49 protein-coding genes and 1 other RNA gene (1 of these 50 running past the window's edge) are annotated in these 55,956 nt (G+C 34.9%); 21 read left to right on the forward strand and 29 right to left on the reverse strand.

The window, feature by feature from the left end; translation table 11 throughout:
- The 3 genes from F1003_RS02600 to F1003_RS02610 form a co-directional block, all read right to left on the reverse strand.
- Window positions 1-1,228, reverse strand: partial view of a glycosyltransferase family protein gene (locus tag F1003_RS02600; protein WP_202913872.1) — the 5' portion only. Its footprint begins 56 nt before the window's first position; 1,228 of the gene's 1,284 nt are visible here — the first part of the coding sequence; it begins with the start codon at window positions 1,226-1,228; the stop codon falls past the left edge of the window.
- 76 nt (window positions 1,229-1,304) lie between these two features.
- Window positions 1,305-3,725, reverse strand: a complete 2,421-nt coding sequence (locus F1003_RS02605; protein WP_155087642.1) for a YfhO family protein — start codon at window positions 3,723-3,725, stop codon at window positions 1,305-1,307.
- Between the two features lie 74 nt (window positions 3,726-3,799).
- Window positions 3,800-4,093, reverse strand: coding sequence for a DUF4834 family protein (locus F1003_RS02610; RefSeq protein ID WP_155087643.1), 294 nt, complete (start codon window positions 4,091-4,093; stop codon window positions 3,800-3,802).
- Window positions 4,094-4,200: 107 nt separating this feature from the next.
- Between F1003_RS02610 and F1003_RS02615 the strand changes: the two genes are divergently transcribed.
- Both F1003_RS02615 and F1003_RS02620 read left to right on the forward strand, forming a co-directional pair.
- Entirely contained in the window at window positions 4,201-5,166 is a 966-nt protein-coding gene (locus F1003_RS02615) for a transporter (protein WP_155087644.1), read from the forward strand.
- Window positions 5,167-5,174: 8 nt separating this feature from the next.
- The gene (locus tag F1003_RS02620; protein WP_155087645.1) at window positions 5,175-6,293 is read left to right on the forward strand and encodes a GTP cyclohydrolase; all 1,119 of its coding nucleotides are present in this window, start codon (window positions 5,175-5,177) and stop codon (window positions 6,291-6,293) included.
- A gap of 56 nt (window positions 6,294-6,349) precedes the next feature.
- Here F1003_RS02620 and capB read toward each other — a convergent pair whose 3' ends face one another.
- The 3 genes from capB to F1003_RS02635 form a co-directional block, all read right to left on the reverse strand.
- A complete protein-coding gene (gene capB, locus F1003_RS02625; RefSeq protein WP_155087646.1) occupies window positions 6,350-7,609 on the reverse strand; it encodes a cysteate-C-fatty acyltransferase in 1,260 nt (419 codons plus the stop codon).
- Window positions 7,610-7,818: 209 nt separating this feature from the next.
- Complete coding sequence (capA, locus tag F1003_RS02630; RefSeq protein ID WP_155087647.1) at window positions 7,819-8,856, reverse strand: cysteate synthase; 1,038 nt, start codon at window positions 8,854-8,856, stop codon at window positions 7,819-7,821.
- 74 nt (window positions 8,857-8,930) lie between these two features.
- On the reverse strand, window positions 8,931-10,991 hold the full coding sequence (locus F1003_RS02635) for a S9 family peptidase (protein ID WP_155087648.1): 2,061 nt from the start codon (window positions 10,989-10,991) through the stop codon (window positions 8,931-8,933).
- Window positions 10,992-11,069: 78 nt separating this feature from the next.
- Between F1003_RS02635 and F1003_RS02640 the strand changes: the two genes are divergently transcribed.
- Together F1003_RS02640 and F1003_RS02645 are read left to right on the forward strand one after the other, a co-directional pair.
- Window positions 11,070-11,393 carry a YbaB/EbfC family nucleoid-associated protein gene (locus tag F1003_RS02640; RefSeq protein ID WP_155087649.1) on the forward strand — a complete coding sequence of 108 codons (324 nt, stop codon included), beginning with the start codon at window positions 11,070-11,072 and terminating at the stop codon, window positions 11,391-11,393.
- A gap of 285 nt (window positions 11,394-11,678) precedes the next feature.
- Window positions 11,679-12,881 carry a hypothetical protein gene (locus F1003_RS02645; RefSeq protein ID WP_155087650.1) on the forward strand — a complete coding sequence of 401 codons (1,203 nt, stop codon included), beginning with the start codon at window positions 11,679-11,681 and terminating at the stop codon, window positions 12,879-12,881.
- A 144-nt stretch (window positions 12,882-13,025) separates the two neighbouring features.
- Here F1003_RS02645 and F1003_RS02650 read toward each other — a convergent pair whose 3' ends face one another.
- From F1003_RS02650 to F1003_RS02665, 4 genes are all read right to left on the reverse strand, one after another.
- The gene (locus F1003_RS02650) at window positions 13,026-14,033 is read right to left on the reverse strand and encodes a glycosyltransferase (protein ID WP_155087651.1); all 1,008 of its coding nucleotides are present in this window, start codon (window positions 14,031-14,033) and stop codon (window positions 13,026-13,028) included.
- A gap of 7 nt (window positions 14,034-14,040) precedes the next feature.
- Entirely contained in the window at window positions 14,041-15,072 is a 1,032-nt protein-coding gene (locus tag F1003_RS02655) for a glycosyltransferase (protein WP_155087652.1), read from the reverse strand.
- An 87-nt stretch (window positions 15,073-15,159) separates the two neighbouring features.
- Entirely contained in the window at window positions 15,160-16,179 is a 1,020-nt protein-coding gene (locus F1003_RS02660; RefSeq protein WP_155087653.1) for a threonine aldolase family protein, read from the reverse strand.
- 3 nt (window positions 16,180-16,182) lie between these two features.
- Window positions 16,183-18,585 (reverse strand): zinc-dependent metalloprotease, encoded by a 2,403-nt coding sequence (locus F1003_RS02665; RefSeq protein WP_155087654.1) that lies wholly within the window; start codon window positions 18,583-18,585, stop codon window positions 16,183-16,185.
- A gap of 103 nt (window positions 18,586-18,688) precedes the next feature.
- Between F1003_RS02665 and prfB the strand changes: the two genes are divergently transcribed.
- The 4 genes from prfB to F1003_RS02685 all read left to right on the forward strand — a co-directional run bounded on the left by prfB (window position 18,689) and on the right by F1003_RS02685 (window position 23,264).
- A protein-coding gene (prfB, locus tag F1003_RS02670; RefSeq protein ID WP_155087655.1) for a peptide chain release factor 2 occupies window positions 18,689-19,790 on the forward strand; the annotation gives its coding sequence in 2 pieces (ribosomal slippage) (window positions 18,689-18,751 and window positions 18,753-19,790; 1,101 coding nt in all).
- A 19-nt stretch (window positions 19,791-19,809) separates the two neighbouring features.
- Window positions 19,810-20,151 carry an arsenate reductase (glutaredoxin) gene (arsC, locus tag F1003_RS02675; protein ID WP_155087656.1) on the forward strand — a complete coding sequence of 114 codons (342 nt, stop codon included), beginning with the start codon at window positions 19,810-19,812 and terminating at the stop codon, window positions 20,149-20,151.
- Between the two features lies 1 nt (window position 20,152).
- Entirely contained in the window at window positions 20,153-20,611 is a 459-nt protein-coding gene (locus F1003_RS02680) for a hypothetical protein (RefSeq protein ID WP_155087657.1), read from the forward strand.
- Window positions 20,612-20,729: 118 nt separating this feature from the next.
- Window positions 20,730-23,264: a TonB-dependent receptor gene (locus F1003_RS02685; protein WP_155087658.1), complete on the forward strand. Its 2,535-nt coding sequence runs from the start codon at window positions 20,730-20,732 to the stop codon at window positions 23,262-23,264.
- Window positions 23,265-23,386: 122 nt separating this feature from the next.
- Here F1003_RS02685 and ahr read toward each other — a convergent pair whose 3' ends face one another.
- The 6 genes from ahr to F1003_RS02715 all read right to left on the reverse strand — a co-directional run bounded on the left by ahr (window position 23,387) and on the right by F1003_RS02715 (window position 30,603).
- A complete protein-coding gene (gene ahr, locus F1003_RS02690) occupies window positions 23,387-24,391 on the reverse strand; it encodes an NADPH-dependent aldehyde reductase Ahr (RefSeq protein WP_155087659.1) in 1,005 nt (334 codons plus the stop codon).
- Between the two features lie 63 nt (window positions 24,392-24,454).
- The gene (locus tag F1003_RS02695; protein WP_155087660.1) at window positions 24,455-25,117 is read right to left on the reverse strand and encodes an HAD family hydrolase; all 663 of its coding nucleotides are present in this window, start codon (window positions 25,115-25,117) and stop codon (window positions 24,455-24,457) included.
- Between the two features lie 160 nt (window positions 25,118-25,277).
- Window positions 25,278-27,185 (reverse strand): acetate--CoA ligase, encoded by a 1,908-nt coding sequence (acs, locus tag F1003_RS02700; RefSeq protein WP_155087661.1) that lies wholly within the window; start codon window positions 27,183-27,185, stop codon window positions 25,278-25,280.
- 8 nt (window positions 27,186-27,193) lie between these two features.
- Window positions 27,194-28,948, reverse strand: a complete 1,755-nt coding sequence (locus F1003_RS02705) for a sodium:solute symporter family protein (protein ID WP_155087703.1) — start codon at window positions 28,946-28,948, stop codon at window positions 27,194-27,196.
- Window positions 28,949-28,967: 19 nt separating this feature from the next.
- The gene (locus F1003_RS02710; RefSeq protein WP_155087662.1) at window positions 28,968-29,225 is read right to left on the reverse strand and encodes a DUF4212 domain-containing protein; all 258 of its coding nucleotides are present in this window, start codon (window positions 29,223-29,225) and stop codon (window positions 28,968-28,970) included.
- On the reverse strand, window positions 29,215-30,603 hold the full coding sequence (locus F1003_RS02715; protein ID WP_155087663.1) for an alanine/glycine:cation symporter family protein: 1,389 nt from the start codon (window positions 30,601-30,603) through the stop codon (window positions 29,215-29,217). The genes F1003_RS02710 and F1003_RS02715 overlap by 11 nt, the downstream gene beginning before the upstream one ends.
- Window positions 30,604-30,845: 242 nt before the next feature.
- On the opposite strand from F1003_RS02715, the gene F1003_RS17280 reads away from it, so the two are divergent.
- A complete protein-coding gene (locus F1003_RS17280; protein WP_162306885.1) occupies window positions 30,846-30,935 on the forward strand; it encodes a TfoX/Sxy family protein in 90 nt (29 codons plus the stop codon).
- 169 nt (window positions 30,936-31,104) lie between these two features.
- Here F1003_RS17280 and F1003_RS02725 read toward each other — a convergent pair whose 3' ends face one another.
- On the reverse strand, window positions 31,105-31,821 hold the full coding sequence (locus tag F1003_RS02725; protein WP_155087664.1) for a TraB/GumN family protein: 717 nt from the start codon (window positions 31,819-31,821) through the stop codon (window positions 31,105-31,107).
- Window positions 31,822-32,231: 410 nt separating this feature from the next.
- On the opposite strand from F1003_RS02725, the gene F1003_RS02730 reads away from it, so the two are divergent.
- The 4 genes from F1003_RS02730 to F1003_RS02745 all read left to right on the forward strand — a co-directional run bounded on the left by F1003_RS02730 (window position 32,232) and on the right by F1003_RS02745 (window position 35,811).
- On the forward strand, window positions 32,232-33,476 hold the full coding sequence (locus F1003_RS02730) for an alpha/beta hydrolase-fold protein (protein ID WP_155087665.1): 1,245 nt from the start codon (window positions 32,232-32,234) through the stop codon (window positions 33,474-33,476).
- Between the two features lie 90 nt (window positions 33,477-33,566).
- Window positions 33,567-34,664, forward strand: a complete 1,098-nt coding sequence (locus F1003_RS02735) for a heparan-alpha-glucosaminide N-acetyltransferase domain-containing protein (RefSeq protein WP_155087666.1) — start codon at window positions 33,567-33,569, stop codon at window positions 34,662-34,664.
- Between the two features lie 50 nt (window positions 34,665-34,714).
- Window positions 34,715-35,167 (forward strand): hypothetical protein, encoded by a 453-nt coding sequence (locus F1003_RS02740; protein WP_155087667.1) that lies wholly within the window; start codon window positions 34,715-34,717, stop codon window positions 35,165-35,167.
- A gap of 167 nt (window positions 35,168-35,334) precedes the next feature.
- Window positions 35,335-35,811, forward strand: a complete 477-nt coding sequence (locus tag F1003_RS02745; RefSeq protein ID WP_155087668.1) for a nuclear transport factor 2 family protein — start codon at window positions 35,335-35,337, stop codon at window positions 35,809-35,811.
- A gap of 209 nt (window positions 35,812-36,020) precedes the next feature.
- On the opposite strand, the gene F1003_RS02750 is transcribed toward F1003_RS02745, so the two are convergent.
- The 7 genes from F1003_RS02750 to F1003_RS02780 are packed head-to-tail and all read right to left on the reverse strand — an operon-like array spanning window position 36,021 to window position 41,792.
- On the reverse strand, window positions 36,021-36,569 hold the full coding sequence (locus F1003_RS02750) for a 1-acyl-sn-glycerol-3-phosphate acyltransferase (RefSeq protein WP_155087669.1): 549 nt from the start codon (window positions 36,567-36,569) through the stop codon (window positions 36,021-36,023).
- Between the two features lies 1 nt (window position 36,570).
- A complete protein-coding gene (locus tag F1003_RS02755; RefSeq protein ID WP_235898264.1) occupies window positions 36,571-37,653 on the reverse strand; it encodes an iron-containing alcohol dehydrogenase family protein in 1,083 nt (360 codons plus the stop codon).
- Window positions 37,654-37,698: 45 nt separating this feature from the next.
- A complete protein-coding gene (locus F1003_RS02760; protein ID WP_155087670.1) occupies window positions 37,699-38,316 on the reverse strand; it encodes a CatA-like O-acetyltransferase in 618 nt (205 codons plus the stop codon).
- Entirely contained in the window at window positions 38,316-39,017 is a 702-nt protein-coding gene (locus F1003_RS02765) for an HAD family hydrolase (RefSeq protein ID WP_162306879.1), read from the reverse strand. Before F1003_RS02765 ends, F1003_RS02760 begins: the two co-directional genes overlap by 1 nt.
- On the reverse strand, window positions 38,993-39,736 hold the full coding sequence (gene kdsB, locus F1003_RS02770) for a 3-deoxy-manno-octulosonate cytidylyltransferase (protein ID WP_155087671.1): 744 nt from the start codon (window positions 39,734-39,736) through the stop codon (window positions 38,993-38,995). Before kdsB ends, F1003_RS02765 begins: the two co-directional genes overlap by 25 nt.
- 33 nt (window positions 39,737-39,769) lie before the next feature.
- Window positions 39,770-40,345 (reverse strand): DUF4126 domain-containing protein, encoded by a 576-nt coding sequence (locus F1003_RS02775; protein ID WP_155087672.1) that lies wholly within the window; start codon window positions 40,343-40,345, stop codon window positions 39,770-39,772.
- A 4-nt stretch (window positions 40,346-40,349) separates the two neighbouring features.
- Window positions 40,350-41,792 (reverse strand): ATP-dependent DNA helicase, encoded by a 1,443-nt coding sequence (locus F1003_RS02780; protein WP_155087673.1) that lies wholly within the window; start codon window positions 41,790-41,792, stop codon window positions 40,350-40,352.
- Between the two features lie 144 nt (window positions 41,793-41,936).
- Here F1003_RS02780 and F1003_RS02785 point away from each other — a divergent pair, with 144 nt between their 5' ends.
- From F1003_RS02785 to F1003_RS02805, 5 genes are all read left to right on the forward strand, one after another.
- Window positions 41,937-42,662 (forward strand): hypothetical protein, encoded by a 726-nt coding sequence (locus F1003_RS02785; protein WP_155087674.1) that lies wholly within the window; start codon window positions 41,937-41,939, stop codon window positions 42,660-42,662.
- Between the two features lie 3 nt (window positions 42,663-42,665).
- Window positions 42,666-43,472 (forward strand): DUF3822 family protein, encoded by an 807-nt coding sequence (locus F1003_RS02790; protein WP_155087675.1) that lies wholly within the window; start codon window positions 42,666-42,668, stop codon window positions 43,470-43,472.
- Window positions 43,472-44,011: an RsmD family RNA methyltransferase gene (locus F1003_RS02795; RefSeq protein ID WP_155087676.1), complete on the forward strand. Its 540-nt coding sequence runs from the start codon at window positions 43,472-43,474 to the stop codon at window positions 44,009-44,011. Before F1003_RS02790 ends, F1003_RS02795 begins: the two co-directional genes overlap by 1 nt.
- Window positions 44,012-44,150: 139 nt before the next feature.
- On the forward strand, window positions 44,151-44,918 hold the full coding sequence (locus F1003_RS02800; RefSeq protein WP_155087677.1) for a hypothetical protein: 768 nt from the start codon (window positions 44,151-44,153) through the stop codon (window positions 44,916-44,918).
- A 27-nt stretch (window positions 44,919-44,945) separates the two neighbouring features.
- A complete protein-coding gene (locus F1003_RS02805; RefSeq protein WP_155087678.1) occupies window positions 44,946-45,455 on the forward strand; it encodes a nuclear transport factor 2 family protein in 510 nt (169 codons plus the stop codon).
- Window positions 45,456-45,505: 50 nt separating this feature from the next.
- On the opposite strand, the gene rnpB is transcribed toward F1003_RS02805, so the two are convergent.
- An RNA gene (rnpB, locus tag F1003_RS02810) (RNase P RNA component class A) lies at window positions 45,506-45,840 on the reverse strand.
- A gap of 102 nt (window positions 45,841-45,942) precedes the next feature.
- Between rnpB and F1003_RS02815 the strand changes: the two genes are divergently transcribed.
- Window positions 45,943-47,667: a DNA polymerase III subunit gamma/tau gene (locus F1003_RS02815; RefSeq protein WP_155087679.1), complete on the forward strand. Its 1,725-nt coding sequence runs from the start codon at window positions 45,943-45,945 to the stop codon at window positions 47,665-47,667.
- A 15-nt stretch (window positions 47,668-47,682) separates the two neighbouring features.
- Window positions 47,683-48,264: a MiaE family protein gene (locus F1003_RS02820; protein ID WP_155087680.1), complete on the forward strand. Its 582-nt coding sequence runs from the start codon at window positions 47,683-47,685 to the stop codon at window positions 48,262-48,264.
- Between the two features lie 47 nt (window positions 48,265-48,311).
- Here F1003_RS02820 and F1003_RS02825 read toward each other — a convergent pair whose 3' ends face one another.
- From F1003_RS02825 to F1003_RS02840, 4 genes are all read right to left on the reverse strand, one after another.
- On the reverse strand, window positions 48,312-48,842 hold the full coding sequence (locus F1003_RS02825; protein ID WP_155087681.1) for a porin family protein: 531 nt from the start codon (window positions 48,840-48,842) through the stop codon (window positions 48,312-48,314).
- A 108-nt stretch (window positions 48,843-48,950) separates the two neighbouring features.
- A complete protein-coding gene (locus F1003_RS02830) occupies window positions 48,951-49,856 on the reverse strand; it encodes a Ppx/GppA phosphatase family protein (protein WP_155087682.1) in 906 nt (301 codons plus the stop codon).
- A gap of 1 nt (window position 49,857) precedes the next feature.
- On the reverse strand, window positions 49,858-51,912 hold the full coding sequence (gene ppk1 / locus F1003_RS02835) for a polyphosphate kinase 1 (protein WP_155087683.1): 2,055 nt from the start codon (window positions 51,910-51,912) through the stop codon (window positions 49,858-49,860).
- Window positions 51,909-52,397: a SixA phosphatase family protein gene (locus tag F1003_RS02840; protein WP_155087684.1), complete on the reverse strand. Its 489-nt coding sequence runs from the start codon at window positions 52,395-52,397 to the stop codon at window positions 51,909-51,911. Before F1003_RS02840 ends, ppk1 begins: the two co-directional genes overlap by 4 nt.
- A 311-nt stretch (window positions 52,398-52,708) precedes the next feature.
- Between F1003_RS02840 and F1003_RS02845 the strand changes: the two genes are divergently transcribed.
- Window positions 52,709-55,956: SprB repeat-containing protein (locus tag F1003_RS02845; RefSeq protein ID WP_235898265.1), on the forward strand; the 3,248-nt coding region annotated here is incomplete at its 3' end.

Here is a 55,956-nt window from a genome sequence, read left to right on the forward strand (position 1 = left end):
GTCCGATACCATTCACTTCTAGGCTATTTTTTTGGTAAGATTCAAAATAGGCCATGATCTGATTTTTTAATTCCTTTTTTTGGTTGTAGTTAAAATAAGTCCCTGTATTTGTGGATGTAATGATTCGCTCCACATCAGCGTCTTTAGGACCCATGGCTAATATTGGTGTTTCGGAAATCAGATATTCAAAGATTTTTCCCGGAATAATAGCTTTGGTGTCTTCGGAATCAATTTCAATCAATAATAATAATTGAGATTTCATTTGAAACTTTATGGCTTCCTCATGGCTTACATAACCAACTACATTTAAAAACTGTACCAACCCATGTTGATGAATAGATTCTACAACATCATCACTAACCACACCTATTAAATTGAGCTGAAAGGCTCCTGAAAATGCTTCAATTTCATCAACCAATTCAGATAGCACTTCCCACAAAACCGCAGGATTTCGCTCTGAAAGTAATGAACCTATATGCGATAACGTAAACTTTTTATCCTTCCCTTCTACCCTTATGGAATGTGAATCGTATCCATTGGTTATAACGGTAATAGGTTGGTCAGTCTTTGACTGAAATTCATTTTTAGTATGATTACTGGTTACGATTATTTTATCCGCAGTATTTAAAACGTTTTGTTCTAAAGTTAAATGTTTGTTTTTTGAAGATTCTGTTAATTTCAACGCTTTATGATAGCCTATGGTTGTCCAAGGATCTCTGAAATCCGCTATCCATTGCACTCCAGTCTGTGCTTTAAGATTTAGACCAATGAGATGTAAACTATGTGGTGGCCCAGTGGTAATAATGGTTTTAATTTCGTTTTCACTTATATAGTTTGAAAGAAAGTCAACCGAAGGATTTACCCAATTTTTACGAGCATCTGGTATAAAGTAATTCCCTCTAACATAGAGCATCAGTTTTTCTATTAATGATTGCTTTTTGGCTTTTGGAATTACACCAGAACTTATTTTTTTAGAACTCTTTTTTGACAACATATTGGCAAAACCATACGGTTCTTTTATAGGCTGTTTTAAAACAGTTACATTATTTGGAATTTCATCAACCAAACTCTCATCAATAATTGGGTAGTTTGGATTTTCAGGGCAGTAAACAATGGGCTCAATACCAAAATCAGGTAAGTACTTAACGAATTTTAGCCAGCGTTGTACACCTGGTCCTCCAGCTGGTGGCCAATAATAGCATATTATTAAAATCTTTTGTTTGCTCATTTCTGTCATTCCTGCGAAGGCAGGAATCTATTTAATTTATTCAGAGTGTAGATTCCTGCCATCGCAGGAATGACAATTAGTTGTCTTTCTTTTTAAAAGTATAGAATATTCCCAACAACAAGAAAATTCCTAAAACAGCAGAACTTGCCAATGCTATAGTACTACCGGTTTCTACAACTTCTGGTTCAAACTTAAATTCTATAGTGTGGTTGCCTTTTGGTACTTCCATACCTCTAAGAACATAATTTACACGAATATGTTGTTTTAACTCACCATCTATATAGGCATTCCATCCATTACCATAATAGATTTCAGAAAAGACCGCAAAACCATCGTTTGGGTTGTTGGACTCGTATTTTAAATAGTTTGGTTTAAACTCTTTTAATTGAATCAAGGCTGTTGAATCAGCTTCATATAGGACAGTTTCTGGTTTACTGCTAAATTCAGACATTGTGGTAACAGCAACTGATTTTGTGTCTAAACTATCTAAGGCTTTAATTTCAGTATTTGCATTTGATAATTGCTTCAATTTGCTTACAAACCAAGCATTACCATTAGCATCAGTATTAGTATATGGAAATATGCGCCCTTGATCTTCGGCAATGATATATTTGGTATTCAGCATATTGAGGACGTTCATATTATTGTTGTAAATATGAAACTCCATCAATTCATTATAACGGCCTAATTTCGCTGCATGGTAACCAAACAGAGAATTATGAAAATATGCTGCGCGTCCTGGTTTCCGTTGCCCTTCAGAAGACATATCCAAAACCCTAAAATGACCATCATCCTTTAATATCTCTTTATCTGCAGAAGTAGGTTGATATGGTTTATCGACCTGCAAAGCAGATACAAACTTGTCATTATTAACATATTGCTTATCAATACTTACCAAATCAAAAAGTATTAATGCAGCAAATACAACAACTACAAGAGTTTCTGATAGTTTTTTCTTCAAGAAGAAATAAACGGTTCCTGCAGAGAGTAATACCAGAATTAATGTTCTTATAGTATCCGTAGTAAATAATGCTTTTCTATCTTTTATAATAGCATCTAGCAAGGGTTCTGGTATTCCTTGGTCATTTGGGCTCCTAAAATCAAACAGTGTCGATTTAAATAATAGAAAGACCAAACACAATCCTGCAGTAATTATAACCGTGTTTCTTAGTGCCTTTAATTTTTCTTCATCTTTCTGAAAATCATTGAATAAGCGTACCAATGCAAAAATCCCTAGAATAGGAATGCATAACTCCAAAATCACCTGAATTGACGTCACTGCTCTAAACTTGTTATACAGTGGCACATAGTCTATAAATAAATCTGTAAGGAAACCAAGGTTCTTACCATAAGACAATAACAATGACAGAATAGTACCACCAACAAGCCACCACTTTAATCTCCCTTTAACTAAGAACAAGCCCAAAACAAAAAGGAAAATAATAACCGCTCCCACATAAGCAGGCGCTTCTACAATGGATTGATCTCCCCAATACATTGGCGCGTTTTTAGAAACCTCTAAAGCTTCAATAGGTGAAGCACCCATATTAACGTAAGTCTTATAAGTTTCAGAATCCTTTCCTATGTCCTCCGAATTGCCTCCACCCATAAATTTTGGAATGTAAAGGTTAAATGTCTCAGCAAAACCATAACTGTATTCTGTGATGTAATCTTTACTTAATCCAGTAGAGACTTCTTTAGGTAAACCATCCGGATTTATAGTTAATTCACTCTTACCACGTGTGCTTTCTTTTACATACTCTTGGGTCGCCATAATATTGGTGGCGTTTAAGCCAACTGCCAAAATAGCAGCTACAGTCAATAATCCAACGGATTTAAAAAAGTGTGGCAATACTTTTTTTCGGTAGGCATCAATTAAATAAGCAATTCCGAGAACAATAACCAATAACAAGAGATAATAGGTCATCTGAAAATGGTTGGCGACAATCTCTAAACCTAGTGCAACAGTTGTGAGCAGAAACCCTACAATGTATTTTTTTCTGAAAGTGAGAATGATTCCGGATAACACCAATGGCATATAGGCTATTGCATGTGCCTTTGAGTTGTGACCGACACCGAGAATTATAATAAGATATGTGGAAAATCCAAATGCCAGTGCGCCAAGTGCGGCCAGCTTAAAATCAACCTTTAGCGATAGCAATAAGATGTAAAACCCAATAAAGTATAGAAATAAATAATCTGCTGGTCTTGGTAAAAAGCGTAAGGTTAAATCGAGTTTTTTTATGTAGTTATGTGGGTATTTTGCACCTAATTGATAAGTTGGCATACCGCCAAAAGCACTATTGGTCCAATAGGTTTCTTCACCTGTAGCTTTGGCGAACTCTTTTTGCTGCTGAGCCATGCCTATATAATGCATTATATCGCTCTGAAAAATCTTTTTGCCTTGTAGAACTGGACTAAAATAAGCTAATGACAAAACCACAAACCCAATTAAAACAAGGAGATGTGGTAAAAAACGTTTAAAGGAAAATGACATGAATATCGTCTATATAATTGAATCTGAAAAGTAGTTATTTTTTTGATAAAATTACTGCTTAATCAATAACTATATCAATCAATTTCTTCGTAATCGATATATTCTCCCACCTTTTCGTTAGAGGATTTATTCTGCTCGGGCATTTTATCTATAACCGTCTCCCCTTCGCGTCTTTTCTTCTCTTCACGTTGTTGGGACTGATTTTGAAAACCACCAAATTGTTGCCCAAATTTTTCTTCAGCTTTTTTTGCCACAAAACGCATAAGAAGCGGAGCAAAAAGTCTGGTTAAAATCTTTAAACCAAACCAAATAAGCAAAATAATTAATATAGTTCTTAATAATCCCATTGCCGAAGCTTGCTGTATCATTTAAAAATAAAGTAATATTCAAAAATACAATTATTGGTATTTATAATCCGTTATTATTCCTTAAAAAAAGTATAAAATATATATATTTGAACTTAAACCAAAAGCTAATGCGAATACTCAAATCAATTTTCGTTTTAATATTACTGCTAACCTACAACTCTACACAAGCGCAATATACCGAAGTCATAAACTCTAATCGCCCAGGATTATCTGAAAGTGCTTTCTCTGTCGGAACCAATGTTGTTCAGTTTGAGGCTGGTGCTTTTACCGTAAAGGAAGAGCATGTGCCATTAAATTATGAAGTATCTGGTTTTGGATTGGATTTTTCAGTACGTTATGGATTATTATTTGAGCAACTGGAAATCTCTTTAGACGGTGTGTATCAGAATGATAACATAACCTTTAATAGCGCCTCAGTTCCGGTTGAAGACAAACGCTCTAATTTTAAAAATTTTACATTCGGCGCAAAGTATTTAGTATACGATCCTTATAAAAATGCCGAAGAGGCTAAACCCAATTTATATAGCTACCATGCCAATAGAAGCTTTCAGTGGAAATCTTTGATACCAGCAGTCTCTGTGTATGTTGGTGCTAATTTTGACACCAAGAACAATCCTTACACGGCACCAGATGTAGAAGGGTTCAGTCCTAAAGTGATGATTGCCACCCAGAATAATTTTAATGGTGGTTGGGTTTTTGTCATGAATTTAATAAAAGACAGAATTGGCTCTGATTTTTCAGACTTTCAATACATTTTTACATTAACCCATTCCTTTACCCCACAATGGGTGGGGTTTGGTGAAGCTCAAGGTATCAACAGCGATTTTTATGCAGATAACATCTTTAGGTTTGGTGGTGCGTATTTATGGACCAAAGATTTTCAGCTCGATGCCAATATAGCTTTTAACACAAAAGACACGCCTTCAGTATTTAATATTGCTTTTGGTGCCTCTTACCGTTTAGATTTTCACCAAGACAAGAAAATTGATAATGGTAACGGCAATACTGGAAATTTCAAAAAGAAAAGAAAAAGGGATAAGAAAACTGACGATTTTGACTCTGACGGCATATAAGCAACTGCATGATTACAATTAAAGAAGCCACAACCAAAAAAGACCTAAAGGTATTTGTAAAGTTTCCATTCACGCTTTACAAAGATTCAAAATATTGGGTTCCACCAATTATCAGGCAAGAGCTAGAAACCTTCGACAAGGATAAAAATCCTATTTTTAATGATGCTGAAGCTCGATTTTTTCTGGCGTATAGAGACCATAAAATTGTTGGTCGTGTGGCAGCCATTGTAAATTGGCTCGAAGTCAACAAACAGCAAATAAAAAAAATGCGTTTTGGATGGTTTGACTTTATTGATGATCTGGAAGTCAGTAAGGCTTTATTAGAAACCGTTGAACGCATTGGCAGAGAGCATCAGCTTGAGTATGCCGAAGGTCCCGTCGGTTTTTCCAATTTAGATAAAGTTGGAGTTATGACAGAAGGATTTGATAGTATAGCACCAATGATTACGTGGTACAATCATCCATACTACATTAACCACTATTTGGAACATGGCTATAAAATTGAAAAGGAATATTCTGAAAGCAAGTTTCCTTTCGAAAATGTAAAACCTGAGACTTTTAAAAAAGCGCAAGAGCTTATTAAAAGACGTTATAAGCTTAAAGCACTGAAGTTTACAAAAACTGAAGAGGTCATGCCTTATGCTGATCGAATGTTTGATTTATTTAATGAAAGCTATGCCTCTTTAGCTTCATTTGTCGAAATTACAGACCTTCAGAAAGCCTATTTTAAAAGTAAATTTATAAGTTTTGTAAATCCTGATTATATAAAGTTTGTTGTTGATGAAAATGACAATCTTATTGCATTCGCCATAGTAATGCCTAAGTTTGCTGAAGCGTTACAGAAAGCAAACGGTAGGTTATTTCCAGTAGGTTTTAGTCATATTCTTAAAGCCAAAAAGAAAAGTAAGGATGTTATTTTTTACTTAATTGGAGTGCATCCAGAATATCAGAACAAAGGTGTACATGCCGTAATATTTAATGAATATTATGAAACCTTTACTAAAAAAAGTATACAAACCTGTTACAGAACACCAGAATTAGAGGATAATGAGGCTATACACAAAATCTGGAAACATTTTGACCCTGTAGTTTACAAACGGAGAAAAACACTGAGAAAAGACTTATAACAGAAAAAGGCTTTGCAAATTGCAAAGCCTTTTTTATATCTATAATAAAGTAATTATTATTCTCCCATTGCTGCAATTAATGCTGCAGACATTCTTTTATAAGTTCCATTTACCAAACGATCTCTAATCGCATCAAAAGCGTCTAAAGTATCTCTTACATCCTCTAAAGTATGTGTTGCTGTTGGAATCATTCTAAGTAAAATCATTCCTTTAGGTATTACAGGGTAAACCACTATAGAACAGAATATTCCATGATTTTCACGCAAGTCTTTTACCAAAGCCATAGCTTCAGGAATGCTACCTTTTAAGTAAACCGGAGTGACACAACTTTGTGTAGTTCCTATATCAAAACCACGCTCTTTTAAACCCGATTGCAACGCATCAACGATGGTCCAAAGATTCTTTTTAAGTTCTGGCATAGTGCGCAACATATCTAATCGTTTTAACGCACCAACCACTAATTGCATTTGCAAAGACTTTGCAAACATCTGAGAACGCAAGTTATATTTTAAATAATCTATAATTTCTTGATCAGCAGCAATAAACGCTCCTGTACTTGCCATTGACTTAGCAAATGTTGCAAAGTAAACGTCTATGTCATCTTGTACACCTTGTTCCTCACCTGCTCCTGCACCAGTTTTACCTAACGTACCAAAACCATGAGCGTCATCAACAAAGAGTCTAAAGTTAAACTTCTCTTTTAGTGCAACGATTTCCTTTAATCGACCTTGTTCACCACGCATACCAAACACACCTTCAGAAATTACTAAAATTCCTCCGCCAGTTTGTTCTGCCATTTTTGTAGCACGCTCTAGGTTTTTTTCTAGGCTTTCTACATCATTGTGCTTGTAAGTAAAACGCTTGCCCATGTGCAAACGAACGCCATCAATAATACAGGCATGTGCGTCAACATCGTAAACAATAATATCGTCTTTTGAGACTAAGGCATCGATGGTAGAAACCATACCTTGATAACCAAAGTTTAAAAGGTAAGCAGCTTCTTTGTTTACAAATTCGGCAAGTTCGCTCTGCAGTTGCTCGTGCAAATCCGTGTGACCAGACATCATTCTTGCTCCCATCGGATAAGCTGAGCCATATTGCGCAGCAGCTTCAGCATCTACTTTTCTAACTTCGGGATGGTTGGCCAATCCCAAATAATCATTAATACTCCATGTTATAACTTCTTTGCCCTGAAATTTCATTCTGTTAGAAATCTCACCTTCGAGCTTTGGAAACACAAAATAACCTTCTGCTTGAGCAGCCCACTTTCCTAATGGTCCTTTATCTCTGTAAATCTTTTCAAATAAATCCTTCATACGCTACGGTTGCAATAAGCCTAGTTTTCTTATGCCGAATGATACATAAAATAGACTTTGAATCTTAGTTAATTTAATCTTGTTAGTGTCCGCAAAATTAGGTAATAATATTATGACAGCATAATTTATTTAATTTTACTATCCACTAAGTTTTGAACATAAAAAAACCTACCATATTTCTATGATAGGTCTATTGTTAGTTAGTTACTTTATTTTATATACTCTATGGTGGTCGAAACTTCGTTTTTACTATCAAAAAAGCCTTGATCTGCCATCCATTTATCACTGTAAACTTTACTCATATAACGAGAACCATGATCTGGAAATATGACCACAACCTTGTCAGAAGGTTTAAATTCACCTTCCTCATTAAGTTGCTTTAATGCTTGCATTGCCGCACCACTTGTGTAGCCTACAAAAAGCCCTTCAGTATTAGAAATCTCACGTGCTGTATGAGCGCTTTCTTCGTCAGTTACCTTTACAAACTTATCGATTAAGTCAAAATCTGTAGCCGTTGGGATTAAGTTCTTACCTAATCCTTCAATTCTGTATGGGTAAATCTCTTTATCGTCAAACTCACGGGTTTCATGATACTTTTTCAATACAGAACCATAAGCATCAACACCAATAACTTTTACATTTGGGTTCTGTTCTTTCAAATATTTAGAAATACCAGAAATAGTTCCTCCTGTTCCGCTACATGCTACTAAATGTGTGATTTCACCATTGGTTTGATTCCATATTTCAGGACCAGTAGTGTTGTAATGCGCATCAATATTCAATTGATTAAAATATTGATTAATGTATATGGAGCCTTTAATTTCTTCATGTAATTGCTTAGCGACTTGGTAATAAGACCTAGGATCATCTGCATTAACATGAGCTGGGCAAACATAAACCTTAGCTCCCATAGATCTTAACATATCTATTTTATCTGCGGAAGACTTAGAACTTACAGCAAGAATACACTCATAACCTTTAATAATACTAACCATAGCTATACTAAAGCCCGTATTACCAGAAGTTGTTTCTATTATAGTGTCACCAGGAGTTAAGATACCTTGACGCTCAGCTTCTTCTATAATGTGCAATGCGATTCTATCCTTGGAAGAATGACCTGGATTAAATGCTTCAACTTTAGCAAAAAAATCACCATCAAAGTCAGAGGTCATTTTATTTAATTTGATAAGAGGTGTACTACCTATAAGCTGTAATACATTATCAAATACATTTTTGTTTTTATCCATAAATGTTAATTTCTGTCTTCTAAACTTTTAGTTTAGACACATAAAACCTTGCAAAAGTAACATTTTTTTTTGAACTAACTTGAAATACCTTCCAAATCTAAGAGAAATGCAAATTCCTCGGCATCTTCCTTAAGGCTTTCAAAACGGCCAGACGCACCGCCATGACCAGCATCCATGTTAGTTTTTAGATATAATTTATTAGAATCTGTTTTTATATTCCTCAGTTTAGCAACCCATTTAGCCGGCTCCCAATATTGTACCTGAGAATCGTTAAGACCTGTTGTAACCAGCATATTAGGATATGCTTTTGACTGTAAATTATCGTAAGGCGAATAGGATTTAATATAGTTATAATAGAGAATATCGTTTGGATTTCCCCATTCATCATATTCACCAGTTGTTAAAGGAATTGAATCATCTAGCATTGTTGTTACCACATCCACAAAGGGCACAGCTGCAATAATGCCATTATACAATTCTGGTGCTTCATTAATTATTGCTCCCATTAGCAACCCTCCTGCACTTCCGCCCATGGCATACAAATGTTTTGAAGATGTATAACGTTCTTTAATTAAGTGGATAGAACATGCTATAAAATCTTTAAACGTATTTTTCTTTTTTAACAGTTTTCCGTCTTCGTACCACTGGCGCCCAAGGTACTCACCACCTCTAACATGAGCTATAACGTAAATAAAACCTCTATCCAACAAGCTTAAACGTACAGAAGAAAAATAAGGGTCTACAGTAGAGCCATAGCTACCGTAAGCATACTGTAATAAAGGATTATTTCCATCTTTCTTAATTCCTTTTTTGTAAACCACAGACATCGGTATCTTGGTTCCATCCTCCGCTGTGGCCCAAATGCGCTCAGAAGTATAATTTTCTTTTTTGAATTTTCCGCCCAAAACCTCTTGTTCTTTAAGAACTGTCTTAGTCTTAGTACGCATATTGAATTCTATCACCGAGGATGGCGTTGTTAGGGAATTGTACCCATAGCGCAACAATTCGGTATCAAAGTCTACATTGGTACCTGTATATGCGGTATACGTCTCATTATCGAACGGTAAGTAATAGTCTTGGGTTCCGTCCCACCTTTTTATTCTTATTTCATTGAGCCCATTACTTCTTTCGCTTACCACTAGGTAATCTTTAAAAATATCTATGTTCTCAATAAGGACATCCTTTCTATGTGCTATGACTTCTTCCCAATTATTTATTTTGCGATCTTCTTCTCTGCATTTCATTAACTTAAAGTTTGTCGCTTTGTCCTTGTTGGTTAAAATGTAGAAATGATTCTTATAATGAGAAATACTGTACTCTAGTCCTCTAACTCTTTTTTGAAAGACTTCAAATTTTCCGTCGGGTTGGTCTGCATTAAGGATATGGTACTCGTTGGTTAATGTGCTATAACAAGCGATGATGATATATTTTCGGGATTTGGATTTGTACACTGTAACACCAAAAGTATCGTCTCCTTCTTGAAATATTAATTCATCATCTTTTTCTCCTAATTTATGCTTATAAATCTGATATGCTCTAAGCGTAACCTCATCTTTCTTAGTGTAGAAAAGTGTTTTATTGTCATTTGCCCAGCTTGAAGATCCTGTAGTATGCAAAACTCTATCATTTGCAACTTCTCCCGATTCAATATTTTTTACATGTATGGTGTAATTCCTTCTCCCTGTGGTATCAACTCCGTATGAAACCAATTTATTATTAGGGCTGACACTAATGCCTGCCAATTTAAAGTAACTATGGCCTTCTGCCATTTTATTACAATCAAATAATACTTCTTCAGGATTGTTCAACGAATCTTTCTTTCGAGAATAAATTGGATAACCCTTTCCTTTTTCAAATCTAGTGATGTACCAATAGCCGTTATACTTATAAGGCACTGAAGAATCATCCTCTTTGATTCTGGCTTTCATTTCTTCAAACAAATCTTTTTGAAAACCTTTTGTATGAGCCATTTGCGTGTCGCAGTACTCGTTTTCTGCATTAAGGTAGTTGATGACCTCAGGATGATCTCTGTCTTTCATCCAAAAGTAATTATCAACACGTAGATCACCATGCTTTTCTAAGTGATGAGGAATCTTCTTTGCAATTGGAGGTTTTACATTAGAATGTTTTGTCATTTGTTTTTAAGAAAAAATTAGTCTAAAAGTGGCGCAATTTAGTAATTTTGCATCGTATTAATTTAAAAGGCTATAACTATGTTTGGAGATATGATGGGAATGATGAGCAAATTAAAAGAAGCTCAAAAAAAAGTGGAAGAAACCAAAGAACGCTTACACACTGTTTTAATAGATGAAATAAGCAATGATGAAAAGCTTAAAGTTACTATAACTGCCAATAGAACTCTGAAATCCATATCAATTGATGACGAGCTTCTTCAAGACAAAGAAATGTTAGAGGATTACTTAATCCTAACACTCAATAAAGCGATAGAGAAAGCAACGGAAGTTCATGAAACCGAAATCGCTGCTGTAGCTAAAGAAGGCATGCCCAACATTCCAGGGATGGATATGTTTAAATAAAGCTTCTACTTCTACTTTTACTTTCTTTTTTCATTATTAGGTATATGCGCATCTGTATATTTAAGAAATAGTATTTTATAAATTTCTCTTCTATATAAATACAATACTTTACTAATCAATTAGTTAAGGTGCAAGTAAATTCCCATCCAAATACTTATTTTAACGACGAAATGCAATGTGTTTTTATTAAAACAGGAAGATTGGTATTTGGTCTAAAAAATATTACTAAAAAAACGTTAAATTTTATATTTGGTTAGTATTAATGCTATTAACCAATTTATAATCATGAAAAAAATCTCAAAATTTTTATTACTTGCGGTGCTAGTAATTTTTGCATCGTGTCAAAAGGAATCAACTGAAGATCAAGCTTTAGAAGAGCGACAAGCTGAGTTACGTTTTGACAAAGATGGAAACGTTGTGTCTGACGGTGAAGAAGACAAAGAATTAATTTTCAATGAAAACAGTGAAATTCTGAATGACAATACCCTAATGAATGTTGGTATGTCTAACTTAAGCACTGGTGGCTCAGTGGCTCAGGTTTACAATGTCATTGATGCAGACAGAGCACCTAACAGTAACGATGGACAACCTATATCTAATATGTGGTGGTCTATTACCGGAACAGACTATGATAGTCCTTCGTCATATTACAGTGCTGTAAATGATGATAACATGGTTTTTACTGAGTATACAGACGGTTCCGCTCATTTAGTAGGAACTACGGTTTCTGGTACATGTGTAGTGGATGTTGACGTTTGGTTTATAAACAAAAAGACATGGGCTGAATGGCAAGCCATCGGTGGTGGTCACAAAAAAGAAGGTACTGCTGGTGATGCATCTAATTCTGAAGACATGAACTTCTATGTTATAGATGAAACTAGAAGTACATTAACTGCCAATGGTGGTGATTGTGATTTAACTGGTACTTTTGGCTTAACTCAAAGACCTGACCCAAACGATCCTAGCACTCCAAATTTTGGTGCTCATGTAGGTCCTGGTGGAGCTAACTACGATTCAAACATCGGAGCTCTAGGTTTAAGTACTTGGGGCTGGATAACGGATCTATCTACAGGTGAACTCCTTTACATTATGGATTTCAACTTCAGATTAGAACTTGATGAAGAAGAGTGTAATGACTGTATTGGTGATGTTACTGACCTAACCTTAAACTGGGATTGGCACAATGATTACAGAGTAAGAGTATATCAACGTTACGAAAACACATGGTGTGCTACTAAGATATTTGATAGTGTAGTTGGTGCAAATGAAAACTTTACTATCAACGGTGCTAACGCTGACGGTACTTTTGGTAAGTACGTTTACATTTATGTAGGTAACTGTTATTATACCAAGATTAAAACCAACTGCTGGTTGAATATTGGACCAGGTTACAGACGTGGAGTGATAGAAGTAGTAAGCGGACATAGTTCTCAAGGTGGAGAGTTATGTGAGTATGATCCTCCTCAGTACTGGTGCTGGTGGTGGTAGAAATATCCCTAATAAATATCCCTAACACTAACATTAACATACGGTATTAATAATACTAAGAAAAGGAGACAATAATTAATTTGTCTCCTTTTTTTATACTATCTATCTTAAGTTTTTACAACGGAAAATGGCTGTCGAGAGAAATTATTTAAGCAACGGATTGAACAACCTAAACAAAACATAAAACAAGTTCTTGTTGTTAAATAGTTTTGTCAAAATGGTATAGGTCACCCCTTTGTAATCTTTGCCAACAAAACTATCCATAGGATAAGCACCAGTAGTGGATAGCTCATTCATTACAAGCTTTACTCTGTCTATAGTTAGTGTAGATTTCATCATTCTTACCATCATAAAAAACACAAAAGACTGTTGTCTCGTTCTTAAGCGTTTAATACAATTTGGATTTGAATTGTTCTTTTCTAAATCTTCAATAATGGACTCAAATATTATAGCGGCATTTCTGTTATCATCTATAACTCTCAAATAATGTGTCGGCTCCTTGCTCTTCATGGCAGAATCTTTAACAATTAAATGCCTATGGGCATCTATCGGAAATTTGGCTATTCTATTTGCCTTTAAAAATAATTGTGGTGTTATAATAGCATCCTCCATCCATCTATCTTCTATAAATCTGATCTTTGTTTCTTCAATAAATGATCTTTTAATAATATACCACCATACTTCATTTTGATATCGATTATTAGCTATATAATCTACACCATTATATATCTTAGTGCTTTGTATATTCTTAGCTTGTGGGCTTTCACTAAAAAAATTTGGGTCAGTTGTTTGTTTGGACAAAAAAGTTAATATATCCAGTGAATTATTTATTGCTTCATTAAGAATAGACTGTAAAACATTTTTAGTCAAATAATCGTCTGGGTCTATAAAGTAAATATATTCTCCTTTTGCCAAAGACATACCCATGTTTCTTGCACTACCCACTCCACCATTGGTTTTGGTGAATACATTAATATTAGAGTATTCTTTTTCAAATTTTAAAGCAACTTCTAAACTATTGTCTGTAGAGCCGTCATTAATTACTAAAATCTCATAACCTTCTGGTTTTAAGTTTTGTCTTAGTAAACTATCTATGCATTTACCAAGGAAATGTCCAGAATTATAAAGTGGGATGATAATACTTAGCTTCATATATACCTTAAAAGTTTAATAGTCTAAACCTGTAAAGCAACCTACATGGAAACAATATTGTGTAAAATAAAAACTTGTTATTGAAAATATAGATTAGAGTATTATGTTTAAGAGAATTATAGCGTTCTCCTATGAAGTTTTTTATTGGATAGGCATCAATCGCTTTAAGTTTTTTAAGTATTTTATTTATTTCACTGATTGAAATTCCCGATTTAATTAATGTATAGAACATTACATATACATTAACATCGCGCCAATGCTCTACTTTATGAACTACATCATCCAATTTTGGGTCATTTTTTTTGGCAATATCAGAAGCTAATAAATTATAACGATCAAAAATCTCCATATAATTATCAATCATTTTAGCTAGATGTTTCCTTTCATTGCTATTCATAATCGAGGTTGGCACTATTACATACCTATGAATATCTATGGGCAAATATAGCATGCGTTTAGCCATATGAAATAACCTAAGGGTGAAAGGCCCATCACCTAATGGATTATTTTCATCAAAGCTCAATGCATGTTTTTTCATAAAATCTCTTTTTATGAAATACCACCACACAGTGTTAGCATGGTATGCATTATTTGCCAAAAAATGATTACCACTTTCCACCTCTACGCTTAGCTTTTGATCATTCTTTGTGGATGCATGCAAATCTTTTCTAGGTGTAGAAATATAATCAAAACCCAAAACATCAACATCCTTTTCAATCGCTATATTAATAATTTTACCCAATGAATTATGAACGATATAGTCATCCGAATCTAGGTTGTATATATACTTCCCATTAGCTAATTGCAATAACTTGTTTCGAGTAGCGTATAGACCAATATTCTCATGTGTGTAAAGTCTTATGTTATCGTACTCCTCTGCATAGTGCTTAGCAATTTCATATGAGCTGTCCGTAGAACCATCATTGAGTACAATTATTTCATAATCCTCAGTAGGAATGTCTTGATTAATCACACTGTCTAAACAGTTGCTGATGTGGTCCTCGACATTATACATTGGAATTAAAACGCTAAGTTTCATGGTTAAAATTTAGGTAGGACGAAAGTATAAGTATTACACAACACCTCTAAATATTCTCGTTAATGTGTTGAAGATAAACTTTCAAAATCAGAACGCACTTAACAAATTTAGTAACTTTTTGTGCATTTGGTCTGTGTAGTCTAAATGTGTAACCATTCGTAACTTATTACTTCCCATACCAATAATATGAATGTTTTTGTCTTTCAGTATATTTAAAAATTGTGTTTCGTCAATATCATCATTCAATTCAAAAATAACTATGTTGGTTTCAATAGGCTCTACTTTCTTAATCTGATTTAATTGTGAGAGCACCTCTCCTATTTCCTTAGCTTTTTTGTGATCTTCTGTTAATCGTTCAAAATGATTATCCAAGGCATAAAGTCCTGCTGCAGCCAAATACCCTACTTGCCGCATACCTCCACCGAGAATTTTTCTTACTCTAATGGCACCTTTCATAATCTCTTTGTTACCCATTAACACAGAACCAATTGGGCAACCTAATCCTTTGCTCAGGCAAACTGAAATTGTATCAAACAACTCTCCATATTGCTCAGGATTTTCATCTTTGGCAATTAAGGCGTTCCAAAGTCTTGCACCATCTAAATGATAGCCTAAATTATGTGTATCTGCCACTTTTCTCAACTTCTTAAGTTCTTCAAAATCCCAGCAGGCTCCACCTCCTTTATTTGTGGTATTTTCTACAGCAATTAAAGACGTTAATGGACTATGATAAAAATCTGGTGGGTTTATGGAAGCTTCTGCTTGTTCTGCCGTAAACATTCCACGATGTCCATCCACCAGCTTACAAGAAATGCCACTATTAAATGAAGCTCCACCTCCTTCATAGTTATAAATATGTGCATACTTATCACAGATGACCTGTTCACCTGGATTGGTATGCAACTTTAGTGCCGCTTGATTAGCCATACTACCCGTTGGAAAAAACAAAGCTTCATCCATACCGAACATATTGGCTAAGCGCTTTTCCAAAGCATTTACTGTTGGGTCTTCTTTATATACATCATCACCAACTTCTGCCGTTAGCATAGCTTCTAACATGCTTTTAGTTGGTTTTGTAACGGTATCGCTTCTTAAGTCTATTATCATGTTCTAATTTGAATTATAATTACAAATATCACTACCAATTGGCGAACCATCTGGTATTTTTGGTGATGCCTCAATCTTAAATTTTTCTGGATGCTCATAAAATTCTTTAATCAAGAAATTGTATTGCATCTTCATTTCGTCTAGAGATAAATTTCCTTGGGCAATATTGCGTATAGCATTGTTTGCTATGGCTTTTGTCTGAAAATAGCTTTCATCATTCGTAGCTAAATTCATTAAATACTTTAAAACATTTACATTTATCTGCTGTTGAATTTCCACTAAATAAGCGTCTTCAAAGGTCTTTTCAAAAGTCTGTTTTATTATATCATCAATTACAGCATCTAAACTCAATTGATTATTATCCAAACTCTTTTGTAGCACCAATCTATTGGCTCGCTGTGGATGTAACAAATATTTTAAGGTCATATCACTCGAAGTATTTGCAGCACTCAAAGGATCAAAAGCAACACCTGTTTTTCCTTTAAAGGATTCTCGAGAACGGTTATAACCAAATGCTCTAGGTGGAAATAGGTTCAATTTGTTCTTAGGAATTGCCAAAGTTTCAGCGTTTAAAGTTTTTAAAACCGCTTCTAAAGTTTCCTTTTGAATATCAACATCAATAAGTTCTACCGTGAATTGCCCATCTTCTTTTAAAGTATAGTTATAATCTAAACCTCCAATAACCTTAGTTGCCGCTTCCACCTGATAGCGATGATAAAAATATAAGGGTACAAATACATCCTCTAAAACGGAATATGGCTCATAACTCCTAATATTATCTTCCGAAAAATTTAAAATCGCTTTTTTACGCAATTCTAAAACATTATTTAGCTCATCTGCTGCAGATTTACCGTTATCCCATAAATGTGATAATGCATGTGCTCCACCAGAGGCTCTTGCATCAGAATCCGTTATAAATCGTAATCCTGAATCCTGTGCTTCTTTCAATATTTGATTTAATGCTTCTTCTTCATCTGCATTTTTATCAAATTCAGAATAACTGTAAGCCACGGTAACCTTATCCCACTCACCTATTCCTGTAGCGTAAGCATTACTAAAATCAATATCTCCATTATTGAGCGAAATCTGAGGATGTGGGTAATCCATTACCGAAGCTCTATCGTTGGTACTTGCCGCAAAGTTGTGTGCAAACCCTATGGTGTGTCCTACTTCATGAGCGCTCAATTGACGTATTCTCGCCAAAGCCATGTCTAACATAGGTTGATAATTATCATCGCTTTCGGCAAAGGGTTTATTCATTAAGGCTTGTGCAATCATATAATCTTGACGAATCCGCAAACTTCCCAAACTTACATGGCCTTTTATTATTTCTCCTGTTCTTGGGTCAACAACACTCGCTCCATAGCTCCAACCTCGTGTACTTCTGTGCACCCATTGGATGACATTATAACGGCAATCCATAGGATCTGCATCCTTAGGTAGCATTTTCACCTGAAATGCATCTTTAAAGCCAATAGCTTCGTAGGCTTCGTTCCACCAACGTGCACCATCCAACAATGCAGAGCGTACAGGTTCTGGCGTACCAGGATCGAGATAATAGATTATCGGCTCTTTTGCTTCACTGATTTCAGCATTTGGGTTTTTCTTTTCTAAACGATGCCTAATGATATACCGTTTTCTAATATCCTCTTGAATTGGCGCAGCATAATCCATAAAAGAGATGGATATTGCTCCGCTTCGAGGGTCAAATTCACGTGGCTCATAATCGTTACCTGGTAATTTTATAAACGAGTGATGTTGGACTACAGTCACTAAAGACGACGTAGGTGTAACACTTCTTAAATTTTTACCTGTTGGTTGACCCTTAAAGGTTAGCATAGCTTCAAACTCAACATTCTCAGGAAATGCCTTTGTACGCTCTAACGACAAAGCACTTTTTGAAGCATCAATTTTATAAGTACCTTCTTTTCTTTGTTTTAATCTATAGGCTACTCCATGGGTATCTTCCATTAAAAATGGTGTGAAATCAACTATGAAATTTCCTTTGTCTTCCGAGAGGATTTTAAACCCGAATAATACTGATTTGGCGAAGGCCTGTTCAATACTTTTACGCTCTAATTCATTATCCGTATTGGCTCTGAATTTTAAATTTGGTTGAATTAACAGCAATTTGTTACCTGCTTTTTGAAAATACACCAAACGCTCATTGCCCAACTGCCCTCTATCCAATCCAATATCATTACTACCAACACCTGATGCCAATGAGTTCACATAAAGAAATTCCTCATTCAGTTTTTTAACCTTTAAAAATATTTTGTCTGTGCTTTCTTCGTAGTAAAAATCAAAAAAGCCTTCATAAAACTTAAGGTCCTTTTTGTTTAAAATCTGTGCATTTAACTGTAAACATGCCAGTAAGAAGATTAAAGGAAGGTATAGTTTTTTCATATTAAGAATATTGAGTCATAAAACTACGGAATTTCTAAAAAACCGATTGAAAATTATGGCACTTTAACGAGGCATATTATATTTGCAGAAATTACGACTACTTATGATTACATCAGATCAAATAAAAGATCTTAATTCCCGTCTAGACGCACTTAGACAGTATCTTTGACTTAGATGCCAAACTTATAGAAATTGCCAACGAAGAAGAGCAAACTTTTGATCCTGATTTTTGGAACGATTCCCAAAAAGCACAGAAGATTATGCGATCTATCCGTGAAAAGAAAAGTTGGGTCGAGGATTTTAACACCGCAAAAGAGCTTTATGAAGACTTAGAGGTCATCTATGAATTTTATAAAGAAGGCGAAGCTGAACTTGAAAATGTAGAGATTCGTTACGGAAAAGCCTTAACTGCCATTGAGAAACTCGAATTTAAAAATATGCTCTCCGAAGAGGGAGACAGTTTAAGTGCTGTACTTCAAATTACTGCAGGTGCTGGTGGAACAGAGTCTTGTGATTGGGCAAGTATGCTTATGCGCATGTATTTAATGTATGCTGAAAAAAGTGGTTACAAAGTAAAAGAACTCAATTTACAGGAAGGCGATGTTGCAGGTATTAAAACCGTAACATTAGAAATTGAAGGTGATTATGCCTTTGGTTGGCTTAAAGGCGAAAATGGTGTACATCGTTTAGTACGTATCTCACCTTTTGATAGTAATGCCAAGCGACATACCAGTTTTGCATCTGTATATGTATATCCATTGGTGGATGATTCCATTGAGATTGAAATTAACCCTTCTGATATTGAAATCACTACGGCTCGCTCTAGTGGTGCTGGTGGACAAAATGTCAACAAGGTTGAAACCAAAGTTCAATTATTACACAAACCAACTGGGATTCAAATTCAATGTTCTGAAACGCGCTCTCAGCATGATAACCGTACCAGAGCTATGCAAATGCTTAAATCGCAGTTGTACGAAATTGAACTACAAAAACAAATGGCACAACGCGACGATATTGAGGCTAGTAAAATGAAGATTGAATGGGGAAGCCAAATTAGAAACTATGTGATGCACCCTTATAAACTGGTAAAAGATGTAAGATCAGCCCATGAAACAGGAAACGTCGATGCTGTTATGGATGGAGATATTGAACCGTTCTTAAAAGCTTACCTTATGATGATGGGGCAAAAAGATACGGCACAATAATTGGACAAAACAAACAAATATGATTACAATATACCATAACCCAAGATGTAGTAAATCAAGAGAAGGTCTTGCACTTTTAGAAGAGTCTAGCAAAGAATTTGAAGTTGTGAGATACCTTGAAAACAAATTTTCTGAAGCGGAATTGAAAGTTTTAATTTCAAAATTAGGAATAGAACCTATTGATTTAGTTCGTAAAAATGAAGCCGTTTGGAAAGCTGAATATAAAGGAAAAACGCTTACAGATAAACAAATCATAGAAGCAATGGTCGCTAATCCCAAATTAATTGAACGGCCAATTGTTATCAATAAAAATAAAGCTGTGGTCGGAAGACCACCAGAGTCTATTTTAAATATCATATAAAATGAAAAAGATTGTATTAATCACCTTTGCACTATTTTTAGGTCTCAATATCTTTGCACAACGTAGAGATCGTATGGGCAATCCAGTAGTTAACCGTGAACCTACAGAGAAAGATATTGAAAATTATAAACGTAAAATAGAAGAACGCAAAGAAGAGTTTATTGCTAATTTCCTAACAACGCTTGAAGCTGATGAATTCCAAAAGGAAATCATCAAACAATATCTGAACTCTTATTTTGATGCTAAACAAGAGGTCTTAAAAGTAAAATACGAGCGAAATTTTGATCGCGAGGAAGCTGTTAAAAAACTAGATAACTCACACTTTAAAGAGCTTGAAGAACTCATTTCCAAGGATGATATGGCCAAAATAAAGGAAATGATAAAAGGAAATTTTGACGAACAAGAGGTCAAAAAAGAAAAAAAGAAAAAACGTAAAAAAAGAAAGAAGGATAAAGGATAATAGACCATTCTAATACCACTATAAACAATCCGTATTTTCCTTTAACAAAAGATTAACCTATCTCACCACAAGTAAAAGTATTTTTGCGCATCAAAACGTAAAAACACCAATCACTTTTATGAGACAATTTATTTATTCATTTATTTTTACAGTTTTAACCTGCACGTCTTTATATGCACAAAAAGACATAAAAGTTGAAGGGAAAGTCGTTGAAGAGGGCTCAAATATACCTTTAGAATATGCTACTGTAACCTTTAAATCTAAACCAGATAATAAAATTATAGATGGAGGAATTACCGATGCTAACGGATACTTTAGTGTAGAAATACCTTCAGGTACTTACGATATATCAGTAGAATACATTTCATACAAAGCAAAAAATTACCTTGACAAAACTATTAATGACTCCATTGACCTTGGTACAGTAAGCCTTGCATTGGATGTAGAGTCTCTTAACGAAGTTGAGATTGTTGCAGAACGTACATCGGTTGAGATAAAGCTCGATAAAAAAGTTTATAACATTGGTAAGGATTTAACTACTGCTGGTGGTACCGTTAGTGATGCACTAAACAATGTACCTTCTGTGTCTGTAGATATTGAAGGTGCCATAAGTTTGCGAGGTAATGAAAACGTACGAATCTTAATCAACGGTAAACCCTCTGCCCTTGCAGGCTTTGGAGACACTAATGTATTGAGCCAATTGCCCGCAGAAGCCATAGAGCGTGTTGAGGTGATTACGTCTCCTTCTGCAAGGTATGATGCTGAAGGTACAGCAGGAATTTTAAATATTATTCTTAGGCAAAAAGAAACCTTAGGGTTTAATGGCTCATTTAACTTTACAATTGGTAATCCTGATAATGTTGGGTTAAACGCTAGCATAAATTACAGAACCGAAAAATACAATCTCTTTTCTAACCTAAGTTGGCGTTATTATGACGCCCCAAGAAACAGTTTTAATGATATCACCTATTTTGATCGCGTAGTCGATGGAGAAACCATAGAGCCAGAATATCGTAGAATACGTGAGGACCAAGAAGTTGAGCGTCTTAACAGAAATTACAATGCCAATGTAGGTATGGAGTATTTCTTAAGTGAAAAGTCATCCATAACAGGTAGTATTTTTTACAGATTAGGAAGTGACGCAGATTTATCATTAAACAATAGTGAGCGTTTTAATAATGGTGTAATTGTAGAAGAAACTCTACGTCGTGAAAAGGAAACTGAAGAAGATAATAGCTATCAAATAGCAATAAATTATGTTAAACAATTTGGTGAGGATAGAGATCATAAGTTAACGGCAGATTTTCAATATGAAAATGATGCTGAAGATGGTTTTACCTTTCTTAATGAAGACTATCTAACCACAGACCAAACCGACCCTGAGCCATTTCAGATTGAACAAGAAATTACCACAGAGGATCAAAAGGAATATCTTATTCAAGCAGATTATGTGTTACCTATTGGCGAAGATTCTCGATTTGAAGCAGGTTTTAGAAGTAACCTAGAAAATGAAGTCACCAATTACAGATTGGAGCAAGAAAACCTAGAAACTGGCGAACTAGTTGTAAACGACACCATCACCAATGTTTTTGATTATGATGAAAACGTCCATGCCTTATATAGCCAATATGGTACTAAGTTTGGAAAGTTTTCATTCTTATTAGGTCTTCGATTAGAGCACACACAGTTAAAAGGTGATATCGATTCTAGATTGTCAGATGAAGAATTGGTAGAAGCTTTTGGTTTTCCAATTCAAACAAATTTTGATAATAACTATTTAGGCCTGTTCCCAACGGTAAATTTAATTTATAATTTAAGCGGGTCAGAATCCGATAGTGAAGAAAGTATTACATTAGGTTACAACAGAAGAATTAACAGACCAAGAGGCTGGTTTATCAATCCGTTCCCAACGCGTTCTAGTAGAACAAACGTGTTTCAAGGTAATCCTAGTTTAGAGCCTGCATTTTCTAATGCTTTTGATATTGGTTATTTAAAGCGATGGGATAAACTCACGTTAACATCTTCTGTGTACTATCAAGTTGAAACCAATTCGTTTGAGCGTGTACAGGAAAACACAGGACAGCAAACCACGGATGGTATTGACATCATTAGAACAATTCCTATAAACCTATCTACAAACAAAAGAACTGGTGCAGAACTAGGGTTTTTGTACAATCCTAATAAATGGTTGCGACTGAATTCTAGTTTTAACTTCTTCCAGTTTGAAACTGATGGTGATTTTAATGGTGTGGATTATAGTGCTAAAAACACAAGCTGGTTTGCGCGATTCAGTTCTAAAGTTACCTTACCCGCAAAAATTGATTGGCAGACAAACGCCTTTTACAGAGGCGCGAGACAAGATGCGCAATCAGATACAGATGGCATATTTTCTATAGATTTAGCATTTAGTAAGGAATTGTTCAATAACAATTTAACTGTTTCCTTAAACGTAAGAGACTTGTTAAACTCCAGAAAACGTCAATCGACTACAACGACAGACTTTTTTGAACGTTACAGTGAATTTCAATGGAGACAGCGTCAGGTTAATCTATCTTTAATCTACCGTTTCAACCAACAATTGAATAAACGCGATAGAAACGGAAGAGGTAACGGAAACAACAATGGTGATGACGACTTTGATTTCGAAGGCTAAGGTTTAGTTCATATTTAAATCATATAAAAAGGGGCGTTTTAAAAAACGCCCCTTTTTATCTTTATGGAATTGCCAAATTCAAATAAAATTTCAATCCAACTAAAAAGTTATCTCAATAAAAATTACGCCTTTAGCACAATTCTAAATCGTGCTTTCCCATCGTGCAGATGTTGTAAAGCCTCATTTACATTTTCCATTTCAAACTCTTCAACCGTTGGATAAATATCATGTCTCACACAGAACTCAAGCATTTTTCGTGTTAAGGCTATACTTCCCAATGGGCTTCCTCCAACAGACTTTTCACCACCAATCAAACTAAAAGCTGGGATTTCCATTGGTTCTAATACTGCGCCTACCGTATGCAATTTTCCCTGTGGTGCTAATGTTGTTAAAAAAGCATCCCAATCAAGTTTAACGTTTGTGGTATTTAAAATAAAATCCAATGTACCAGCTATGCTTTCCAAATCATCAGAATTTGTGGAATCAACCACATTATGCGCACCCATTTTCTTTAAGGCTTCGGTTTTGTCTTTATTGGATGTAAAAGACGTGACTTCACAGCCCCAAGCTTTCAAGAATTTAAGTGCCATGTGACCCAATCCACCTATACCAATTACACCTACTTTATCCGTTGGTTGCACTCCGGACAGAACTATAGGGTTAAAAACCGTGATACCACCACAGAATAAAGGGCCTGCTTTAGACATATCTGTACCATCAGGTAATTTAGTGGTCCAAGACCAATGACCTCTTACCTTGTCTGCAAATCCACCATGTCTTCCAACAATTGTTGCTTCAGAATCGCTGCACAAATGTTGTTTGCCGTCCATGCATTGATTACAGTGCATGCATGAGGCCGAAAACCAGCCCATACCAACTTTATCTCCTTTTTCAAGGCCTTTTACTTCACTACCAACAGCTATAATTTCGCCGACAATTTCATGGCCCGGAACCAGAGGATATTGAGATTGTCCCCAATCATTATTTATCATACTTACATCACTATGGCACAAACCACAATAATGTACTTTTATATCCACTTGCTCTTTACCAATTTCTGGTAATTCATAACTATATTTTTCTAATTTTTCACCTGCTGAATTAGCAGCATATGCATTTACGTTCATCTATTAAATTTTTCGATTTCCCTAAATGTAGTCAATACCGAAGAAAACTATGTTAGATTGAAGTTAATGTTTAAAGAAGTTTGAACTATTTGAATACGCAATCTCCTCAAAGTCCGAAATCACCAAATCTGCTTTTGAATAATCCTGACCCGTAGAGTGCTTACTTTTAAAACCGACACAAAAAATATCAGCAGCATTTGCGGCTTTAATCCCGTTGGTGGAATCTTCAATAACCATGCATTCAGAGTTTTTAAAACCTGTATGCCTAGCTGCTTTTAAGAAAATTTCTGGATGTGGTTTAGATTTTTCTAAGTCTGCTCCACTGAATTTTGCGTTGAAATATTGGTTTAAGTTGAATCGCTCAAAAATTTGGTTGATGCCATGCATGGAAGCTGATGACGCTACAACCAAGGTTACATCATTATTTCGGTAATCTTTAATACGCTCTAAAACACCATCTATTAGTGCTAAATCATCATCGTTTTTAAAGAGAGATTTATAGTTGTTTCGTTTAAGTTGCACCAATTCTTCTGGTTGTTGCTTTAAATTGAAGTGTTCTACCAGGCGTTTACAAATATTCATTGTGGATTGCCCTGTGCAAGATTCGTACAATTCTGGGCTTACGTCAATTTTGACGTTATCAAACATTTGAAGATAGGCTTTTCGGTGTAGTGGTTCCGTGTCGATAATGACACCGTCCATATCAAATAGTACGGCTTTGAGCATTGATTAATTTGAATTTTTGACGAAGATAAAAAAGTATCCGTCAATGGAAGGACAAAGGATGTAGCAATCTGTTTAAATGATGAGACTGCTTTGTACCTCGCAGTGACGTTAGTTAATCAAGAGATTTTGGAATTTAGATTTTGAGATTTGATTTTTAGTTTCATAATCTATTCTCAATTATACTCTCAACTACTTCAGGATTTAAAAGCGTACTCGTATCGCCTAATTGATCGGTTTCATTAGAAGCAATTTTTCTAAGGATTCTTCGCATAATTTTCCCTGAACGTGTTTTTGGTAATCCATTGGTGAATTGAATTTTTTCTAACTTAGCGATGGGTCCAATTCTATCAGTAATTAGTTGATTGATTTCCTTTCTCAGATTATCATGATTTCTGCTCTCTCCTGAATCTTTCAAAGTAACATAACCATATAATGCATTTCCTTTTACATCATGAGGAAACCCAACGATAGCAGATTCTGCCACTGCTTGATGTTCGTTAATAGCATCTTCAATTGGTGCAGTCCCCAAATTATGACCAGAAACAATGATAACATCATCTACGCGACCTGTAATTCTATAATAGCCAACCTCGTCTCGCAATGCACCATCACCCGAAAAATACATATTTTCAAAAGCTGAGAAGTACGTGTCTTTATAACGTTGGTGATTACCCCAAATAGTTCTGGCAATGCCTGGCCAAGGAAATTTGATACACAAACGGCCTTCTACTTGATTGCCTTTTATTTCTTTACCGTTTTCATCCATTAAGGCAGGTTGAATACCTATAAACGGCAAGGTCGCATAAGTTGGTTTTGTGGGAGTTACGTAAGGTATTGGAGTAATCATTATACCTCCTGTTTCAGTTTGCCACCAGGTGTCCACTATTGGGCTTTTCTTTTTACCTATGTTTTCGTTGTACCAATGCCAAGCTTCCTCATTAATGGGTTCTCCAACCGTCCCTAACACTTTTAAAGAGGATAGATCATACTTTTCAACGAGTTCTGTGCCTTGCTTTGCTAAAGCCCTAATGGCAGTGGGTGCTGTGTAAAACTGATTGACTTTGTGCTTCTCTACAATCTGCCAAAAGCGTCCAAAGTCAGGATAGCTTGGTACGCCTTCAAACATAACGGTTGTGGCACCATTTGCCAAAGGACCATAAACAATATAGCTATGACCAGTTATCCAACCAATATCAGCTGTACACCAATACACATCGTCATCTCTATATTGAAATACATTTTTAAATGTATAGGCAGAGTAAACCATGTAGCCAGCACTGGTATGCATCATACCTTTTGGTTTTCCGGTTGAGCCTGAAGTGTATAGAATAAATAATGGATCTTCAGCATCCATAATTTCGGCATCGCAAACTTGATGAGCTTTATCCAATAAAGGTTGTAACCAATAGTCACGACCTTCTTTCATGTCTATAGTGGAATTGATTCTTTTCGCAACTAAAACAGATTCAATATTTGGACAATCCTCTAAAGCCTCATCTACAATTCCTTTTAAATCTATGGTTTTCGCACCACGATATGAGCCGTCTGAAGTAATGACCATTTTGGCATCGCAATCATTGATTCTGGTAGAAAGTGCAGTGGAGGAAAACCCAGCAAAAATCACAGAATGAATCGCACCAATTCGCGCACAGGCCAAAACCGAAATCGCCAGTTCTGGAATCATTGGTAAATAAATGCAAACCCTATCCCCTTTTTCTATTCCTTTTTCCTTTAAAACATTGGCAAACTTGCAGACACGCTCATGCAATTGTGTATAGGTAATATGTTCAGCCTGTTCATTAGGATCATTGGGCTCGAATAAGATTGCTGTTTTGTTTCCTCTGGCTCTAAGGTGTCTATCCAAACAATTTTCCGTGATGTTAAGCTGAGCACTTTCAAACCATTTTATTTCAGGTTTTGTAAAATCCCAAGTTAAGACATTAGACCATTTTTTTCTCCAAACAAAATGCTCCTCTGCTATCTCTTCCCAAAATTGTTCTGGCTGATTAACGGATTTCTTATAAACCTGGAAATACTCTTCAAACTGTTTTATGTGATAGTTACTCATAGTAATTCTTAATGCTGTATGGCTTCTTTTGCTCCACTAGGTATTCTTATATCTTCAACAATATCTTGAACCTCTTGTGGTGGTGCTTTTGTAAATTTCATTATTGTGATTGATACTATAAAATTAAGCATCATAGCGATAGTACCAAAACCTTCTGGAGAAATACCAAACCACCATTCGCTTTTATCTGGCAATTCCGCATCAAACCAACCTAATTTATACTTCATCATATACAACAGCATACTCACAATACCGACTAGCATACCTGCAATAGCTCCCTCTTTATTCATGCGTTTATAAAAAATGCCCAAAATAATGGCAGGGAAAAATGAAGCAGCAGCCAAACCAAAAGCCAAAGCCACAACTGCTGCGACAAATCCTGGTGGATTAATACCGAAATAACCTGCAACACAAACAGCTCCTACAGCAGATAAGCGTGCTGCAATGAGTTCACCTTTTTCAGAAATTGAAGGCTTAATAATTTTTTTAATTAAATCATGAGATACTGAAGAAGAAATTACTAATAACAACCCTGCTGCTGTCGAAAGTGCAGCAGCCAATCCACCAGCAGCTACCAATGCAATAACCCAGTTGGGCAATTTTGCAATTTCAGGATTTGCTAAAACCATGATGTCTCTATCTACATATAATTCATTATTGTTATTAAGGTTAGGCTGATTAAAATCCCATTTACCATCATCTCCCTTTAGAAATGCATCACCAGCTAAATATTGAATATTGCCATCTGAATTTTTATCGGTAAATACAACTAATTCTGTTCCTTCCCATTTCTTAAACCATTCCGGTACTTCTTCATAAGGCTGATCAGAAACCGTTTCAATCATGTTGGTTCTTGCAAATGCCGCTACAGCTGGTGCAGTTGTATAGAGAATAACAATTAGCAATAAGGCTATACCAGCAGATTTTCGAGCATCTTTTACTCTTTTTACCGTAAAGAATCTTACAATTACATGTGGCAAACCTGCTGTACCCACCATTAAAGCTAAGGTAATTGCAAATATGTCTATTGTTGATTTTGATCCTTCGGTATATTCGGCAAAGCCTAGCTGAGTGCTTAAACCATCTAGTTTATCCAATAAATACATTCCTGAACCATCATTGAGTTCTCCTCCAAATCCTAATTGTGGAATCGGGTTGCCTGTCATTTGAATAGAAATAAAAATCGCAGGTACCATAAAGGCGAATATGAGCACACAATATTGTGCTACTTGGGTATAGGTTATACCTTTCATGCCACCAAGAACTGCATAGAACAAAACAATGAGCATCCCTATGATGACTCCTGTGTTAATATCAACTTCCAAAAATCTTGAAAACACTATACCCACTCCACGCATTTGCCCAGCTACGTAAGTAAACGACACTAACAAGGCACAGAATACGGCGACAATCCGAGCGGTTTTAGAATAATAGCGATCACCTATAAAATCTGGAACTGTAAACTTTCCGAATTTTCTAAGGTATGGTGCCAAAAGTAATGCTAAGAGTACATAACCACCAGTCCAGCCCATGAGGTATACAGCTCCGTCATAACCAGCGAAAGAAATAATACCCGCCATAGAGATAAACGATGCCGCACTCATCCAATCCGCAGCAGTAGCCATTCCGTTTGCCAAAGGTGAAACACCTCCACCAGCAACATAAAAATCTTTTGTGGATCCCGCTCTAGACCAAATAGCAATACCGATGTAGAGTGTAAATGTTATGCCGACTAAAATGTAGGTCCAGGTTTGTACATCCATATCGGCGATGAGGAGTAGCTTATTCATCATAGCCGTATTTTTTATCAAGTTTATTCATTAATCGAACATAAACAAATATGAGAATGACAAAGACATACATAGACCCTTGTTGTGCAAACCAAAAACCTAATTTAAAACCACCTATCTTAATTTGATTTAACTCATCTTTTAATAAAATGCCTGCACCATAAGATACCGCAAACCAGATTGCCAGTAAAATGATAACATATTTGATATTATCTCTCCAATAGCCTTTAGCGTTCTCCCTATTCTTCATGTTTTGATAATTTTTGGCGTTTAGTGTAGGCTTTCAATTCTTTTATCACTTTTGGAGCTAATATTATGGTTGCTATCATCGTTGGTATAGCCATTAATGCAAAAACACCATCTATGAGATTAATCATCATACTTAAACTCGTTGTTGCTCCAAGTATAATACTCAAAATATAGAAGTAGTTGTAATAATGTTTTTTATCGGATCCAAACAAAAACGACATGCATTTTGTACCATAATATGAATAGGAGAACAATGAACTCATACTAAAAACGGTAATACATACCAATAAAGCATACTTACCATAAGTAGGCATCACATTGCCAAATGCCGCTGCAGTAAGACTCACTCCATTATCTGAGGTTGTTTCCCAAACACCTGTTGTTAAAATCGCTAAGGCAGTTAGTGTACAAACCACCAAAGTATCAATAGCTGGTCCAAGCATAGCAACTAAACCTTCGCGAATAGGCTCGTTTGTTTTTGCAGCACCATGAGCCATTGGAGCTGTACCAATACCAGCCTCATTAGAAAATGCTCCGCGTTTTATTCCATGCAAGATTAAGGCTCCCAAAACTCCACCTAAAAAAGTATCATTTTTTGGATAGTAGTTGGCTGCAAAGGCATCGGTAAAAATTAGTTTTAAATAATATAGTAATACATCACTATGCAATACCAAAATAATTATAACTAGTACAAAATATAAAAGTACCATCATCGGTACCAAACGCGATGCTACTATACCGATACGTTTTATACCTCCTAAAATTACCAGAGCCGTAATACTCACTAAAGCAAAAGCTATATAGAGATTAGATGAAAAACCTACTTCTACTCCATTCGGTATTAACAAGATATCATTAATGGCTTGCGTTAATTGGTTGACATTAAATACGGGTAACGCACCTATTAAACCGCATAAACTAAAAAATATAGCTAAGGGTTTCCATGATTTTCCTAAGCCTTCAACAATAAAATACATTGGCCCTCCTTGCACCTCACCTGCGCTATCTTTTCCTCTAAATAAGATCGCTAAGGTTGATGTAAAGAACTTAGTACTCATACCTATTATGGCACTTACCCACATCCAAAAAACTGCACCTGGCCCACCTATAGAAATAGCCACTGCAACTCCTGCTATATTTCCCATACCTACTGTTGCTGATAGAGCTGTTGTCAATGCCTGAAAGTGTGAAATCTGTCCTTGATCATTAGGGTTGTCGTATTTACCTCTAAGCACACTAATAGCATGACCAATGTACTTAAAAGGCAAAAAATGAGAACGAATCAATAGGTAAAGACCACCACCAATTAATAAAATGAGTAACGGTAAACCCCAAGCTAAGGACGAAAAATCTTTGAGTAATTGATTGAGAAACTCCATAGATTATAAATGTACTAAACCCAATAAACTTATAGTAGATTGTTTATAATTATTTTGAGCTACCTAACCTAACTCATTGATTTTAAATGAGGAAAAAATTAACTACCCTTACCAGTGTAACTTGTTTCAATATTGAACGATAGGCACACGACCTAAAAACAAATCTAGTGTGAAATAAAGAAGATAAATTGTCAAACGAATCTACATTATAGGTAGAGTATTTAGTCTCACAACTTAGTGATATACCAGATATAACAATAAAGAAAATGTTTGATGGCAATGGTATTTTCTGCAATGGAAAAATGTTTGGGATGGTGGATTCTAAAGGGTAATGCTATTTAAAAGGCAATAATACATTATTAGAAGAATTTGCCAACAAAGGGGCAATAAAACATTCTAAGATGCTTTATACCTTCATTCCGATAGAGGTTTTAAATGATGCTAAAACACTAAAAATTTGGGCTGAGAAATCAATATCCCAAACTATATAATTTACGAAGTTTAGCTTGCCATCTTTGGGTTTCTGCTATTTATGAGCCTCTTAGTTAAGCGCTTGTATTTTTCATCAATCATATCATTTTTGTAAATGAATTTCTTTTTCAAATTTGCGCGCTTCCAACTGTCTTTTGTCGTTGCATTTTCTTCAATCAGTGATTCAACCAAGGGAAGGCTTTCTTTTAGATCCTTTAAACGAATATAAGTGATATTCTCTAACAGTGCTGTTTTTTCCGTAAAATCGAAGTAAAACTTAACTAGCTTATCAATAATTTCTTGATTTTTTTTGCTGTGAACGCCAATTTCAAAATCCCGCAGGTTTACGCCCACTTTTTGTTTCCAAAAATGCTCAAGGGGAATATCGAAATGAAACTTTAGCATATTAGGTTTATTCCAATAATTAATTACTGAAGTCACCCAAGAGGAAGGAGATCGTAAGACACAGATATAGTCTAGGTCTTTGGCAATTTTATGATTTACCAGTTCTTCGACATAAGCGCTCCATGATCCTGAACATTCTAATTTTAGGTTTAAGTAATTTAATCGCTTGGTGAAATACGTATCGAAATCCTCATCTAACGATTTATAAGTTGTATAGTGGATGGGTTCATGTTTCGCAATGTTTGAGCTAAAGCAACTCGACAGATAAGTGGTACCCGTTTTATAAGGTGAAATGCAATACACCGTTTTTTGGTTGGCCTTTGCATGATTATGTAGCTTCATCTTAGATAAAATAAACCTGCTTTGCATTTCTCTTATAAATTTGCCGAGACGGGTTTTGAGCAAATAGAATTTAATTTTGTCAGAAGTTGTCATATCTTCACGTTGTTTAAATCAACGCCAAATAACAACACAAATTAGAGTAAGGTTTGTATTGAATTATTAATTTGCACAACCAATCAAGGTAAAAGGTTGTACTAACGGCATTAATTGTTAATAGGGATTCCTATTTAACTAAAAAATGCCTATATGACCTCATTTTATCGACTAAAGTAGGTCTATACTTGATATAAGGTTAAAATTTTAACATATTTAATCATTATCTTTGTAGGCTTTATCCTACACATAGTGCGCTTAAATAGAGCTAATTGAAGAATCTAACGTTATTAATTTGTATAAATTTTAAGTAATCAATGAAACATATAAATAAATACCACGCCTTGTTTTTTCTGTTTATTCTTGTCGGTTATTATGCCCAAGGACAGAATAACCCTAATCGACAAAGAAGTATCATCATAGATAGCATCTTCTCAAAGACATTAAATGAACAAAGACAATTTTTTGTGCAATTTCCTCAAGACTATGATGAAAAAAGTGATAAGAAATATCCTGTTGCGATAATTTTAGATGGTGAGTTTTTGCTTCCGACGGTCAATAACTTTCAAGGCTACTATAGTGGTGGGTTTACACCAGAAATGATATTAGTCGGAATATCTAATCTCAAAAACAGAACTAGGGATTTGACAACATCAACCATTACGGAAAATTATGGGATGCCATATAATAGAGAAAATGGTGAAGCCAGTAATTTTATAAAGTTTATTGAAGATGAATTTATTCAGCATATAGAAAAAATCTACCCTGTTACAAATTACAGAACTTTAATTGGTCATTCATATGGTGGTTTATTTACTATTTATACCTTTTTATACCATTTAAATTTATTTTCTAACTATATCGCTATAGATCCAAGTTTAGATTGGGATAATCAAAAATTGGTTAAAGCATCTCAAGATATTATTGCTAATGAAAATTATGAAGGGAAGTCATTATTTATGTCATTAAATGGTCAACTTCATATGCAAAAACCAGAAATTACAATTGACAACGTAATGCAAGATGATTCTGATTTTACGTCATTTCCGCGATCTAATATTATGCTGAAAAACATTATTGAAGAAAATGAAGGTAATGGTTTAAATTTTACATGGAAATTTTATCCAAGGGATTTGCACGGCACGATTCAATTTCCATCGATTATGGACGGCTTAATATCAATATTTCAATGGTTTCAAATGGAAAACACTCAAAAGTTTAATTCATTTGAAACTTCTACAGAAGAACTGCAAGCCATAATAAAAAACAGAGCGGATAAACTTTACAAGAATTTTGGATACCAAGTACCGCCTTATCCAGAAGATCTCCTTATTGTGTTAGGAGATATGAGTACGGACATGAAAAAGAATAAAAAAGCAAAAATGTTTTATGAGTTTGCCGTTGAGTATTACCCTTTAAGTGCAAGAGCTCATACATCAATGGCTGAATATTATGAAAACAATAATGATTTTAAGAGTTCATTAGAATATGCTCAAAAAGCTTTTAGCTTAGATTCTAATAACTATTTAAAAAAGAAAATAGAGCGCCTCAAAGGGTATTAGTATTCTTAGATTCTACAATTAAGACATCATAGCAATTAAAACATTATAGATATTCCAAAATTATATCTTTGTATTTCAACCAATCGTTAATTGAATAAAAATCGTCTTTATTTTATAGATGCCGTAAGAGCATTCGCCATTTTAATGATGCTACAAGGGCACTTTATAGATACCTTGCTAGATATATCATATAGAGACGAGTCCGATACTGCCTTTAAGGTTTGGAAATATTTTAGAGGTATTACAGCACCGACCTTTTTTACCATTTCGGGTTTAATATTTTCTTATTTACTCATTAAGGCCAAGAAAAGCGGAAGTGCAGAAAAACGTATGCGCAAAGGTTTAGTCCGTGGCTTTATGCTAATTGGTATAGGCTACTTATTAAGAGTCCCGATTTTTGAGTGGTTGTTTGGGGTATTCAATAGTTATTTTTTGGTCATTGACGTGCTTCAGTGTATAGGTCTATCCCTTATTTTAATTGTTATTATTTATAGATTAACCTGCAAGAAAACTTTAGTGTTTTCTATTTTAATGTTGCTGTTTGGCTTGGTAATTTTTATCACGGAGCCAATGTATAGACATTTAGAATTACCTCATATACCTAAATTGTTTTCTAACTATTTAACCAAAGATTATGGTTCTATATTTACCATTTTACCTTGGTTTGGTTATGTTGCCTTTGGTGGCTTTATCTCCACATTGTTTTATCGTTATTTAGAACGACCAAGGTTTAAATTGGCAACTGTTTCTGGGTTTTTTATCGTTGGTCTAGGTTTAATATTTTATTCTTCATGGTCTTTTAATGAGCTCTATTACTTATTGGATATCAAACTTTTTGAAGATGTTGCTTATTACAACTATCTGTTTACCAGACTTGGCAATGTACTTATTCTGTTTGCTTTGTTTTATTTGGCCGAAAAGTATGTTAAACAACCACTAATCTTAAAGATTGGGCAAAAAACACTCTCTATTTATGTTATTCATTTTATAATCATTTATGGAAGTTTTACAGGTGTTGGATTGTATCAACTTATTGGTAAAACCTTATTGCCATGGCAGGCTATTAGTGGTGCTTTAGTGTTTTTGGTTTCAGTATGTTTTATCTCATTTTATTATGTAAAAACCAATGCCTTTGTCTATTCTGTCTTAAGAAAAGTTGTAGATAAGATTAAAACCTCCAAACAATAAAATTCTATATGTTTTCCTTACCTTTATTACAATCAATAATTTAGTGTTTTATGAAGTGTAATCTTTATTTAGTTCTATTGACTTTATTGCTATTAACCTCATGCAATAGGATAGCCAATAAAACAAAAGAAGGCATTAACAAAGGTGGTGAAGTAGTTGGTGAAACTGCAACAGAGTTTTTTGAAGGTGTCTCTGAGGGTGTTGATAAAACACTGGAATGCGATGTTAAATTATCTAAACACCTAACTAGTATTGGACTAAAAACAGGTGTTTATAATGTAAATAGTGGCACTAACGGTAATAACAATCAACTCACTTTATATTTGATTTTTGATAATGCTATCAATGAAACAATTGTAGCCAAGGCTTATAATAAAAATGGTCTAGAAATAGGAAGGGCAAAAACTACTATAAATGGAAATGAAGGTGATGCTGGGTATTATGATTTTGAGTTTGATACAAGAACAGATATAGGTTTTAGAAATAAAATTGTTATTGAATAAAAAAGGCTCCCTAATTAAAGGAAGCCTCTTTCTCTTTCATAGCAACTAAATCAATCAATCAAATTTAAAACCTTAATTGCTAGTATATAGTATCATTTATGACACTGCAATTATATATACGAAAATATTATAAGGTCGGTTTTTAATTTTTAAAATGATATGAAAGAATGAACCCTTTAATCGAGACATTCTATAAAGCATTTAATAATCTAGATGCAAGTACTATGTGTTCTTGCTATCATGAAGACATCGTTTTTGAAGATCCTGCATTTGGAAGATTGGAAGGCGAACGCGCCAAAGCCATGTGGCAAATGTTGTGCGAATCGCAAAAAGACAAAAACTTTAAGGTTGAAGTCTCTAATATAAACTCAAACGACACTGAGGGTTCTGCACACTGGGAAGCGTATTATATTTTTAGTAAATCGGGCAGAAAAGTCCACAATAAGATTGATGCCCAATTCGAATTTAAGGATGGATTAATCATTAATCATATAGACCATTTCAATCTACATAAATGGGCACGACAAGCTTTAGGGTTTAAAGGCTTGGTCATCGGTAGAACCCGATATTTTAAAAACAAATTGAAAGCGCAGACCAATCGTCTTTTAGATAAGTATATAGACGAAAAAAAGCTATCTCGTTAGGACCTAGATAGCTTTTTTTAAATTGCAATGTTTCTTTTTAGGGACTTAATAGTTTACTTTATGTTTCATTGCATTATATATAAATCAAATCTTATGCCAAAAAAAACTTATATTTACTTAAATTTAAAAAAAAGAGCTGATTTTTACTATTCTATTATGCAAAAAGCAAAGAAAGTGGATAAAACCAACGTTAAAGCCGTTTTTATCGATTAACTGTAGGCTTTAACCTTGCCTTCTACACCTTCATAAAAGGACTTCATATACTTAAAATCGGCATGAATATCATCTGATGGGTAAAAAGGTTCTGATACTTTATTCTGCTTGTTCTTAAAGTCTAACGTGAACATTATGATTGGTACTTTCGCTTCCTTTGCTATATAGTAAAATCCGGTTTTCCATTCTTCAACTTTCTTGCGTGTACCTTCTGGTGCCAACGCCAATCTAAATTCTTCCTCCTTCTTAAAAAGCTGTGCAATGGTCTGTACTTTATTTTGACCTGGAGTACGGTCTAAGGCTCTACCTCCTACTGCCTTAAAATAATAACCAAAAGGCCATTTAAACAATTCCTTTTTTCCAACGAAGTTAACTTTTAAACCCACAACTTTTCGTAATAAAAGAGCGATAGGGAAATCGTACCAGCTCGTATGTGGTACCGCTATGATTACTGCTTTCTTAACAGTATCCTTAGAGAAGTTTGTATTGCCGACAACTTTCCAACCTAAAACCTTAAAATATATATATTTAGCCAGCCAACGCATCTTACATTAGTTTGTAAAGCGTCATCAATTTTTCTCTGGTGATTTTGTTTTTCCAGTTTTTACCAATGGCATTTTCCCATAAGGGTTCTAGGCTTAAGGCAACATCAATCATAACATTAAGCTGTTGTTCATCTAAATCTGCACAAATGCCTTGAGGCAATTCAATATTATGCTTCGCCTTCATTTTTTTAAACATGACTACACCTTCAGGATAAAATTCCTCTAAGTGATCAAAAACAATACAATTTCCAATACCATGTTTTACACCAAGTAAATAACCCAACCCATAGCTAAGGGCGTGTGCCACACCAACTTGAGAATAAGCTATACTCATTCCGCCATGCCATGATGCCATCATTAGCTTATCCTGGGAATCTTTCTCACTTAAATTATCTCCAAGAAATATATCTTGGCAAAGCTCAAAAGCTTTCTCTCCGTAACTCTGACTAAAGGCATTTAAGTACGTTCCATTAAGCGATTCTACACAATGTACAAAACAGTCCATACCAGTATAAAACCATTGGTCTTTAGGAACATCTTTGGTCAATTCTGGGTCTAATATGACCTGATCAAAAGGTGTATAGTCGCTATTAATGCCCAACTTGCGTTCTGGGCCAGTTAAAATCGTGGTTCGGGAAACCTCTGCACCTGTCCCAGAAATTGTAGGAATGCCAACATGGTATATTGCAGGATTCTTTATTAAATCCCAACCTTGGTAGTCCTTGGATTCTCCCTTATTTGTTAACATTAGGGATACAGCCTTGGCGATGTCCATAACAATACCACCTCCAATACCGATAATACCAGATGGCAACTCGCTATGGGCAAGAATAATATCTTCAACATATTGATCTATTTGAGATGTTTTAGGCTCCTCCTTGGTAGGTACGTAAACGATTTTATCCTTGTAAGACAAAGTAATTCTAGAAGTTAACCAATGATTGCCTTTAAAAACATCATCAACATAAAATATAAATGGTGCATTGCGCCCTTTTCGCATTGGCGCTAAAATTTCATCTAGCTGATTGAAACTTCCGCGTCCAAAAACAACTCTAGACACCATTGGATAATTCTTATATATCATTTACTCTTTAATCTTTAGCAAAAATAAAAACAAACTTCGTATTAACTAAGTATTTAAATAAAATTGAAATTTTTCTGCAAAAAGTCCGACATGATAACCATCAACCAAGGCATGATTAACATGAATGGACACATTCATTATTAACTTTTTGTTTTCTTCTTTAATCTTGGAAAAAGCAATTTCTGGCACTGACTCTATGTTGCCAGAATTTGGTTCTTTATGCCCTGTGAAATGAAACCATGGCAACGCCGAACAATGGATACAATCCTGACCATTGACAGGTGGATATAAATCATTAGTGCTTTGAATGCGTGCTTTTTCTCTATTGTAGTTGTCAATAAAAACATTTAAATCTTCATTATAATTTATAAACGAAAATCCAAATGTATGATCTTCTCGAGCTATTGTCGCAGAGGCATGAATCGTTTCATAGTCAACAACCTGATTATCTATGATACGATAACGAAAGTTATCGACTGCGTTTACTGCCTTCATACAATCGTGTAAATACCTTGTAAAGAAACTGACTTTATTCTTTTTTGAAAATTGGCGTGCTTTTGTGACATCAAAAGGGATAACAACACCAAAATATGGATCCTTTAGCTGTACAAAATGATTGTAAAGATTTTTTCTATTCCAAGATTCTGTATCGATAATCCTCATTATAGCAACTCTAAAATATTGGTTAATTGCTTTACAGTTTTGTAACCTTCACCATTAGCTTCTTTAGTTGTCACTTCTTCGTGTTGCCATGTAGTATGAAATGGCACATGAATAGCTTCTGCACCTATATTGATTAATGGCAGAATATCGGATTTTAAAGAATTACCAATCATTAAAAATTCTGATGGTTTTATTTCTAAATGCTTTAAAAGCTTCTCATAATTTGCCTCTTGCTTTTCGCTTAACACTTCTATATGATGAAAATATTGGAGTAACTGAGATTTTTCCAGTTTTCGCTCCTGGTCTAACAAATCTCCTTTAGTAGCCACGATAAGTTTATATTTTTTAGAGAGAGACTTTAGCACTTCCTCTACTCCGTCCAACAACTCTATAGGCTTATGAATCATATCCTTACCCAAATCGAGCATTTTACCAATGATCTCATTGGATACTTTACCGTTAGACAATTCTAAAGCCAATTCAATCATAGAAAGCATAAAACCCTTAACTCCGTAACCATAGGTTGGAAGGTTTTTTATCTCCATCTTAAATAGCTCTTGATCAATCTTATTAGGTGTTTCGTAATGCGATAACAATCTACCAACCTCTTCCTCAGCTTCTCTAAAGTAAGTTTCGTTTACCCAAAGGGTATCGTCTGCATCAAAACCTATGACTTTTATGTTTTTGTAATCTCTTTCCACAATCGTTTTGCTCTTTCTAAGTCTTCTGGTGTATCTATCTCCACTCCTTGCACTTCGGTTTCTACCATTTTAATTTTCTTTCCGTATTCTAAATAGCGAATACATTCTATCTTCTCCGTGGCTTCAATAAAGCGCATTGGTAGTACGGTAAAATCTAACAAAGCTTCTTTTCTAAACGCATATATTCCTTTATGCTTAAAATAACGTGCTCCTGCCTCCTTGTCTCTTGGATATGGAATAGGGCTTCTGGAAAAATACAGTGCAAAGTTGTTCTGATCTACAATAACCTTTACTGTGTTTGGATTTTGGATTTCTTCCCAATCCGTAATTTCAACCATTAAGGATGCCAAATCTATTTCCTTTTCCACATCATCCTTAAACACTTCTAAAACCTTGTGCAGGCTTTCGCGCTCAGTAAAAGGTTCGTCGCCTTGCACATTCACCACAATATCGCAATCTACATCTGCGACAGCTTCAGCTATTCTATCGCTTCCAGACTCGTGCTCTTTTTTGCTCATTATGGCCTTTCCTCCATTATTCACAATTTCATTAAAAATAATGTCACTATCCGTCACCACATAAACCTCGCTAAAAAGTTCTGTAGCTACTGTAGCTTCATAGGTTCTGAGAATTACGGATTTTCCGGCTAAATTCTGCATTAATTTACCTGGAAAACGAGATGCACTATAACGTGCAGGAATCATGGATATAATCTTCATATATCTACTTTATCAGTATTCAAAAATAAGGCTTTAAGATGATTTTGATTGTTTAGATTTTAACTTTTTATACAGTTTAAAAACAATATAACAAATGAACATTACCAATATAATAGCCAATACAGGAAGGAATATGGAAACAATAGACATTACAATTGATGTCCCTGTTTCTACTGTTGAAACTACCGGATTACCGATACCTGCTGTAGATACCGTAGAACCTAATCTGGTTGCTCCTACTGAGCTTTTTATGGCTGCTGCTGTTCCTCCACCTGCTATAATAGCCAATGCCCAAGTAATTACAGGACTTAAATCTGCTACAGTAGAAACCATAACTGCCGTACCAGCTATAGTTGCCAACGGAATGGCGATGGCATCCAAAACGTTATCCACTACCGGAATATAATAAGCCAATATCTCTACCAAAGTTGCTATGCCAAAAGTAATCACTGCAGTTGTTCCTCCAATCCAAGACCACGACTCATTGAGCTCCCAAACATTAAAGTATGCTGCTAAACTCAACGCAAACAATGGTAAAAAGACTCTAAAACCAACTGACGCAGCAAGTCCTATGCCTAAACAAATACTCAAAATAGTTTCTATCGTCATCGTTTTAGTTTAATTCATTTTCAACAAACATATCGTCTTTAAAGCCAATTAAATAGAGCTGTTCTTTAGCTCGAGTTACTGCTGTATATAACCAACGCACATAATCTTTATCCATTCCGTTGGGAAGGTATGGTTGCTCTATAAAAATAGTATTCCATTGCCCTCCTTGGGATTTATGGCAAGTTATGGCATAAGAAAACTTAACCTGCAAAGCATTAAAGTACTTATTATTCTTCACTCCCAAAAATCGTTTATAGTTAGATTTTTCGTTAGCGTAATCCTTAGCAACTTCTTGATATAGTCGATTAGACTCTTCATAACTTAGTGAAGCACTTTCTACATCAATGGTATCTAAAAGCAATACCGTCTCAAAAGGTCGCATGCGTGGATAATCTACCATCTTCACTTTTACCTCGGCGAATTTAAATCCGTATAACTCTTTTATACTAAATATTTCCAGAACTTCTACAATATCGCCATTGGCAATAAAGCCTGCTTCTGTGGTGGGTTTAATCCAAAAATAATTATTCTTAACCACCATTAAATAATCACCAGCTGACAACTCACTATCATTAAACAAAATACGTTCACGGATTTGTTTGTTATATTGGTTAGCACGTTTATTACTTCTTACAATTATAGCTGTTTCCTCATAGCCTTCGTTACTATAGGCATCATTAATGGCATCCATAATTTCATAACCATCAACTAACCTTACGATGTCTTTGTAAGGGTTAACATTGAATTTAAAACTGTCATAAAAACTGGTTTCCAATACTGCTCTAAGCTCGGTAGCATTTTCTAAAATACCAGAGTCTTGTTCTTGTCTTACAACTTCGTCGAGTTCAATTCCCGTAACGTCTTTATTAAAATTAAGACTGAGTTTGTCTGCGTCTAAAGCGGGACTTAAGTCCGATTTTACAGGTGGTAATTGCGCTTTATCACCAATTAACAATAGTTTACATTGATGCCCAGAATATACATATTGCATTAAATCATCTAACAATGACCCATTTTCAAATAACTTAGAATCCGATGGTACGTCTGGTATCATAGATGCTTCGTCAACTATAAAGATGGTATTTCTGTGCTTATTAGGTTGCATTACAAATTTTACTCCACCGCCTTTTTCTTTCTTTGGGTAATAAATTTTCTTATGAATTGTAAATGCTTCTTTTTTAGAATAGTTTGAAATTACTTTAGCTGCTCTTCCTGTTGGTGCCAATAAAACTGCACTTTTTTTTGTCTGCCACAAATGCGTAACTATAGTGCCAATAATACTAGTCTTACCAGTACCAGCATAACCCTTTAATAAATAAATGGAATTAGATGATTTATCAAAAACAAATTGCGACAACTGCATCAGCACCTTATCTTGCTTGGATGTTGGTGTAAAAGGAAACTTAGATTTTAATAGTGAATAAAACGCGGAAGCATTAGTAATCATAAAGAATTAAATATATAGCAAGATAGCATTATTATATATTCATCAATCATGCTTTTTGATATTTTCAATGATTTTTATTTAGATAATTTTTACCAACAAAAAAAAATTGTAGATTTGCGATAGACCTAATTAATATACTTTAACATGAATGTGATTATTTCAATTGTAGTTATTATTTTATTAACCATCGGTATTGTATGGTTAATTGACAAATTTGTACCTAAGAAATTAAAACCCGTTATTAACATAGTGCTTTGGGTATTGATAATTTTTCTAGGGTACCTTACATTTATGTCAGTATATGAAGAGATAAAGTTTAACAAGCTAAAAGTTAAGCGCTACGCAGTTGTTATAGATCGTTTAATAGATATTAGGGATTCTCAATTGGCCTATAAAGAAGTTAATGGTGAATATGCCGGTGATTTTAATAAACTTATTAATTTTGTAGAAAATGGTCAAGTACCAATTACACAAAGACGCGACACGTTAGTATTGGATGAAGAAAGAACACGTGCTTTTGGTGGTGTAGAAACCATGAAAACTATTACATTGATAGATACCTTAAGCTATTACACTGTTAGGGATTCTATTTTCAAGGGAGACAGTCGTTACAAATCTATGGCAGATGTAGGTGTAGGTGAACCAGGAGCAAAGTTTAAACTACAAGCTGGAAAAATAGATGACATTCCTGTTTTTGAAGCCAGTGTAGATAAAGCTGTTGTTTTATATGACCAAGAAAAATATCTTATTGAAAAAGAAAAGCAAGCAGTCTCAATAGCCGGTGTAAAAGGAGAGACTGTAAAGATAGGCTCAATGGAAGAAGTAAACACCAGTGGAAATTGGGGTAAAGATCTTTCAATTAAGGAATAAATTTTGAAACAAAATAATATTAAAGAACTGTCCATTCAAGTAAATTTGAATGGGCTTTCTTTTTGCATTTTAAACAGAACTTCAAATACCATTGAATTTCTTAACCATATAGCTTTTAAAAATAAGCTGACTCCTTTTGATGCGCTTAATCGTCTTAAAACCGAATTGAGCTCTAACACTGTTTTTTCCGATGAGTTTGATGCGGTTACTGTTATTCATCAAAATGAATTATCTACACTTGTGCCAAAAGATTTATATGACGAAAACCATAAGGCCGACTATTTAAAATTTAATGCCAAAATCCTAAAGACAGATTATATAACACATGATGAGATTGTAGTTAATGATTGTATCAATATCTACATTCCATATGTAAACATCAACAATTACATTTTTGAAACCTTTGGCGAGTTTGTTTACAAACATGCCTCTACACTTTTAATAGATACGGTTTTACAGAACAAAAAAACGAAAGATGACCCTGAAATCTATATTAATGTAAATACATCAACTATTGAAGTTTTAGTTGTAAATAAAGGTCAACTGCAATTATTTAACGCTTTTGAATATCACAGTAAAGAAGACTTTATCTATTATATTTTATTTGTTTTTGAGCAATTAAAACTCGATGCAGAAACCGCTAAAATTTACCTTTCCGGTAACATAGAAAAAGATGATGAGCTTTATGGTGTAGTTTACACATATATTAGACATGTACAAATCATTACTGTTAATTTTAGCTACAAACTTTCGGATGCCATAAAAAATGAAAAACTTCATCGGCACTTTTTAATTTTAAACTCATTTTAATGCGTATTATTTCTGGTTTATATAAAGGCAGAAAGATACAGGCACCAAAAAAACTGCCTGTTAGGCCTACTACAGATATGGCAAAGGAAGCGCTATTCAATATCTTAAATAATCAATATTATTTTGATGAGATTTCTGTGTTGGATTTATTCTCTGGCACTGGTAATATAAGTTATGAGTTTGCCTCAAGAGGGACAGAACAGATTGTTGCTGTTGATGCTAATTATGGCTGTATAAAGTTTATTAATGAAACAGCAGAAAACTTTGAAATGCCTATCAGATCTACAAAAAGTGATGTTTTTAAGTTCTTGGAAAATTCTAAACAACAACATACCATCATCTTTGCTGATCCACCTTATGATTTTGAGGTTGAATTGTTCTCTAAAATTCCACAGCTAGTCTTTCAAAATAAGCTGTTGGAAGACAATGGAAGTCTTATAATTGAACACTCAAAGCATACAGATTTAAGCCATCTCGACCACTACTCACATTCAAAAAGTTATGGTGGTAATATGTTTAGTTTTTTTCAAAATAATTGATTTTCAGTATTGTAGGGCATTTCCTAATTAAATATATTCACTACATTTATAAGCCTTTGCAGATTTCGCTGCATTATTTCTACATGTATTATTTATGAATTGTTATGGTTTAAAAGCTATTAACCAAAACCAAACAATTATGAAAATTTTTAAAAAAGGGATGTTGGCCCTAATGACTGTTGTATTCGCATTCAACTTTTCCAACGCACAAGATGAACAACCAATAATGTTCGCCGTACACACCGACAATGTTAACTTTAACATGATGGCACAATACGAAGATTCGGCCAAACAACTAAAAGACAATTGCGAAAAGTACAATATTAAAGATGCGAGTTGGACCGCAATAAGTGTTGAAGATGGTCGCTATGTCTATGTCACTCCGATTAAGAGCATGGCAGATCTCGATAAAAATCCTATGGGAGATTTAGCAGAAAAAATGGGTGAAGAAGAAATGGGGAAAATGTTTGAAAAAATGAACGAATGCTACGATTCCCACAGTGATGAAATCGTTCATTTTAGTCCCAGACTATCCTATATACCAGAAGGATATAGCACCGAAGGTAAAAATCATAGAGAGTATCATTTTTTATATTATGCGCCAAAAGATGGTAAAGAAATGAGGGAAGCTATGACTAAAGTAAAGGAGATGTTTAAGACTAAAGGTGTTAAAAATGGCTACGAAGTATATCACAGTGGTTTCGGAAGCGAAGAAAGCTATTATATGGTTGCGATTGCAGGTGAAGATGGCTTGTCCATTGCACAAGGTGGAAAAGAAAATGATGAACTTTTAGGTGATGATAAAGATGCTACGTTTTATAACGTTATTAAGCTAACGACAAAGTATGATCAGGTAGAAGCTACTGTTAGACCAGATTTGAGCTATGCACCATCAGATGAAGAGTAATCAAAATCTAATCCTAAAACTATTCAAATGAAAAATTTATTAGTTATTGGGTTGTTTCTTTTAGCGATGACCTCTTGTGAAGAACACAAACAACAATATTTTGCAGAATCAGACGAGACTAAAACCTTAGAGGCAGGAATAGCCGCTTACGAAAGCGGAGATTGGGATACATGGAGAAATCATTTTGCTGATACAGCAAAAATCTATGTCAACTCTAAAGAACCCGTGACATTAGATGCCAGAGTTAATGAACTAAAAGCAATGACTGGTGCTTTTTCTTCTTATGGCTTTGACAAAGAAAAGGACCATATGGAAATGGTAATTGATAAAAACGATGAAACTTGGGTCTATTATTGGGCAACACACAATGGCTCAATGACTAATGGTACCAATTTGTCAATACCAGTACATTTAGCGGTTCAGTTTGTGGATGGTAAAATTACCAAAGAGCATATTTACTTTGACGGCACCGAGATGAACGCTGCAATAAGTGCCATGCAAGCTGAAGCTGCGAAAGAAAGTGAATCTACCGAATGATAATCTAATTTATCAATAAAAAAACCTTCTTACTTAAGAAGGTTTTTTTATGTCTAAGCAAATCTATAAGCCGAATTCTGTATACTGACGATGATAAATCATGTCAGCATCCTTATCATTTATCTGCGTTTACTGTTACCAGCAAACTTTAGCTGCCTACCCTCCAACAATCGAGCGTGCCGCCCTCAAGCGTTGGTTTACATGACATTGCACCACATAGAGTTTACCTGGTTTCACTACAGCATTACCTGTACATACTTTCTGTTGCACTTTTCCTAACCTCACGGTTGGTGGCTGTTAGCCACTATGTTGCACTATGGTGTTCGGACTTTCCTACCTTGTGCTGAAGTAAATTCAGCATAAGATCGATAAGGCGATCTACTTGGCGCAAAAGTACATAAATTGTTAATAACTCATATTAAATTCTAAGCTTCATAAATGGCTATTTAGAGGTTATTCTTAAATTTGTATTTCAGTTAATTTTTCAATGGAACATTTCGTAGTATCGGCCCGAAAATATAGACCACAGACCTTTAAGGATGTTGTGGGTCAGGAGGCTATTACAAATACATTGCTTAATGCCATTGAAAACAATCACTTAGCTCAAGCCTTGTTATTTACAGGTCCTCGTGGTGTTGGTAAAACCACCTGTGCTCGTATTTTGGCAAAGATGATTAATAGTGATGGTGATACTAAAGAGGACGAAGACTTTGCCTTCAACATTTTTGAGCTAGATGCTGCGTCCAACAACTCTGTTGATGATATTAGAAACCTAACAGACCAAGTTAGGATTCCACCACAAGTTGGTAAATACAAAGTATATATCATTGATGAGGTACACATGTTATCTGCGGCTGCATTTAATGCGTTTCTTAAAACGCTGGAAGAGCCGCCAAAACACTGTATTTTCATTTTAGCGACAACAGAGAAGCACAAAATTATACCAACGATATTATCGCGTTGCCAGATTTTTGATTTTAAACGTATTACGGTTACCGATGCCAAAGAGTATCTTAAATATATAGCTGAAGAACAAGGTATTAATGCCGAAGATGATGCATTGCACATTATAGCGCAGAAAGCAGATGGAGCCATGCGTGATGCGCTTTCAATTTTTGACAGAGTTGTTAGTTTTTCTGGTAAAAATTTAACCAGACAAGCTGTAACCGAAAATCTTAATGTACTCGATTACGAAACCTATTTTGAAAGCACAGATTTAATCCTTGAGAATAAAATACCAGAACTGTTAGTGCAATTCAATACCATTTTATCAAAAGGATTTGATGGTCACCATTATATAGCTGGTTTGGCGTCTCACTTTAGGGATTTAATGGTTTGTAGAAATCAGGCAACCATTGATTTGTTGGAAGTTGGAGAAGAAACTAAACAAAAGTATGTAGAACAATGTCTAAAAACCTCCGATTCGTTTTTAATGCAAGGCATACAAATGGCCAATGACTGTGATTTAAAATATAAAACCAGTAAAAATCAACGTCTGTTAGTAGAACTGACACTTATGCAATTGGCCTCTATCACTTATGATGGAGAAAAAAAAAACAGTAGGCATTTCATAATTCCTGCCTCTTATTTCAAAGCCAAGGGCATTAAACCTATTCCTGTTGATAAAACTTCAAAGGAGGAAAAACTTGAGCAAGAGCAATCCACAGTTGAAAAAATCACACAAAAAGAAGAAACGCAAACTGCTGTCGCTGAACCTGTAGTTGTACCAAAAATTTCAATAGATAAAGCTAAGAAGACAACCTCTGGTCTATCTTTAAAAAGCATAAAGGAAAAGAAAGAACATCAAATACGTCAATTAGATGTTATTATTGATGAAGATGACTTACCAAAAGAGCCTGTTGATCAAGAAGCATTGACTAAAGCTTGGAATGCCTATGCAAAGTCTATAGATAAAAAAGGCGAAAAGATTTTAGCATCCATTTTACAAATGGATAGCCCAAAATTACAAGGTACCACCATTCACCTTACCTACTCTAACAACACTAACAAAATAGAGCTAGAACGCGCACAATATCCTTTATTGGCACATTTACGGAAAACCCTCATGAACTTCGATTTACACCTAGATATAAAGGTCAATGAAGAAGTAGCTAAGAAATATGCGTTTACACCAAGAGAGAAATACGAAAAATTAAAAGAGAAAAACCCAAACATAGAGTTACTTAAAAAAACCTTCGGTTTGGATGTTTAAGTTGAAAATAATAATATGCTAGGCCTAAAATTACCAACAGATCCAAGATGGGTTAATATCGTAGAAAAAAATATTGAAGATATTTTAACCGACCATGCGTATTGTGAGCAAAAAGCAGCAAGTACGGCAATTTCCTTAATAGTAAGTTTTCCTGAATATACTGAGCTGGTACAAGAAATGATAGATTTAGTCGAAGAAGAAATAAGCCATTTTAAGATGGTGCACGACTTAATTCTTGAACGTGGTTGGATTTTGGGCAGAGATAGAAAAGATGACTATGTTATTGCCTTATTGAAATTCTTCCCAAAAGGTGGTAGTAGAACTACACAATTAGTACACAGACTCTTGTATGCTGCTCTAATAGAAGCCAGAAGCTGTGAACGTTTTAGATTACTATCGGAAGAACTGGAAGACAAAAAATTGGCCAAATTCTACAGAAAACTAATGATTAGTGAAGCTAATCATTATACCATGTTCTTAAACTTCGCAAGACAATATGGCGAACGCAAAGAAGTGGATAAAAAATGGCAGCAACTTCTTGATTACGAAGCCGAAATAATAAAAGGTTTAGGGAATAAAGAAACTATTCACGGATAAAAAAAAAGCCTCAACACAAGTTGAAGCTTTATTACAAGGTTATTCTTTTAAATTTTTATACCAAAACCAAATTGCATCACATGGTTTTTGGCTTCCAAGTCAGTTAAATCTTCATCAAGTATATTAGTTAAACCATAAGAAAATCTAGCATCAACAAAAAGTTCGCTAGTAATCATATACTCTGCTCCAATAACTCCCGAAAATGCAAATGTTGAAAAGCCGTCATTATTTTTCCAGGTTTTTAAAGCTATCTGTGGTCCAGCCATAAAAGACAAACGCTCTGATGTAGAAAGTTTCAGCAAGATAGGCATTTGAATATAATCTGCTCTTATACTTTCATCCTTTCCACCTTCAGCAGACCATTGTAACTCCGTTGTTAAAGATACGTCTTCCGATAGACCAAAATCCACAAAACCTGCAAAGGCAAAACCATTGCGGTGTTGGTTAACAAAAGTTGCGTCTGGTTCAAAATCCAGGTTAGATACATTCAGTGCTCCCCTTACACCATACTTTACATCTTGAGATAAACATATAGTCGTAAAACACACCAATACTGAGGCAAGTAATATTTTTTTCATAATCATCAATTTGAGACTGCCAATATAGATTTAAATTTTCGAATTTTGAATAAATTTATTAATTTTTACCGACAATCAGTTAATTTTTGTAATATTTTTCATTCAAAATCATACGATTACGCTCGAAACGGTTTCATAATATATACTTTTTATAATACCATCAGACAACCCGATTTTGGGTACATATATATCTTTTGCTCCGCTCCATTTCATCGCTGATAAGTATATTCTGGTTGCAGGAATAATAACATCGGCCCTATCTTGATTGAGGTTTAATTTAGTAATTCTTTCTTCATAAGAATAACTCTGCAATGTCTTATAATAACTTGTTAAGTAGAAATAGGTTAACGGTTTTCCTAGATCCTTTCCGGATATCTTGAATATCTTATTGATATTACCACCAGAACCTATGAGCTCAATTTTATAGTAATCTTTAGTATTATCCTTTATCCAGTTTTCTAGTTCAACCCAAGTTTCATTCTTTACAATATCATTGAGCAATCTTACCGTACCTATCTTAAACGATCTCGATTTTATCTTTTCTCCATTGTGGATTATGGAAAACTCAGTACTACCTCCACCAACATCAACATATAAATAGGTTTTGTTAGGATCTATAAATGTATGTAAATCCGTTGCCGCTATAATAGCAGCTTCTTCTTCACCATCAATAACATCTATGTTAATTCCGCAGGTGTCTAATATTTTCTGTGACAAAGGTTGACTATTATTAGCTTCGCGCATTGCAGAAGTGGCACAAGCCTTATACCTTACCACTCCATGAGATTTCATTAACAAACTAAAGGCTTTCATCGTATCTATCATACGTTCTTGGTTGTATTCTGATATGCTACCATTCATAAAAACATCCGCACCCAATCGAATTGGTACTCTCACCAATGAGTTTTTCTTGAATACTACGTTTTCATTATCTTGCTCAATGATATTAGATATTAGTAATCTTACGGCATTAGACCCGATATCTATCGCAGCATATTTCTGAATCTTCAGCATATTATCCTTCTAATTTGTTTTTATAATAGTTATAGGTATCAAATTGCGCTCTTACTTTTGGTTTATTATTCCTGCGATATGTATTATCTTGAGTTTCATTAATAATACGCGCTTTAACATTGTCTTGCCAGCATATTTCAAATAATTCCTGCAACTCTACCTTTATATCTTTATCATAAATCGGGCAACTTACTTCTACTCTATTATCTATATTTCTTGTCATCCAGTCTGCTGATGAAATATAAATTTTTGGATCCTCGTTATTTCCAAAAATATACAATCTCGTATGCTCTAAAAACTTATCAATAATACTGATGATTTCAATATTTTCGCTCATACCTTTAACTCCCGGAACCAAACAACAAAGCCCTCTTACTATCATTTGTATTTTAACTCCTGCTCTGCTAGCTTCGTAAAGCTTATCGACCATTTTATAACTGCTTATGCTATTCATTTTTAATTTGAGATAAGCTGGTTTACCATTTTTGGCATTCTCAATCTCTTTGTCAATTAAAGCAAAGAACTTTGACTTGGTGTAATGAGGTGAAGTAATGATGTGTTTATATCTATTAACCTTATAGTTAACCTCAAAGAAATTAAATACTTTATTTAAATCCTTTAATATTTTTTGATTGGCAGTTAGTACAGTGAAATCCGTATATATTTTAGCTGTGGATTCATTAAAATTACCTGTACTAACAAATCCGTATCTTACAACTTTGTCTCCTTCCTCGCGCTCTATGACACACATTTTGCTATGCACCTTTAAACCTGGTACACCAAATAACATATTGACTCCAGCATCTTGCATTTGCTCTGCGTAATTAATATTTGCCTCCTCGTCAAATCGCGCTCTTAATTCTATAGATACAGTAACTTTCTTACCATTTTTGGCAGCATTGATTAGAGAACTAGCAACGTGAGAGATTTGGGCTAATCTATAAATAGTTATTTTTATTGTCCTTACCTTTGGATCCAAGGCAGCTTCTCTTAAAAACTTTACGATATAAGAAAATGTGTGATAGGGAGTATAGATTAGATAATCCTTTTTGGCGATAGTTTTAAAAATACTCTCTTCAAAACTAAGACCTTTAACGGGTAAGGGTACAATTCTCTCATAGAGCAAATCTGTACGGCCTAAACTCGGAAAATCCATATAATCTCTACGATTGTGATAGCGACCACCAGGTATTATACTATCTTTTTTATCTATTGACATACGATCTAACAGAAAATTAAGCGTATCACTATCTATATTTTTATCATGTACAAATCTTACAGGGTCACCACTTTGTCTATCTTTTACACTAGCAGATAACTTATCAATAAAACTCTTACTGAGGTCACTATCAAAATCCAACTCACCATCTCTAGTGATCTTAATCATGTGGGCAGATATCGTTTCATAATCAAAAATATTGAAGATTTCATTGAGAAAATGACGAATAACATCATCTACTGTAATGATATAATTTGCATCGCCTTTACTTGGCAACACAATAAATCTATCCATCGTTTTAGAAATCTCTATAAGCGCATACTGGTCTGGTCGATTTAAGTTAGACATTTTAACGGATAAATATCCTGCACTATCCTTTAGTTCTGGTAAATCGATGTCTTCATTCAATACAATAACAACCAGAGCTGGGCTAATTTCTTGGTAATAGTAATTCTTTATAAAATTGTGTTGCTCAGCATCTATTTCAGTTTCATTAATGATAAAGATGTTCTCTTTTTCTAGCTCTTGCTCAATCTCATTTAATATTTCTACACTTTCACTCTGTTGATCAATGACAACTTTGGTGATTTCCTCAAGTAATTCCTCGGCTTTTATACCTCCAAGTTCACTCTTACCACCTTTGCCTGCATCAAAAATTCGCTTAACGGTTGCGTAGCGTACTTTAAAGAATTCATCTAAATTATTAGAAAAAATTCCTAAAAACCTTAAGCGTTCAATTAATGGTACATCTTTATCTGCAGCTTCTTGTAAAACACGAGCATTAAATTGCAACCAACTCAATTCACGGTTAATATATACGTTTTTGTCTTTTGTCATTTTTTCAATTCCTTGGGAATAATTACGAGTTCAGTGGTTCCTTGTTTAAAATCTTGCCAATTATCAATGTCAAAATTAAGCTTTACAAGTCCACTAGTAGGAAGATTATCAATAAATCTGTCCCCAAAAATATTGGCTATTGATGTAAAAGCATGATTATGACCAAAAATCATGACACTATCAATAGTATTAGGAAGTTTTTTTATGAAATTAATTACACCTTCACCACTAAAATCATACAAATCCTTATTAATAGTAAAAGAATTTTCTGACAAACCAAAAACATCCATAAAAATCCTACATGTAGATAGTGCTCTATTAGCAGGACTCGTAAAGATTTTTTCAGGCACATCATTAGACCCAAGATATTGATTGGCAACTAATTTAGCATCATTTACACCTCTTGATTTTAAAGGCCTTTCGGCATCTGAGACATCATATTTCCATGAGGATTTTCCATGCCTAACAAGTACTATTGTTTTCATATTTTTCCGTTTAAAAGCGATTTTTATCGATAAAATGTTGCATAATTCCGTTTTAACGAGTATTTTGCCCCTTTAACTCTAATGTTTGTTTTATACTTTAGTTATAAGTTCTTTTGTTTGTGTAAAATTAATGTAAATGACCCCAAATCAAAAATATATTAATCCATTCAATATTTCATTTACCTTAATAATACTTCCCTCTATTTTTTTGCAATTAACAAAACATACAATGTTGCCAAATTTTTAAATGACTAATATTGGTCATTTTAGATTTAGCCACATTATGGACATTATACGTTATTATGTACAATATGAAAAACAAATACAATTGTATTTCAGGCATAAGTATAGCTAAAACGCTTATAGTAGCGGTGTTAGTTATGCTTCCATACGCGCTATTTGGTCAGCAGTCACCTTCTATTCAAAATGGTGTTAGCTTTCAATGGTCAGATATTCAGCTGAATAATAATAATTCGGCAACTATTCAATCAATAACAATTAATGGTCAGGTCTACAGTACATTTGTGGTACCATCTGATTATGAACTTACAATAGTTGATAATCATAAGGAAAACGAAATAATGCGAAATGGAGTCCGTTTAATAGATCGCAGTGATGATAAGGATGATATTGATGGTGATGGCCCAGCAGATGATGATGATACGAGTACACTATGGAATAATTTAGCACTGGCTGCTTTTCAAGATAAAAACCTCAATCATTTTTATGCCTCCAGCAATAATGGCGAAGATTTTTGTTCAGACTCAGAAGAGTTAGAGGACATTGAAGAAGATTGGGAAGACGATGATGGTCCACAGTTACAAACTATCTTCTATAACCCATCCATTCCGTCTAATGAAGGCGGGATTTTAGCTGTTACAGAAAGGGGTGGTAATAATTGTTACTACGTTAAAGTGTGGGGAATACCGACTGGTGGTGGTCCTGAGCAGTTATTAGGGGAAACATTTGTAAGAACCGGTGGAAACCATACAGGATGTAATTATGCACCTCCAGTTAATGGTTCAGATTACTGGCAGTCAGGACGGTGTAATGAAAATGGACAAACAATATCTATAGCGTTATTCTATTTGGATGACATTGCACCGACCGGGTCTAAAATTACAAAAATTGAATTTGTAGGAGCCACAAAGGATCATGGGGACGGTAAATTTTTTATTTCACAAAAATATGCTGTAGATCAATATGAAACAGAATGTCTAAATGAAAAGTTTGATGGAGATTTAAATGAGAGTAATAATGTACCTGAAGGATCTACTTATACCCTGATATCTGGACCATCACCAGCAGGACAATCTTTTGAATTTAATCAAGATGGAACTTATCACTATATACCAACAGATGATTTTACAGGTGATGTAACATTTGAATATCTAGTGTGCCTACCAGCACCAAACTTATTAGTTTGTGATTCAGCCTCAGTAACCTTAAACTATGTTGATTTACCACCATTACCTGAAGCTAGTGTAAGCTGTGGATCAGGAAATGATAATTTTACAATTTCTATCACAAATCCTTTAGATTCTGTTTATGAGTATTCACTGAATAATGGCCCCTACCAAAGTTCAACAGAATTTAACAATTTACCTGAAGGAACATATTCAGTATCAGTAAGAAGCACAAATACACTTTGTGTTAATGTATTACCTTCAAATATTGTTTTAGATAACTTAGAACTTACCGGAACTGTCACTGATGTTTCATGTTTTGGTGATAGTACAGGTACGATTGATATAACTGTATCTGGTGGTAATCCTCCATACACATATGCATGGAGTAACTCAGATACTACTGAAGATTTAGCAAATGTAGAAGCAGGAACTTATACTGTCACCGTCACTGATGCCAATGGTTGTACAATATCTGATGATTTTACGGTTAATCAGCCAACTGAGGAGTTAACATCAATGGTTAATTCTAGCACGGATATTCTTTGTAGAGGAGATGCTACAGGAGCAATTGATATATTAGTTAATGGTGGCACAGCGCCTTACACCTATTTATGGAATACAGGAGATACAACAGAAGACCTTTCGGGTATAGTTGCTGGTAATTATTCAGTGACCGTAACAGATGCTAACGGATGTACTTCAACAACCCAAATAACCCTAAATGAACCGTCAGCAGACTTAGAGGGCTCTATAACAAATATAAACGACGTTGATTGTTCTAGTGACGGTGATGGTAGTTTTACAGTTAGCGCAACAGGTGGTACAAGTCCTTATCTATACTCTATTGATAACGGAGTTAATAATCAAAATAGTGGACTATTTGAAAATTTAGATAATGGAACTTATAATGTTTTAATTACTGATGCTAATGACTGTACAACTACAGTTACTGCTGTTATTGGTGTTAATGATGTGGAATCACCACAAATATCTGTTCCTAGTACAATTAATTTAGAAGGATGTTCTACTTCGGATATTATTGCTTCAAATTCTGTTTTTGAATTTAATGATTCAGGTTCAGGCGATGTTCAAAGTACATTTGCAAGCAACCCAAATTATAATGCTTCGGATGATTTTAATATAGCTTCAATAACATATATTGATGTTGTCACTTCTACCAATTACTGCCCTATAATAGTTCAACGTACGTTTACTATAACAGATAACTGCGGCAACTCTGCTTCAGCTGTTAAAAGTATTACTGTTGATGATACAACACCTCCGACGATCACGGCTCCTGCTGATGTCACTATTGAGTGTACCGATGATGAGTCCTCTGCCAATACTGGTGTCGCTACAGCTTCCGATACTTGTGGTGATGTGACCATTACCGAATCTGACGTTGAGACGGCGGCTTGTGGCAATACTAAAACGATTACACGTACCTGGACAGCTACTGATGCCTGTGGAAACACCGCTTCCGATACGCAGACCATTACCGTTGTGGATACTACACCTCCAACGATAACCGCTCCTGCAGATGTCACTATTGAGTGTACCGACGATGAGTCCTCTGCCAATACTGGTGTGGCTACAGCTTTAGATACTTGTGGTGATGTGACTATTACTGAAAGTGACGTTGAGACGGCTGCTTGTGGCAATACTAAAACGATTACACGTACCTGGACAGCCACTGATGCCTGTGGGAACACGGCTTCCGATACACAGACCATTACCGTTGTGGATACTACACCTCCAACGATAACGGCTCCGGCTGATGTCACTATTGAGTGTACCGACGATGAGTCCTCTGCCAATACTGGTGTGGCTACGGCTTCCGATACCTGTGGTGATGTGACCATTACCGAATCTGATGTTGAGACGGCTGCTTGTGGCAATACAAAAACCATTACACGTACTTGGACCGCTACCGATGCTTGTGGGAACACGGCTTCCGATACACAGACCATTACCGTTGTGGATACAATACCACCAACGATCACGGCTCCTGCCGATGTCACTATTGAGTGTACCGATGATGAGTCCTCTGCCAATACTGGTGTGGCTACGGCTTCCGATACTTGTGGTGATGTGACCATTACTGAATCCGATATTGAGACGGCTGCTTGTGGGAATACTAAAACGATTAC

Source organism: Winogradskyella ouciana (assembly GCF_009709615.1).
GTDB classification, from domain to species: Bacteria; Bacteroidota; Bacteroidia; order Flavobacteriales; family Flavobacteriaceae; genus Winogradskyella; species Winogradskyella ouciana.

Coding starts and splice junctions, on each gene's coding strand:
- acs (WP_155087661.1), bottom strand. CDS start 27,185: ATGAGTAACTATCACATAAAACAGTTTGAAGAGTATTTCCAGGTTTAT.
- F1003_RS02730 (WP_155087665.1), top strand. CDS start 32,232: ATGAAACATATAAATAAATACCACGCCTTGTTTTTTCTGTTTATTCTT.
- kdsB (WP_155087671.1), bottom strand. CDS start 39,736: ATGAAGATTATATCCATGATTCCTGCACGTTATAGTGCATCTCGTTTT.
- F1003_RS02795 (WP_155087676.1), top strand. CDS start 43,472: ATGCGTATTATTTCTGGTTTATATAAAGGCAGAAAGATACAGGCACCA.
- F1003_RS02740 (WP_155087667.1), top strand. CDS start 34,715: ATGAAGTGTAATCTTTATTTAGTTCTATTGACTTTATTGCTATTAACC.
- F1003_RS02620 (WP_155087645.1), top strand. CDS start 5,175: ATGATTACAATTAAAGAAGCCACAACCAAAAAAGACCTAAAGGTATTT.
- ppk1 (WP_155087683.1), bottom strand. CDS start 51,912: ATGACAAAAGACAAAAACGTATATATTAACCGTGAATTGAGTTGGTTG.
- F1003_RS02745 (WP_155087668.1), top strand. CDS start 35,335: ATGAACCCTTTAATCGAGACATTCTATAAAGCATTTAATAATCTAGAT.
- arsC (WP_155087656.1), top strand. CDS start 19,810: ATGATTACAATATACCATAACCCAAGATGTAGTAAATCAAGAGAAGGT.
- F1003_RS02610 (WP_155087643.1), bottom strand. CDS start 4,093: ATGATACAGCAAGCTTCGGCAATGGGATTATTAAGAACTATATTAATT.
- F1003_RS02830 (WP_155087682.1), bottom strand. CDS start 49,856: ATGCTGAAGATTCAGAAATATGCTGCGATAGATATCGGGTCTAATGCC.
- F1003_RS02605 (WP_155087642.1), bottom strand. CDS start 3,725: ATGTCATTTTCCTTTAAACGTTTTTTACCACATCTCCTTGTTTTAATT.
- F1003_RS02650 (WP_155087651.1), bottom strand. CDS start 14,033: ATGAAGCTAAGTATTATCATCCCACTTTATAATTCTGGACATTTCCTT.
- F1003_RS02825 (WP_155087681.1), bottom strand. CDS start 48,842: ATGAAAAAAATATTACTTGCCTCAGTATTGGTGTGTTTTACGACTATA.
- F1003_RS02760 (WP_155087670.1), bottom strand. CDS start 38,316: ATGAGGATTATCGATACAGAATCTTGGAATAGAAAAAATCTTTACAAT.
- F1003_RS02805 (WP_155087678.1), top strand. CDS start 44,946: ATGAAAAATTTATTAGTTATTGGGTTGTTTCTTTTAGCGATGACCTCT.
- capB (WP_155087646.1), bottom strand. CDS start 7,609: ATGAAGGATTTATTTGAAAAGATTTACAGAGATAAAGGACCATTAGGA.
- F1003_RS02755 (WP_235898264.1), bottom strand. CDS start 37,653: ATGATATATAAGAATTATCCAATGGTGTCTAGAGTTGTTTTTGGACGC.
- F1003_RS02840 (WP_155087684.1), bottom strand. CDS start 52,397: ATGAAAACAATAGTACTTGTTAGGCATGGAAAATCCTCATGGAAATAT.
- capA (WP_155087647.1), bottom strand. CDS start 8,856: ATGGATAAAAACAAAAATGTATTTGATAATGTATTACAGCTTATAGGT.
- ahr (WP_155087659.1), bottom strand. CDS start 24,391: ATGAACGTAAATGCATATGCTGCTAATTCAGCAGGTGAAAAATTAGAA.
- F1003_RS02715 (WP_155087663.1), bottom strand. CDS start 30,603: ATGGAGTTTCTCAATCAATTACTCAAAGATTTTTCGTCCTTAGCTTGG.
- F1003_RS02815 (WP_155087679.1), top strand. CDS start 45,943: ATGGAACATTTCGTAGTATCGGCCCGAAAATATAGACCACAGACCTTT.
- F1003_RS02680 (WP_155087657.1), top strand. CDS start 20,153: ATGAAAAAGATTGTATTAATCACCTTTGCACTATTTTTAGGTCTCAAT.
- F1003_RS02665 (WP_155087654.1), bottom strand. CDS start 18,585: ATGAAAAAACTATACCTTCCTTTAATCTTCTTACTGGCATGTTTACAG.
- F1003_RS02750 (WP_155087669.1), bottom strand. CDS start 36,569: ATGCGTTGGCTGGCTAAATATATATATTTTAAGGTTTTAGGTTGGAAA.
- F1003_RS02785 (WP_155087674.1), top strand. CDS start 41,937: ATGAATGTGATTATTTCAATTGTAGTTATTATTTTATTAACCATCGGT.
- F1003_RS02775 (WP_155087672.1), bottom strand. CDS start 40,345: ATGACGATAGAAACTATTTTGAGTATTTGTTTAGGCATAGGACTTGCT.
- F1003_RS02645 (WP_155087650.1), top strand. CDS start 11,679: ATGAAAAAAATCTCAAAATTTTTATTACTTGCGGTGCTAGTAATTTTT.
- F1003_RS02655 (WP_155087652.1), bottom strand. CDS start 15,072: ATGAAACTTAGCGTTTTAATTCCAATGTATAATGTCGAGGACCACATC.
- F1003_RS02635 (WP_155087648.1), bottom strand. CDS start 10,991: ATGACAAAACATTCTAATGTAAAACCTCCAATTGCAAAGAAGATTCCT.
- F1003_RS02615 (WP_155087644.1), top strand. CDS start 4,201: ATGCGAATACTCAAATCAATTTTCGTTTTAATATTACTGCTAACCTAC.
- F1003_RS02780 (WP_155087673.1), bottom strand. CDS start 41,792: ATGATTACTAATGCTTCCGCGTTTTATTCACTATTAAAATCTAAGTTT.
- F1003_RS02710 (WP_155087662.1), bottom strand. CDS start 29,225: ATGAAGAATAGGGAGAACGCTAAAGGCTATTGGAGAGATAATATCAAA.
- F1003_RS02685 (WP_155087658.1), top strand. CDS start 20,730: ATGAGACAATTTATTTATTCATTTATTTTTACAGTTTTAACCTGCACG.
- F1003_RS02725 (WP_155087664.1), bottom strand. CDS start 31,821: ATGAAGCTACATAATCATGCAAAGGCCAACCAAAAAACGGTGTATTGC.
- F1003_RS02800 (WP_155087677.1), top strand. CDS start 44,151: ATGAAAATTTTTAAAAAAGGGATGTTGGCCCTAATGACTGTTGTATTC.
- F1003_RS02695 (WP_155087660.1), bottom strand. CDS start 25,117: ATGCTCAAAGCCGTACTATTTGATATGGACGGTGTCATTATCGACACG.
- F1003_RS02820 (WP_155087680.1), top strand. CDS start 47,683: ATGCTAGGCCTAAAATTACCAACAGATCCAAGATGGGTTAATATCGTA.
- F1003_RS02705 (WP_155087703.1), bottom strand. CDS start 28,948: ATGGATGTACAAACCTGGACCTACATTTTAGTCGGCATAACATTTACA.
- F1003_RS02660 (WP_155087653.1), bottom strand. CDS start 16,179: ATGATAATAGACTTAAGAAGCGATACCGTTACAAAACCAACTAAAAGC.
- F1003_RS02640 (WP_155087649.1), top strand. CDS start 11,070: ATGTTTGGAGATATGATGGGAATGATGAGCAAATTAAAAGAAGCTCAA.